Below are 57671 nucleotides of genomic sequence, written 5' to 3' on the forward strand. Positions count from 1 at the left end.
AATCTAGAAGATATTGAACACACCAAGACCAAAGCCTACAGCCCACAAACTAACGGTATTTGTGAGCGATTCCATAAGACGATGAAAACAGAATGTTATGATATTTTATTTCGACGTAAGATTTACACACAATTGAGTGAAATACAAAACGATATTGAGCAATGGCTTGAGTTTTACAATCGAGAAAGAGCGCATTCAGGAAAATATTGTTATGGGAAGACACCATGGCAAACATGGAATGATGCAAAGGGGTTGGTTAAGGAAAAGCAATTGGAGAATTTATTTTGCTCATCGGACACGCATTTTGTTAAAATGAAGGCCGATGAGTAATATGTGTCTGTCAGATTAAGTTTGAGCTACTACAACTTCAATAACATTTATCGGCGTATATTTAGACGCATCAAATACTCTTACTTCAGACACAGTCCTTTGTGAAAAGTTAATATCATTGGGATTTACAAATATGGAGGACAACCCGAACACATCAACCATCGTATTCGAATCATGCACATACGCATAAAAATTCGGGTTGTTTCTTTCAAGTTTTATGGGGTCTTGGCTAATATATAAGCCGGTTTCAGGGTTATAATATCGAAACCGATTATAATAAAGTCCTTCTTGTTCTTTATCTTATATTCAAAACCAATCTTAATGGTTAACTGGTTTATTTTATTTTTCCTCTAACCTCTCCCAAAAAAGGTCTAGTAAATCACCATTTATAATTTTACCATTAGAACGTAATTCAAATAAACCTTCTTGGTTAGCAAAAGATGAAATATTATCTAATTTTGAAAAAATACTACTAACAGTATTAACTGTTATCAAGTTAATAAGAGATTTAAGCTCTTCTTTTTGAGAGTTATTTAAACTATCATATAACTTTTTAATTTTTAACCAGTCAATGTCTTTAATTTCTTTATTATTAAGAGATTTAAGGGTATCTATATAATATGAAGATTTACCTTTTATAACTTCATTAATAATATTATCTACAAATTTTATATCATTCATATTTATTTACATTTTATTTCAGGTTTTTTAAACGCTTCAGGATACATTTTCTTGTTAAGCTCTATAAGTTCTTTTAGCTTTGAATTTGGAATATCTGGATATACTCTTTTAAGTTCCCTAATGTCTCTAGCTAATAAATCTCTTGCTGAATTAATTCCTTTAATATTTCTAGATACTATTCCAACAACCCCTTTCTCTGTATGCCCTATTGAAGGGACAAGAATAGCAGGCGCTTTCATTGGATCATATCCAGGAATAAATTTTTTCATTATTGCTTTTTGTCCTACATGATGCGAATCCAATCCCATTCCTTGATTAATTTTAATTAAATCTTCATGTATTCCTACTTGAAAAGGTTTACCAGATCCTGCTTGAGCCATCAACCCAAACGGGTCAACTTCCGAATTAGAGTCAAACGTATACGCATAAAAATTCGGGTTGTTACCTGCTAGCCCGATAGGGTCTTGGCTTATATAAGTTCCTGTATTACTGTCGTAATACCTGAAACGATTATAATAAAGCCCCGTTTCTACATCCTCATACTGCCCTAATTGCCTGAACGGAATAAACGGCTGATTGTTAAAGGTATCTTCCCGTATTCTGCCATAGATGTCAAACTCCACCTGCCAAACCAGTTCCCCTTTGTCATCATAGGCCTGAGCGGGGCGGCCCAAATAGTCCGATACAATCGAGTAGGACTTACCTTCGCAGAGCTTAGCGGTGGGTACTAAACTTCCTTCCTCATAAACCCAAGTAGTCAGGTTTTCGACCGGTTCGGGTCGGTCCAACATAAGCATTCCCAGCTCGTCAGTAATAACCTTAGGACGCCGTGCACACTGATAATGCCATTCATGCAATAAAACATTACCATCCCAAAGATAGCGATAAATCTTGGTGTGGACAATTTTCGCTGTTCTTCTTCCTAATGCGTCGTATTCGAAGCGGATCCATTCCCCTTGTGGATTGCAAAAATTTTTCCTTTTTTATTTTGCTTTTGGAACGGAACGTAATTTAAAAACCGCTTCGAAGAAAGCGGTTTTTGATTTTATAATTTATTATTAAAAGTGGTCAAATCTTGTATTGTAATATCATATCCTTTTTTTACAGGAATAAATAAATAATTTAATTGAGGTATTTTCATTATCTCTTTTATTTTACCGTCTTTGACACTTGTTGTACCTATAATTCTAATCTCTTTTATATTAGTTAATCGTTGTAAAAAACTTAATGTGGGTAATTCTCCACAATTTTCAATTATCAACTTTTCTATTTTTTTTAAACTTCCTATTTTTTCCCAGTCTTTTATGTTTTTACAATTTTGTAATGCAACAGAAATAAGAGAATTGTTATCTTCTAACCATTTTATAGATTCCATTTTTAGATTATAACCTATACCAATATGTTCTAATTGTGGCATGTTTTTGATTGCATTAAACTCTTCAACTTTACTTTTTATCAACCCAATTCTTTTAGCTTTTTCAAATTTTTGAAAATCTTTTGAAGAAGTACTCGTATAGTTATCAATGAAAATATATTCTAAATTTTTACAATCAAAAACTGATTTACAACTTTTTTTATCATAGTTTAAGTAAACACACCATAACGATTCTAAAGAAGAAAAAGGGATTTCGCTGTCTGTCTTTCCTAAAAAATTCAAGTATTCTAATTTTTTAAAATCAGATAGATCTGTAAGTCTTCCATAACAATATGAATTGAGGTTTAAACCTCTCAATTCTTTAAAATTAGAAATCATTTTTATATCGTGTATTTTTTTATTCCTATCATCTGTTGTAATTACAATTCCATCTATACTATTATTTCTTATATAATTTATATCAAATTTTTGTTCTGTATTTACTTGTATAAATGTATAACTTCTACCGAAGTAGTTCTTATTAAAAATATGTTCTTCCATAATTCATTATTATTTGCAACCGGGACTATTTATTTTATTTGCAAGATTTTCTCCTGCATCTTCAAATCGCTTCATTATATTTGCTTCGGCTTTAAAGAAATCTGTTTCTACTCCATGTGGAAGGACTACAACATTCAATGTACTAAGTTTTGCAGGATCTAATTTACCTGTTCCTAAATGGGTTCGCAGTCTACTATATAAATTGTTAGCTTTGCCGACATACCATTTTTCAACACCGTCTCGAACATCAATTGTTCTGAACATATATACTCCTCCATTCTTTGCATTACTACCTAATAATTCTTTAAGAAAGGCTCTATCTATGGGATTAGTAGGAGCAAGACCAAACGGATCTACCCAAGCATTACTATCATGCACATACGCATAAAAATTCGGGTTATTACCTGCTAGCCCTATCGGATCTTGGCTAATATATAAGCCGGTTTCAGGATTATAATAACGGAACCGATTATAATAAAGCCCCGTTTCTACATCCTCATACTGCCCCAGTTGCCTGAACTTATATTAATAATAACAAGCCAACTTTTAAAGTTGGCTTTGATTTTGTTTTTCTCTAAACTCTTTTAATTTCTTCTCAATAAATGCAAAGTCATTAATGGCTTTATCCTTATCTTTTGCTTTGTCATATTTTTCTCTCCATTTTCTAATTCCAAATATATAAAATTTCAATCCCTCTTCTGTCAAATCTCCAACCGTTATTTGAGAATCATCATTTGCTTTTTCCCCTTTTCTTAAAATCTCCTTCGTAATAAATCCATTGTCTTGTAGAAAGTGTACGTAGTTTTCAAAAAAACGATATTGTCTTTCTTTGTATTCTTGAGTTATAGGCTGTGGAGCCAATTGAGATTGAGTTATCCAACTTAATTTTTCTATTATACGATTTTTGTCCATAATTTCCTTGAACTTAATGACATTTAACTTTTCCTGTTTCTAAATCAACATCTATTCTTTTGGTTTCAACTTCTGAGATATCATACATTTTACCTTTTCTTCCTGGTTCTTTTACATGGGTTCCCCCATTAGCTCTAATTTCTGCTTCTTTTAACATTTGTGTTGTTTTATCTGCTGTTGGGCTTGTAACTTCAAAAATTCCTTTTACTTTGCCGTCTTCAACTACAATAAAATCCAGTCTTCTTCTTGAATTATTTATATCTCTAACACTTTTTCCATTGGCATCTCTTATATATCTTTCTGATAAAATAGTTGCATTGGGATATTTATTTTGTAAATATTTCTTAGCTATTGCCTCTCTTGCATTTCCTGATGCTTTATTAGCTATAACATCCAACCCAGACGGATCAACCCAAGTATTGCTATCATGCACATACGCATAAAAATTCGGGTTATTACCTGCTAGCCCGATAGGGTCTTGGCTTATATAAGTTCCTGTATTACTGTCGTAAAATCGAAACCGATTATAATAAAGCCCCGTTTCTACATCCTCAGAATTTGGAGATAGAATCAACCGTCAACTTTACTTAGCAAATACACAAAATTTAGAACGTCGTTGGGGCGCCGAATCAAATTACTAATGTATCTAATTTTCTAAAATAATTTCTCCAATTTCAAAACCAATAATATTATTTTCTTTTAATGCATAAATTAGTTCTTCTGAAAAAAACATACCTTTTCCTTGTATATTAATAATATCATAATGATATTTATTAAGTAGAAATAGATTCAATGCTACTAGATTAAAATTTATCTCATTATAATCTTGATAACTTTTAAACTTAACTTTTTCATTTCTTTGTGTGTCATAAAAAATGGATTTCTCTAAATCTATTTCGGTATCAGGAATCATCGGGAAACCTATCAAATAAAATTTATCATTTTCCCACCCTTCAATATCTATATTAATTTTATTTAACAATAATGGGATCCTATACGTTTTAATTATATCGTAAGCCTTTTCCGAAATTATATAATTTAATCCTAACTCATAAGGCAAATAGCTTATAAAATCTGTTCTTTTTATTTTTTTTCGCGTTGGATAATATTTTATTGAAGATATTTGTTCCTCATTAATAGATTTGAAAGTTTTTAAAAAAACTCTATCTCTATTATTTAAATTCTCATCAATATATTTGTTAAATTTATTTTTTTCCTCTTTAGAGATGAAAGATTTATTTTCTTTTAATTCTAATTGTGCTCCACCGTTATTAATTCTAGTAATTACTGGATCATAAGAAACATCTAATTTTTTATATCTCATTTTTTTCTCTATATTATTTGCACCCACCTTTAAAAAAATCATTTAATTTTTTCCCGCTTATTTTAGCTTTTTTTATTTTATCTATCAGATGATCCTGTAGTTTTTTGATATTTTGTAAGTCTAACTTTCCAGTATCTACTAATTGTTGTACCTTTTTTCTAACATAATCACTATATGCGGGATGATTTCCATGAAATGGTTTTGGTAAGTCAATTAAGTTACTAACATCCACTGCTTTTTTAGATACATTTTGTATATAACCACTAACATTTTTGAAATTTTTTCTAAACTCCTTAAATATCTGATTGGGTATAATATGATGTAAATCCAACCCAAACGGATCCACCCAAACATTGCTATCATGCACATACGCATAAAAATTCGGGTTATTACCTGCCAGTTTTATGGGGTCTTGGCTAATGTATGAACCATAGTACCTGAAACGATTGCTATACAAGACTGTTTCGGTATCTTCAAGCTTTCTCTATACTACTTACTTATTTAGAATAACCAAATAAATTTAATGAATAAAGACAACTTTTTAAGGTTGGATCTGGGGTTTAATTATTCTAATTTTGGTAGCTTATATCCTTCTTCTATTAACGTCTTATTTTTATATTTAACAACTTCCCATAAATTGGGACATTTTCTGCCGAAATTAAAACATATCCATCCAGAATTTTTTTCTAATGCATCTTTATTTATTTTTATATATTTATAATAATCAGAAAATTCAACAAAGTCTAATTGATTGTATTTAAAAGCGCTTATATAATATAATATTAACCAGCACCATTCACTACTTTTAGCTATTTCTAAAAATTGCTCATTAATTATATGGCTATTAAAACTAGGATTACTTTCTAAATATTTTTTTATTAAAAAAGAAGCCGTTATAGTATCTGTAGGCATATAGGCTTCATTCAATCTAATTTCATATCCGTTTTGACCTGTCAAATAATCAAATATTTCATTTTTCTGAACGGCTTTAGCAAATAATTCATTAACGTCTTTTCTCATAAACATTTTTATAATATTTTTGTAATTATTACTTGACTTATTGGCACTTGATCTATCACTGCTTCTGCTATTCCTCCAGAGGTTGTACCTCCTGGTATAAATAATTCATTAGCTCCTGATAAATCAGAAGTTGGTAATCTTAAATTATGTTCTAATGGTTTAGGTATATCTATTTTATACAATCCTCCTTTACCTTGCCATCCACCAGAAGGGATACCTAATCCTTTTTCAATAACTGAAATATCACCATTTGCCTTTTTCAATAAATCATTTATTTGATTCGTTGGAGCAACAAATTGTCCATCAGGACGACCAACCTTAGCCTGTCCTTTAACAAAATCATTGTAGGCATTTCCAGTCATTAAAAAAGATGCTCCAGATTTAAAATCCTTATGTACTTTACCACAATTTTCCAACCCGAACACATCAACCATCGTATTCGAATCATGCACATACGCATAAAAATTCGGGTTATTACCTGCTAGTCCTATCGGATCTTGGCTAATATATAAGCCGGTTTCAGGATTATAATATCGAAACCGATTATAATAAAGCCCCGTTTCAACATCCTCATACTGCCCTAATTGCCTGAACGGAATAAACGGCTGATTGTTAAAAGTATCTTCCCGTATTCTGCCATAGATGTCAAATTCCACCTGCCAAACCAGTTCCCCTTTGTCATCATAGGCCTGAGCGGGGCGGCCCAAATAGTCCGATACAATCGAGTAGGACTTGCCTTCGCATAGCTTTGCGGTGGGTACTAAACTTCCTTCTTCATAAACCCAAGTGGTTAGGTTTTCGACCGGTTCGGGTCGGTCCAACATAAGCATTCCCAGCTCGTCAGTAATAACCTTAGGACGCCGTGCACGCTGATAATGCCATTCATGCAATAAAACATTACCATCCCAAAGATAGCGATAAATCTTTGTATGAACAATTTTCGCTGTTTTTGTTCCTGCTAGAAAACATCAAGTTTTTACATTTCATATGCTTAAAATAATTCACTCAAAATACATAACTTGAGATTTATCAGGGGTATGAATTTAATTAATTGATTTTTATTTGTTTTCTACATAAACGTAGTACACTCCTGAAACTTTTTGACAAAAATTATTTTATAAATAAAATAAAAATGCCGTTAGTTTGAGCTAACGGCATTCTATTAAGTATATAAATGACTTTTTATTATTATTTCTTCTTCGCTTTAGCATTTGGTAAATCAGTGACAGAGCCTTCATAAATTTCAGAGGCTAAGCCAATTGATTCATGCAATGTTGGGTGAGCATGAATTGTTAATGCGATATCTTCGGCATCACAACCCATTTCGACAGCTAAGGTGATTTCACCAAGTAATTCACCACCATTTGCGCCAACAATCGCACCACCTAATAGGCGATTATCTTCTTTATTGAAGATCAGTTTTGTCATCCCCTCAGAGCAATCAGAAGCGATAGCTCGTCCTGAAGCTGCCCATGGGAAGATTGATACTTCATAATCAATACCTTTTTCTTTCGCTTCTTTTTCAGTTAAGCCAACCCAAGCAACTTCTGGTTCAGTATAGGCGATAGAAGGAATGGTTTTTGGATCAAAGAAGTGTTTTTTACCTGCAATCACTTCTGCTGCCACATGGCCTTCGTGTACGCCTTTGTGCGCAAGCATTGGTTGACCAACAATATCTCCAATTGCATAGATATGCGGAACATTGGTACGCATCTGTTTATCTACTTCGATAAATCCACGGTCAGTAACATTAACGCCTGCTTTTTCCGCACTAATTAATTTACCATTTGGTGTACGACCAATAGCCACTAATACCGCATCATAAGTATGAGTTTCGGTGCTACCGTCTTTCTTTTCCATGGTGACATAAATTGCATCATGTTTTGCTTCAACGGTAGTAACTTTAGTTTCCAATCGTAAAGTGAATTTCTTTTGGATCTGTTTAGTAAAGACTTTAATTACATCTTTATCAGCAGCCGGAATCACTTGATCAAACATTTCAACTACATCGACTTCTGAACCAAGTGCATGGTATACAGTCCCCATTTCAAGACCTATAATTCCACCACCCATTAATAATAATTTTTTAGGAATGGTGGTTAAGGCTAAGGCATCTGTAGAATCCCAAATACGAGGATCATCATGTGGAATAAAAGGCAACTTGATTGGACGAGAACCCGCTGCAATAATTGCGTTATCAAAGGTGATCTTAGTAATTCCTTTTGATGAAGTCACCTCCATTGTATGACTACCGGTAAACTGTGCTTCACCTTGAATAACATTAACTTTGCGCATTTTGGCCATACTAGCTAGTCCATTAGTCAGTTGACTAATAACTTTTTCTTTCCAACCACGCACTTTGTCTAATTCAAGTCTAGGTGTACCAAAATGGATACCATGTTCGGTTAATGATTTTGCTTCATCCATTACTTTAGCAACATGAAGTAATGCTTTTGATGGAATACAGCCTACATTTAAACAAACACCACCAAGTGTTGAATAACGTTCAACAAGGGTAACTTCTAGTCCAAGGTCGGCTGCACGGAACGCAGCAGAATAACCCGCTGGTCCTGCTCCTAAAACCACAACTTGTGTTTTAACATCTTGACTCATAATTTGATCTCCTTAATTACATCACTAAACGACGTAAGTCGGATAAGACGTTAACAATATGGCTTAAGAAGCGTGCCCCATCAGCACCATCAATAACTCGGTGATCGAATGATAATGATAAAGGCAACATTAAGCGTGGTGTAAACTCTTTGCCATTCCAAACTGGTTTCATGCTAGAGCGAGATACACCTAAAATACCAACTTCTGGCGCATTAACAATTGGTGTAAACGAGGTTGTACCAATGCCGCCAAGGCTAGAAATAGTGAAACATCCACCTTGCATATCGCTACCTGTCAATTTACCTTCACGTGCCTTTTTAGAAATTGCCGCAAGCTCACGAGAAAGTTCAACAATACCTTTTTTATCAACATCTTTAAATACTGGCACAACAAGACCATTTGGTGTATCGACAGCAACGCCAATATTAATGTATTTTTTGATAATTAAGGTTTGGGCATCTTCAGATAATGAGCTATTAAAGCGTGGATACGCTGTTAATGCACTGGCTACCGCTTTCATGATAAACACAAGTGGCGTGATCTTAAGATCAAGTTTTTTCTTATCTGCTTCTGCATTTTGTTGCTTACGGAATGCTTCTAAATCAGTAATATCCGTTTCATCAAATTCTGTCACATGAGGGATCATTACCCAGTTACGGTGTAAATTGGCTCCTGAGACTTTTTGAATTTTAGTTAATGGTAAGCTTTCAATTTCACCAAATTTACTAAAATCAACTTTCGGCCATGGTAATAAACCTGGCAATGCGCCACCTGCCGCACCACTTTCAACTTGCTTAACTGCATTTTTAACGTAAGTTTGAATGTCTTCACGTAAAATACGGTTTTTAGGGCCTGTAGCAGTAACTTTTGCTAGATTTACGCCAAATTCACGCGCTAAACGGCGTACTGAAGGTGTTGCGTGTGCATAAGCATCATTTTCAACAAATTCATTGCTCGATGATACTGGCGCTGATTTTGCGACAGCAGGTGCTGGTGTAGGTGCAGTTGCTGCTTTTTCAGCAATAGGTGCTGAAGCTGCTGGCACTGTTTGGGTAGCTGGCGCTGCACTAGATGTGGTTTCAAATTCCATGATTTTGGAACCTGTTTTCACTTTATCACCTACTTTTATCGTGATGCTTTTAACTGTACCTGCAATAGTTGCTGGTACTTCCATTGACGCTTTATCACCTTCAACGGTAATTAATGAATCATCAACAGATATAGTATCACCTACTTTTACCAAAATTTCCGTTACTTCGACTTCATCACCACCAATATCTGGAACTTTTACATCTACAATTTGGCTAGTTGCAGTTGGCGTTACTTCAACTTTTGGTGCTTCTTGTGCTGTAGCTGGAGCTGGAGCTGGAGCTGGAGCAGCAGTTTCGCCACCTTGCCCATCAAAGACCATAATGTCAACGCCTGTTTTGACTTTATCGCCAATTTTTACAGAAATAGATTTAACAATACCAGCCTGTGGTGCAGGGATTTCCATTGATGCTTTATCACCTTCAACTGTCATAATTGACTGATCAGCTTCAACTTTATCGCCTATTTTAACCAGAATTTCGGTTACTTCTACTTCGTCACCACCGATATCAGGTAATTTGATTTGAATACTCATTATAATAACCTCTTATGCAATTCGTGGATTAAGTTTATCGGCATTGATTTCGAATTTTTTGATCGCATCTTCAACAACGCTAACTTCAATATCGCCACGTTTAGCAAGTTCACCCAATGCTGCAACCACAACATAAGATGCATCGACTTCAAAATGATGACGTAAATTTTCACGGCTATCACTGCGACCAAAGCCGTCTGTGCCAAGCACTCGATAACTTTCAGCAGGTACAAATCCGCGAATTTGCTCAGCAAAAATTTTCATATAATCAGTTGAAACCACCGCTGGGTTGTTATTCATAATTTGTGCAACATAAGGCACTTTAGGTGTTTCACTTGGATGTAACATATTGTATCGTTCACAATCTTGCCCATCACGAGCCAGTTCAGTAAAGGATGTTACACTATAAACTTCAGAGCTAATACCATAGTTTTTCGCTAAAATATCAGCCGCTTCACGCACATGGCGCAAAATTGAACCAGAACCTAATAACTGTACTGTTGGTTTGCCTTTTTGACCTTCAACGGTATCTAGTTTATAAATACCACGTCGAATACCTTCTTCTGCACCTTCTGGCATTGCAGGTTGTGCATAGTTTTCGTTAAGTGTTGTAATGTAGTAATAAACATTTTCTTGTTCGCCATACATACGACGTAAACCATCTTGCATAATAACCGCAACTTCATAAGCATAAGCCGGATCGTATGAGATACAATTAGGCATAGTTAATGATTGAATATGGCTATGACCATCTTGATGTTGTAAACCTTCACCATTTAGTGTGGTACGACCAGAAGTCCCGCCAATCATAAATCCACGTGCTTGCTGATCACCTGCTGCCCACATTAAATCGCCAATGCGTTGGAAACCAAACATAGAATAGTAAATATAGAATGGAATCATTGGGAAATCATTGGTACTATAGGAGGTTGCAGCCGCTAACCATGAAGCGGTTGCACCACATTCATTAATTCCTTCTTGGAGAATTTGACCTTTTTCATCTTCACGGTAATAAGCAACTTGTTCTTTATCTTGCGGTGTATATTGTTGACCGTGTGGGTTATAAATCCCAATTTGACGGAACAAACCTTCCATACCAAAAGTACGAGCTTCATCAGCCAAAATTGGCACTAATCGTGGTGCTAATTCTTTATCCTTCAGCATAATGTTAAGTGCTCGGACAAACGCAATTGTGGTTGATATTTCTTTTGATTGAGCTTCAAGTAATGAAGAGAATTCACTTAGTGCTGGAATAGAAACAGTACCAGAGAACTTAGTTAATCGCGATGGAACATAACCATGTAATGCATTACGACGTTCATGGATATACTTGTATTCTGGAGTATGTTCTTCAAATTTAATGTATGGTAATTTTTCAAGTGCTTCATCTGTTACTGGAATATTGAAGAAATCACGAACATGACGCACGCCATCCATATTCATTTTTTTCACTTGGTGTGCAATGTTTTTCGCTTCAGCAGCTTCACCCATACCATAACCTTTAATGGTGTGAGCTAAAATAACGGTTGGGCGATCTTTAGTTTCTTTTGCTCGTTGGAATGCAGCAAACATTTTAGCAGGATCTTGACCACCACGGTTTAATCTAAAGATTTCTTCATCAGACATATCTTTAACTAATTCAGCGGTTTCTGGATATTTACCAAAGAAATGCTCACGCACATAAGCGCCGTCTTTAGATTTTAAGGTTTGATAATCGCCATCTAGCGTTTCATTCATCAGGCGAATTAATTTACCAGATTTATCTTTTTGTAATAATTTATCCCAGCGATCACCCCAAAGAACTTTAATGACATTCCAGCCGGCACCACCAAATACACCTTCTAATTCATTTATGATTTTACCATTACCCGTTACTGGACCATCTAATCGTTGTAAATTACAGTTGATAACAAAAACTAAATTATCAAGTTTTTCACGTGTTGCAACGGTGATTGCCCCTTTTGATTCTGGTTCATCCATCTCACCGTCACCTAAGAAAGCATAGACAGTTTGTTCAGAAGTATCTTTCAACCCACGATTTTCTAAATATTTTAAAAAACGTGCTTGGTAAATTGCACTAATAGGACCAAGTCCCATTGATACTGTTGGGAATTGCCAGAATTCTGGAAGTAATTTAGGATGAGGATATGATGGTAAACCTTTACCATGAACTTCTTGACGAAAATTATCTAACTGCTCTTCGGTTAAACGTCCTTCAATAAAGGCTCGAGAGTAAATACCAGGTGAGATATGTCCTTGGAAGTAAATTAAATCACCGCCATCTTTTTCATTACGAGCACGGAAAAAGTGGTTAAAACAGACTTCATAAAAAGTAGCTGCAGATTGGAACGATGCCATATGACCACCAAGCTCTAAATCTTTCTTTGAAGCTCGTAACACCATCATAATTGCATTCCAACGGACAATTGAACGAATACGTCTTTCTATTTCCCAATCGCCAGGATATGTAGGTTGTTCTTCTACTGGAATTGTATTGACATAATTACTTGTTGAAGATCCAAACAGTACTGGAACACCCCCATCTCTCGCCTTATTAACTATTTGTTCAATAATATATTGTGCACGTTCGATTCCTTCTTCTCGAATAATAGACTCAACACTTTTGAGCCAATCTTGTGTTTCAATGGGATCGACATCATTCATTTGCATGTCCGACATATAAAAACCTCTTTTTTGTTTAGAAAAATGCATTATTTGCTATTCTTAATTACATTAAAAAACGTAACAAAAAAAGCTTAAACTCTGCATTACGGAGCTTCATTAATATCAGTCTGCCATTTAAATAAAAAAAGTAAAGCAAACTGCCAGTTCGAAAAGAATGTTAATTCCTATCAAATTAATCAACTATTTCAATATTAGTAATAAAACTAATATTATTTATATGATAAATAAGTAAATTTTACCTAATGATAAATATAAATGTTATTCCTAATAGCTATTCTAATAATAACTACAGGTTGTCAATTTATTATAAAATCTGTTATATACTCGTAAAAATTGCGATAATACTACTTGAAGATAACAGAAAAAACTATGATCATTAATAATGTCATAATCAAAGACTTAAAAATTAAACCATATGTGTATACCTATCAAGCTATGCATAACTTTACAAAACAACGTAATGAGCATTCTCTTGATGAAATCTGGTTAGTCGAACATGAACCCGTATTTACCCAAGGTAAAGTTGGTAAAGCAGAACATTTATTAAATCAGACAAATATCCCTGTTATTCAGACCGATCGCGGTGGTCAAATTACTTACCATGCTCCAGGCCAACAAATCATGTATATTTTATTTGATTTAAAAAGACTTAAGATAGGTATCCGAGATGTAGTTAATTATTTAGAAAACAGTGTCATTCAAACATTGCTCCATTATGGTATTATAGCTCATGCAAAGTCTGATGCACCGGGAGTATATATTAACGAAAAGAAAATTTGTTCACTTGGTTTGCATATCAGTCGTGGATGCACTTTACATGGACTTGCATTCAATATCGATATGGATCTTTCCCCTTTCAATAACATTAACCCTTGTGGCTACGCCGGATTACAAATGACGCAACTAAAAGAATATGTCTATCAAATTAATCATAAAGAGATAAAACAACTATTAACTAATAATTTTATTAAGCAGTTACCTCAAAGATAAGATACCAATTATGCAAAATAATGAAACAATAATCAGAAGTTCGAAATATCGTGATGCTGACAAGACACGCTTAATTCCAACTGTAACATTAGAAGATGTAGCACCACTAAAAAAACCTGAATGGATGAGAATTAAATTATCTGCTCACTCTGATAATATTGCGCATATTAAAAGTACCATGCGCAAACATGGATTACATTCAGTCTGTGAAGAAGCTTCTTGCCCTAATTTAGCTGAATGTTTTAATCATGGCACAGCTACTTTTATGATTTTGGGCGACATTTGTACCCGCCGTTGCCCGTTTTGTGATGTAGCTCATGGCAGACCATTGCCACCAGATAGTAAAGAACCCACTAAGCTTGCGCAAATCATTCAAGAAATGAAATTACGCTATGTTGTTATTACCTCAGTTGATAGGGATGATTTAAAAGATGGTGGAGCTAGCCATTTTGCTAATTGTACTCGAGAAATCAGAGCATTAAACCCAAATATAAAGGTTGAAACATTAACACCGGATTTTCGTGGTTGTATTGATGAAGCAATTGATGTCTTAAGTGATAACCCACCTGATGTATTTAATCATAATTTAGAAAATATACCTCGCTTATATAAGAAAATCCGCCCTGGCGCTAACTATGAAGGATCACTTAAATTACTGGCAGCATTTAAAGAACGATATCCTGAAATTCCTACAAAATCTGGGTTAATGGTAGGACTTGGCGAAACAAATCAGGAATTAATTCAAGTGTTAAAAGATTTACGTAGTCATGGTGTTACTATGTTGACGCTTGGTCAATATTTACAACCAAGTAAATATCATTTACCCGTTGAACGTTATGTTTCACCACAAGAATTTGAAGAATTAAAGCAAACGGCATTAAATATGGGATTCACTCATGCAGCTTGTGGGCCATTTGTACGTTCATCTTATCATGCTGATTTACAAGCAATGGGCAAAGAGGTGAAGTAATCTTCACCTTTATTATTCTATTCAAAAGTTAAATCAATTATCCACAACCATAAAACGGCGATTTTCAGTGACAATTTGCAAAAAGATTGGTAAGCTAATTTTTTCTCCTTTTTGCAATTTACCATTAATATCATAAATTTTAGAACGACCAAAAGCATCTAAAACAACCGTTTTATCATCATAAAGTGCAGCTATAGTATTTTCATCACCAGCGACTAGCCATTGTCTAGGCTTTCGTGTAAATAAGTTTTTACCTTGACTGTATTGTTGAGGTGGCGTAGTAACATAAAATGCGTCTTGCATTAATGTAAGCATAATATCAGTTTGCGAAGTTGCTTCTGTTATTTCGGCACTTCCTTTATTTGGCCATGATATAATCAATGGTACTTTTAATGATTCTCTCTTAAAATTGCTACTTGTATTGCGTGATGCTACTTTTTTCACCTCGTCAATTTTAATATCATTCGAACCAGTAATAACAATAATCGTATCATCATAGGCATTAGATAATCTTAAATATGCAATTAATGATTCGATATATTGATCTAACTTTTTAGCTTCAGATTGAAGATCAGATATCGTGTTTTTTTTATTTTTGCTTCCCAATGAATACTGGATTATAGAAAACAAAGGTGCATGATTAGCAAGACTATTTTGTTCTTCATGCCAAGCCCTCCAGTTTTCTGTTATTTGTTTATTAGATTGTTTTTTAGGTTGTGGTATTGAAAAATTAGATAACAAAGCTGAACGATATAAAGGTTCAGCAAAACCATTTTCCGAAAATAGACCTAAGTTGTAGTGTTGTTTTGTAACGACATCAAGCAATACGGACGGTTTATGTCCAACAAGAATACTATTATAATAATTAGGATCTAACCCATAAAACAATGAAAAGTCATTTAAATAGGACTGATTACTTGCACCATAATGATTAGTAAAGAAAATATTATCTTGAGAAAACTCATTTAACCACGGCATATGTTTAGTTAATAAATTTGTATTCCACCCTTCAATAACAATCATTAACACATTATTTTTTATTGGCTTCTGATCATAAACAATACTTCCCAACGGATATTCAATTGCCATCGCAAAAGGATTTCCTTCTTGAGCAATACGATCACGATAACCATTTTCTTTAATAAAGCCATAACGCTCAAGAAAATGACGAGCAGTTAAAGGGTAAGAAAGAGGAAGACTTGAACGCTGCATAGTAATTGGTCGATAAAAATTAGCATCAGCCCAGATATGAATCAAATGTGAGGCAACGAAACAAAGAATAAAAAGAATTACTACAGGCTTTGCATAGCGCTTACGTTTACTTAAGCTACGTAATTTTTTCCAGCTCCATACCGAAAATAAAATTTCGATCAACAAAATAAACGGAATAGCAATAAATACCGTACTTAAATAAGTGACTTTTTGCGATGAAAATAATTGCCAAATAGACAAATTAAGATGCATTCTAAAATGCGAAAAAACTTCAATATCAATAATTAATAATGAAAGACCTACTGTTGCAAAAACCGTTGCTATAATCCTTTGCCATCGAGATGAATGAATTAAAAAACTTAACGGAAAAAGAAGAACCAAATAAGCAATAAAGGTCAAATAGCTGAAATGTCCGATTGCACTGGTAATTGCATAAAATCGACCCATAAAAGTACGAGGCCAATCTGCAATGAATAAATATTGACTACCTAGTAAAATTACAACAAAAATATTAAACAACGTAAACCAATGTCCCCAACTCACAATTTGTGAGGCACGATAGTCTTTGAAGTAAGTATTTTTGATTTTGAGCATATTAAGTCGTTGCTAATGGTGATTATTAAGATAAATAAACAATAAATTATGTTTTAGTTTACCTGATTTTAAAAAATCTTTCTGTAAATTTTTTATTTTCTACCATAAAGATCTTGGTAATCTGTTGGCGATACATCGGATACTTGTTATAATTTCAAAATGAAATAAGTTAACAAAAAGATAAAAACTTTGGCAATTACACAACTCAAAGCAAAACAGATCCAGCCTGATTTATCCTATATTTCTGAACTTAGAAACAAAACTAATAATTCAATATCATTAGCTTCAGAAAAATCAGAACATTTACTCATGTGGCAACCACGTTTGGCCTCTGCTTTAGCACTGTTATGCCCTCCCCAAAGAGTATGCTATAGCCCACGCTTTATGTTGCTTAAAGCTCCTGAAAGTGAGCTTTTTTTTGATTTACTAAGACAAGCCATTAAATCTGATTTATCTTCACCTTCATTAGGCTATAGTTATTTTTTTAGCGAAAGTAAAATTACACTGACCAATGCAAAGAGCAAACAAGATAATTTTGCAGCCCAAGACAATTGTTTATTTGCATCATCTGTTGATAGTGAAAAACTATTGGGTTGTGTTAGACAACCTGAAAATAGTCCTATAAAATTACAAGCTGGACTTGTTCATCGTGCTAATGGTGGCATTTTAATTTTAGGTCTTCGCTCACTACTTAGCCAACCATTGTTATGGTCTAAACTAAAACAAATGGTAATAAAGCAAGAGTTTGAATGGGTTTCAGCTGATGAATCTCATCCTTTACCTTTGTCCATTCCTCCTATGCCACTTGATTTACGAATCATTTTAGTTGGGGATAGATTAAGTTTAGCAGAATTACAAGATCTTGAACCTGAATTTTATTCAACTTCTATTTATACTGAATTTGAAAATGAATTACCAGTCAAATCACCCGAGCAAATAGAACACTGGATTAATTACTTAAAATTTATCGCTAATAAACAACAATTACCTAATATTGACACCTTAGCTTTTGCAAAAATTTACAAAGAAGCTACTCGCTATACTGGTGATCAACATTACCTCCCTCTTTCAGTAGATTGGATTAATTCGCTATTAGTTAATGCTACACACTTTATGCAAAATAGTCTAATCGATGAATCAGCCATCACTTCTGCTATAAAGCAAAAATCATGGCATGAAGATTATTTGAAAGAAAGGCTACTCGATGAAATCTTTAGTCATCAAATAATGATTAATACTAAAGATCAAGTTGTTGGACAAATAAACGGCTTATCGGTCATTGAATATCCTGGGTATCCAAAAGTAATTGGGGAACCAACACGGTTAAGTTGCCTTCTTCATTTTGGCGATGGCGAACTGATTGATATTGAAAGAAAAACAGAATTAGCAGGTAACATTCATTCAAAAGGAATGATGATCATGCAAGCCTTTATCATGTCTGAGTTTGCGTTTAATCACCAATTACCTTTTTCGACTTCTTTGGTTTTTGAGCAATCTTATAGTGAAATTGATGGTGACAGTGCTTCACTTGCCGGACTTTGTGCAATCATTAGCGCTTTATCTCAACAACCAATTGATCAACAATTAGCTGTTACTGGTTCAGTGGATCAGTTTGGACATGTTCAATCAATTGGTGGCGTAAACGAAAAAATTGAAGGATTTTTTACTGTTTGTAAGCATCAAGGGTTAACAGGTCAACAAGGAGTAATCATTCCAGCTACTAATCAACGTCATTTAAGTTTAAGTGATGAAATGATTGAAGCAATCGAACAAGAAAAGTTTTCAGTATGGACAGTTGAACATATTGCTGATGCACTTTATTTACTGACAGGCATTCCTTACAAAGATAAAAGCGGTATTAATCTTTACCAATTAATTCATGCTCGTATGCAATCATTATTATTACAAGATAAAAAACAAGATAGTTGGCTAAGTAAGTGGCAAAAATATTGCAAAAAGTAACAATAACCAATAAACTCTAAACCCAAATTTTATTAAAAATAAAAATAGAAAAATAGCTAGGTAACTTTCAATTTTTAAAGCATGTTTTAATTTATATTAAATAAAAGGTTTTTTTATGACATTTGAACGTAAATCATCATACGATAAAGCAGATTTAATTAAATCAGGAAATAATGAACTATTTGGTCACGATGGACCACCATTACCGTCTGATTCAATGTTAATGATGGATCGTATTATTGAGATGAATGAAAACGGCGGTAATTTTGGCAAAGGTTTTGTAGAGGCAGAACTCGATATTAATCCTGATTTATGGTTTTTTAAATGTCATTTTAAAAACGATCCGGTTATGCCTGGCTGTTTAGGACTTGATGCTATGTGGCAATTGGTGGGATTTTATTTAGGTTGGATTGGCGGCAAAGGTAAAGGTCGTGCTTTAGGTGTTGGTGAGGTAAAATTTACTGGCCAAGTACTACCAACTAATAAAAAAGTAACCTATAAAATCCATTTCAAACGTGTTATTAATCGCAAATTAATTATGGGTATCGGTGATGGTGAAGTTTTTGTTGATGGTAAGCTTATTTATCAAGCATCTGATTTAAAAGTAGGTCTATTCCAAGATACCAACGCTTTTTAATTTAAAGCTACTCATTCTGTCAGCCTTATTAAATACAAATAAGGTTGACATCATCTCTTTTTTATTAAATCCATATTTAGTTATAGCATGAATAATCATGTATAATGCTACAAATTTTTATACTTTTTTATTTATAATGAATCGTTTAAAACCTTTATTGATTTGTATTATTTTATTTTTTTTATCAAACACACTAGTTTATGCTGATTTCAATGGTAAAGTTGTAAAAGTAATTGATGGCGATACAGTTGATATCTTAACTATCAAAAAACAAAAAATCCGTGTTCGTCTACTTGATATCGATGCACCAGAAAGTAAGCAAGCTTATGGTAATGCATCACGAAAATATTTGGCTTCACTCATTGCAGCTAAAAATGTTTTTGTTAAAGAAAGTAAAAAAGATATCTATGAGCGAAGTTTAGGTACTATTTTTTTAAATGAAGTGAATATCAATGAAAAAATGGTTGAAAATGGTTATGCTTGGGCATACCGTTATAAAGGAGTTGCCAATAATAAGTTAATGGTAAAGCTAGAAACAATAGCTAAACAAAACAAAAAAGGGCTATGGAAAGATAAACATCCAATAGCCCCATGGAATTATCGCCATAATAAACGATAAATTATACTCAAAAAATCTTATTTTTTAGGTAAACTTGCTTCAACTTGTTTAAGTAACTCGATACCTTGTTTACAAGCTGCTTCTTGAGCATCTGCAGGCATTGACGAAACTTGTTGTTTACCTGTTTCTAAGTTTTGTTTCATCATATCTGATTGTTGTTTAGTTAGAGAGTCTTCAGGAATAGCTTTAACTAAACTATCAACTTTATCAAAATAGTTTTTACATGATTCAGATAAATCCGCTGCCATAGAAATAGTAGAAAAACCTAATAGCGCAACAGATAATAATAACTTTTTCATTTTCTTCCCTTATATCATAAATTTATTAGAAATATCATTAAAAATGATAATTAATGCTAGAAATAGCCGAGATATGATAAAGAATTTTATACGGAAAGTCTATATACAAAATTGATAATGATCACTTAACACATTCATTCATTCATTTATTTTATTTGTATTATTTTTTTATCAAATAACGTTATTTTATGTTGATTTAAGTGGCTAGCTTGTTAAAGAAGAAAATAAAAAATATCTATAAAAAACCTTTAGGTGCTATTTTCTTTTTTAAATAAATTCAATATCAATGAAAAATGGTCGAAAATGATTAAGCTTGCTTGGACCTATCGTAACACAATTAAAATAAAATAAGGGTAAATTAAAAGAAAGCGCCAAAAGGAGCTATGGAAAGATAAGCATCCAATATACCTTGTTATTTTCGTTACAATCTTTAATAAATTTAGTGTAAAAATTTATTATTTTTTAAACAATAAATGCTCCATTTGTGTATATAGTTCAATTCCCTTTTTACATGAAAATTCTTGCTTTTCAATTAACATCAGGGAAAATTGCTTTTTTTGTAATTCTATTTGTTGCTTCAACCTGTCTATTTGCTGTTTGCTTGCTTCATTTTCGGGAACAAGCTTAACTAAATTATCAAGTTTATTAAAATAAGTTTTGCAGCTTTGAGATAAATCAGCCATAGCAGTAGAACAAAGCCCTAAAAGCACAATAAATAACAGTAATTTTTTCATCGTATTTCCTTACATTTATGTATATTTAATAATAATTTACTAAAAATAAAAAATTGTACACTTAAAATAACCAGAATATAACACTGAAAGACTTTAGCTGAAGTGCTATAGAATAAATCACTCTATGAGTAAATATTTTGCTCATAAAGTGATAAACAAAAAGATAAAGAATAGTTTTTAGATAATTGCAACATCTGCAGCTGCAGGACCACGAGGGCTGTCTTGAACAGAAAATTCTACCTGTTGTCCTTCACCTAACGTTTTGAAACCATCGCCTGAAATTGCAGAAAAGTGTACAAATACATCTTTGCTACCATCTGCAGGAGAAATAAAACCAAAACCTTTACTTTCGTTGAACCATTTAACTTGACCAGTTTTCTTAGACATAATAATCTTCCTATAAATAAATTAATCTCAGCCACTAAAGGCTATATTCAAAACATAAAACCTAGGTTACTTAATTAACACGAAGAAGAAGATACTGAAGAAAACTAATCTTTAAGACAAAGTAAACTACAAACTACACATATCTAAATGTTATAAAATAAATCCGCATGTCGTATGCTTGTTACTATTTACTCATAATTAGTTTACTAATGCAAGCAATCTTTTCAAAAAATTACTTATTATATTAGTAAAAATAATTCATAACGCTAATTTAAAAATATAACGTTATGAATTTTATGGTATTAATCTTTTGCCATTATTTGAGATTTTTTTATCGTTGCTTCCACTGCATCAATAACAGCCGATCTAAATCCTTTGGCTTCCAGTATTTGCACACCTTCAATGGTTGTACCTGCAGGTGAGCAAACCATATCTTTTAACTCACCAGGATGTTTACCTGTTTCTAATAATAGTTTTGCCGATCCCAAAACTGCTTGGGCAGCAAACTTGTAAGCTTGTTTTCTTGATAATCCGCCTTTAACCGCACCATCAGCTAATGCTTCAATAAACATAAACACAAAAGCGGGGGAAGATCCACTTGCGCCAATAACTGCGTCAATTAAATCTTCAGAAACAACTTCTGTTTCACCGATGCAATTTAATAATTGTTGAACGACAGACAATTCTTCATTGGTAACTTCAGTATTTGGAGTGATTGAACACATAGCAGCATTAACAAGCGCTGGTGTATTTGGCATAACACGAACAATTTTTTGTTCATAACCAACACATTTTGCAATTGTTTTAATAGTAACGCCCGCAGCAATTGAAATAACGATAGTGTTCTTTTTTAATTCTTTTTGAATATCACTAAGTACATCAACAATCACATTGGGTTTAACGGCAACAAATACAATATCCGACTCACGAGCAACCTCTCTTGCAGAATCAAGATTATTGATAGCATAATTTTGATTAAGCATTTGGCCTTTATCAGGATGGGGGTCATAAACATACATTTGTGTTCCTGATACAATATTGCTTGCTAAAATACCTTGCAGTATCGCATTACCCATATTGCCTAAGCCAATAAAACCAATTCGTTGATCCATTTATTACCCTCTTTTGCAAAAGACTATTGAGAAGATTATAAATGATTTTAAATATAAATCTCAAAATTTTGTATCAAAAAATTCAACATCAAGTTTTATAAAAGAGTAAATGATGTTAACTTTTTGGCATCACTTGCATTCCATATTGTTGCCCTGTCTGCATAAGTGAAAAAATCTGCTTAATTTTACCTTCATTAATCAAATTGCTGACAGCTGATGTATTGATAAGGATTTCAAATAACGCTTTACGACCATTCTCCGTAGGTACTAACTGTTGACTGATAATTGCTCTTAAATTATTTGATAATTGCATGCGAATAAAATTACGCGAACTTTCATCAAATACATCAATAATACGATTAATACTTTGAACAGCAGAACACGTATGCAGCGTAGCAAAAACTAAGTGCCCTGTTTCTGCTATTGTCAACGCCGTTTGAATAGCTTTTTTATTGCGTAATTCCCCAAGCAAGATTATGTCAGGATCTTGTCTTAAAAGACTATCAAGTGCATGGTCAAAATTTGTAAGTTCCCTTTGTTGAATTAACGACCGTTGATTGTGATAAATAAATTCAATAGGATCTTCTAAAGTAATAATATGCTTAGATTGAGTGAAATTAATATGTTCGATTAATGATGCAAGCGTTGTTGATTTACCACTGCCAGTGGCGCCTGTCACTAAAATAATACCACTTTCGTGCATTATTAGCTTTTTGAAAACCTCAGGCGCACCGATTTCAGCTAGATCAGGAATATGGTTTTTAATAATTCGAAACACCGCCGAAATACCGCGCTGTTGATAAAAGATATTGACTCTAAAACGACCTATTTCAGGGGATTGGTAAGCTAAATCAATTTGTTTATTTTGCTGTAATTGTGTTTTTTGTGATTGATTAAGTAACGTTAATAGCTCAGTTTCTAACTTTAAATGTGATAGCTTTTCATTAGATAAACACTGTAATTGTCCATTAATGCGAATGCGTGCAACTTCACCACTTGAAAGGTGCAAATCGGACGCTTTTTGCGTTACACTAAGCGACAACATTGAATTTAACATTACATTTGACCTATTAGTTTATTAATTGGGAATTAACATGAATACAGTACGTGACAATTTACTTACTATAAAAAGCACCATTCAAAAAATAACCGAAAAATGCGAAAGAGATCCCAATACAATTGAACTTATTGCGGTCAGTAAAACAAAACCTGTGACCTTAATCAAACAAGCGATAGATGCAGGCCAACGTTCTTTTGGTGAAAACTATGTTCAAGAAGGTGTTGAAAAGATCCTCCACTTTAAACAAACACAGCCCAATACACCATTAACGTGGCATTTTATTGGACCATTACAATCAAATAAAAGCAAATTGGTTGCCGAACACTTTGATTGGATGCATACCATTAATCGATTTAAAATTGCTCAACGTTTAAATGATCAGCGCCCTATATCAATGGCTAAATTAAATGTATTAATTCAGGTCAATATTAGCCACGAAGCAAGTAAATCAGGAATTTTACCTGAGCAAGTTGCTGATTTAGCTAAGCAAATAATTGCACTACCCAATTTAAAATTACGCGGTTTAATGGCTATTCCTGAAATTGAAAATGATTTTGACAAACAATTACATGTCTTTACCAAAATGCAGGAACTGTTACATTATTTACAAGCCGATTACCCATTTATGGACACATTATCTATGGGCATGAGTAACGACATGCAAGCAGCCATTATTGCAGGCAGCACAATGGTTCGCATCGGCACGGCAATTTTTGGAGCAAGGCAGTATTTGTGATATATTGCCTAGATAATTTATTTTAAGGAGTCTTAAATGGCATCGCTTTATTTTTTAGGAAAAACCCTTTTAACGGCATGCTTATATGCTTTAATTTTGCGTATATGGATGCAACGTGTACGGGTCAATTTCTATAATCCATTTACCCAATTTATTGTCCGAATAACCCAACCAATTATTGCACCACTGCGCAAAGTTATTCCCTCTATTAAACAGATAGATACGGCGACATGGGCTATTTTATACTTTTTTGCTTTTATAAAAATTACCTTTATTGGCTATTATGGAATCATCAATAATTTAAGCTGGCCTGTTGAATATCTTTTATATGCCGTTGCAGCCATCGCTCACGCATTTGGACATCTATTATTTTGGTTATTACTATTTAGAGCAATTTTAAGTTGGGTAAGCCGAGGACAGTCGAATGCCGATGAGTTGCTCGCCCAACTAACAGAACCATTTATAGCACCAATTCGACGCATCGTACCGCCTATTGGTATGATCGATATTTCATTTATGATTTTTGTATTTATTTTGATGTTTTTAAATATGTTTGCTATTGATATTGTAGGATATTTATGGCTTGTACTTTAAATTCAACATAAGAGGAAGCAATAGCTTCCTTAGATTGTTAACAAAAAGCCGCTTTTTAGCGACCTTTTTTGTTCTAATCAAAATCAGTAAATAACGAGAAATTTTGCCAATACTGAAAATTATCCAATAAAAAGGGTATTATTACCAATAAAAAAGTCAGAAAATATATTTATATTATTGAATTTTCTATTTTTATTTTAAAAAATCACATCATCGACATGTTAGTTTACATCAAATGATATCAAGGATTGGAACAATATGAGGGCACTATAGCCCTTTTTTAGAGAATATGATCTTCCCAACAAATTACATCTTTCTCATAAACAATCCTATTTTTAACCGATATTTTCAGTTTATGCATAAGCTTCTTATTGCCCGTAATAAGTGGATGCCAATGAGGCAATTGCCCTGTTTCAGAAAAATAACGATAGGTACAGGTTAAAGGTAACCATTTAATGGTAAGGAGGTTATCACGAGTCAGCTTGATACAATCTGGTTCGTAATCGAAGCGGTTATAATAGTGTTTACATTGGCAAGTATTAGAATCAAGCAAATTGCAAGCGACATTAGTGTATAAGATTTCGTCTGTATCTTCGTCCATCAATTTATTTAAGCAACACTGGCCACAACCATCACAAAGTTGTTCCCATTCGTCGTCACTCATCTGTTCTAATGTTTTGTTCTCCCAAAATGGTTCAATCATACTTTAAAATCATCATCCTTTAACATTTGTAAGAAAAATCCATCCGTTTTGATTTTTTCTTCAATTTCATCCGAAGTACCCACAGCAAAACGTCGTTTACCATCAAGAAGTACTTTCATCACAAATACCGGCGAACCAAAAATAGACATTATTTTTTCAGGAATGGCTGAAAAATCATTTTCATTTTCCATATATAAATAACAATTTTCTTTTTTTGTACTTCGGTAAATATAACACCACATCATAGAATAAAACCTTTACTCATTAATACTATTTATTAAGACAATTTTGTAAATAAACACCTGCACCAAACAAGCCTGGATCTTCATGTGTTATTACATAAACAGGAATTTTTTTGACTAAATAGGACATACGACCTTTATGTTCAAAAGCATCTCTAAATGGAGATGTTTTAAAAAATTCAATAAAACGAGGTACAATCCCACCAGCAATATAAACACCGCCTTGCGTATTAAGTGTTAATGCTAAATTACCACCAAAACGCCCCATAAAAGTACAAAAATAGGTTAACGTTTGTAAGCAAAGTGGACAACTTTTTGATAACGCTTTTTTGACAATAATGTCGGGAGTAATTTCTTCTACTGCTTGATTGTTAATATGCTGTAAGGCTTGATAAATATTAACAATCCCATTACCGGATAAAAACCGTTCTGTAGAAACACGCCCAAATTTTTTACGTAGTTCGACTAAAATACAATCTTCATCATCACTTGTCATTGGCAGTTCGGTATGTCCCCCCTCTCCAGGTAACGTAACCCAATATTCATTGACTTTAATCAAATGTGACACACCAAGCCCTGTTCCTGCACCATAAATCGCAATGGGGTAATTTAAATCAGGTTCGTCACCACCAATTTTTACAAGATCTTGTTTTGGTAACTTAGCAATTGACATTGATACTGCTGTAAAATCATTAATCACTTCAAGCTTAGTCAGATTTAACTCTTTAACAAGCTCTGAACGTGAAAATGTCAAATTATTATTTGTCATTTTTATTACATCACTATCATCAATCGGGCAGGCAATAGCAATACATGCCATTTTAATAATTACCGATTGGGTCGCTAGATAGTTTTTAATTAATGTTAATAACACATCATCTTTTGCAATAAGCACTTTAGTAATTGCAGATAATTCATTGGTTACTAAGTTATAAAGTGCAAATCTGGCATTGGTTCCACCAATATCGGTGACTAGTGCATATTGATTCATGTTATTTCCTTTATGATAAATTATTTTTTATTCAAATAACAAGCATTAACTATCAATAGAAGAAAGTATAATTGCTAATATCATTAAATAGTGACATAAAACTTACTCAATTACTCCAAATAACAACGACAAAGACCATTTTCGCTAAGCCGTAGTATTAGCGGATAGACTATAAAATAAAGTAAATAAATTTATAGCCACTTCTTAAGTTTAAAATAAATATAAGGCGCAACACCTGCTAGTAACATCAATAGTAATGAAAATGGGTAACCATATTCCCATTTTAATTCGGGCATAAATTCAAAGTTCATACCATAAGCTGATGCCACCACTGTTGGTGGTAAAAACACAACCGAAACCACCGAGAAAATTTTAATAATTCGGCTTTGTTCTATGTTAATAAAACTGGTTGCTGCTTGCATTAAAAAGTTCACTTTTTGAAATAATGATTCATTATGTGGCACAAGCGATTCAATATCTCGGATCACTTCACGAGCTTGTTCTAGCTGATCCACTGGCATTTTAGCACGGCGAACTAAATAATTGACCGCGCGTTGGCTATCCATTAAACAAAGCCTTACTTTCCAAGCGGTATCTTCAAGTTCAGCTAATGAGGTAATAGCTTCATCATAATGTTCTTGCGCTGAGCGATCCATAATAATTAAGCTCAACTCTTCAAGTTCACTATAAATATTTTCAATTTGATCGGCTAATTGCTCAACTTTTACTTCGAATAAATCAAGCAGTACTTCATAAGGGTTACCATCACCCATAGTTTGATAACGTGAACGCATTCGATATAAACGAAATGCCGGTAAATCGCGTTCGCGCAATGTAAATAAACGGCCATTATGTACAGTGAAAGCGACCGTTGAATTGCCCGCACGATCTTCTGCATCTTCGTAAAAAAAGAAGGAATGGACATGTAGACCTTCATTATCTTCAAAAAAACGCGCTGATGCTTCGATATCATCTAGCTCAATACTGGTTGCTAAGTTTTGTCCTAAATGTGTTAAAACAAAATCGCGATCGGCTTCTTCTGGTTCAATTAAATCAATCCAGGTCGCATTATTTATATCGCCTTCATTAATTTTTACCAATTGTTTGTTTTTTAATCCAAACGCATTAATCATAAGGCCTCCTATTGAGGGAATTTTTTAGAACATTACATTAACAAATGTTTGGCATTATACTCGTTATAGCAACAAATTCCTATGTTAAAACTAATCTTTCTGTATTTTTATAAAAAGAGATCAAAATTCCATAATTGAATTAAATTCGCTGATATTACTGCAGTCTCATGTTACAATACGCAGCTTAAATACTTAGTGTAATTTTTAGGAGTCAATCATGGCCAGTCGAGGAATAAATAAAGTCATTTTAGTTGGTAACTTAGGTCAAGATCCCGAAGTTCGTTACATGCCTAATGGTAACGCCGTTGCCAATATTAGTATTGCAACATCAGAAATATGGAAGGATAAACAAACAAATGAAAACCGTGAACGAACTGAATGGCATCGCGTTGTTATATTTGGTAAATTAGCTGAAATTGCCGGCGAATACTTAAAAAAAGGTTCACAAGTTTATCTAGAAGGACAATTACAAACTCGAAAATGGCAGGATCAGTCTGGGCAAGATCGTTACACAACAGAAGTTGTAATTAATCCTATTGGTGGTACTTTACAAATTTTAGGATCACGCAATGGTGGTGAAAACATGGTAGACAGTTCACAAAATTGGGGACAAAGTGCCAATAACACTTCATCAGCACCAATGGCGCAATCTCGTCCTACAACAAATGCACCGGCACAACCTACAGCGACACCAGAACCACCTATGGATTTTGATGACGATATTCCGTTCTAAAACACTCCTAATGTGTAGAAAAACAAAGAGATGTTTACTCGTTATTATTAAAGTAATCCTCTAAACCCATAAGGCTTTTTCCCAAAATCGCTTTATGGGTTTAACTGTATTATACAAATGAATAAATCGCTCAAGCATTTGTTGTCTATCTTTTGAATCGTTAAATATTTGCTGATTATTATGCTTCATCTCAATTAAAAATACATATCACCATTTTTAGATTTTTAATATCTAAACGGTATAGAATCCTGAATATTTTTTACAGTAATTACTCAAATTACTGTAAAAAATACAGGGGAATTCCTGAAATTTATCAACTCAATATTTGCAAATATTTTTTAATGTAATATCCACACTTTCTTATTTTTTCAAAATTTAAAACACTGTAAATAATTTTAATAAACTTTTTCTAGATTAATAATAAAATTGGAAGCTAGATCGAAAAGTTCAAACACAATTCTTTTTTTACGATATCAACTGATAATCTGATTATTTATATAAAATAAATATGACAGGATCTAATGCGACAATTTTATTCTCTTGATTTATTAGCTATCATGTTTTCATTGGGTTGCTTACCACTACTATTTTTACCACATCTATTATCTGACCTTCAGTGGTATTTTATTGCCTTTATTCTGCTTGTTTTGGTGTTGGTTGTTCCGGTTAAATTTCGCTTTAATTTATCTATTATTGTTGTATTTAGCTTAAGTTTTTTATGGTCTGTTACTTATTCTAAGCAATATTTAACCAATATTTCACCTTATATTGATAAAACATTAGTTGTTAAAGCAAAAGTTATAAATATCAATACCCGTCAAAAAACAACTACAATAACACCTTATTATTTGTCATTTTCTATTTTCTCTATTTCAGATGTTACCCTTTCTAATGATATTCCAATTTCGGTTTATTGGGATAACCCAGCAACGCCAAAATTAGGGCAAACTTGGCAATTAACATTAAAAACAAAAGTTATGCATGGCTATCTCAATGAAGGGGGATTTGACAGCCAGCGATTTTCAATAGCAAACCGAAGTTTATTATCAGCAAAGTTAGTTGATGCAAAATTATTAGACGACAAATCTAATTTAAGACAATTTATTGTTGATTTGGCACTTCCTTACATCGATTTATTTGATTATCAAGATATATTGCTTGCTCTTGCTTTTGGTGATCGTTCTCAGTTAGATGAATCTCATCGTATGGTGATGATGCAAACAGGGGTTGCACATTTAATGGCAATCTCGGGTATGCATATTTTAGTCGTTTTTGCTCTTAGTTGTTTTTTTGTTAAGATTGTTCTGTTTTTTATTCCAAAGCGTTTTATCTATTTTTTTGTACCAATTATAATAGGGTGGTTATGCGCATTTTTTTATGCATGGTTAACAGGTTTTAATCCGCCTACTTTGCGAGCAATGGTTGCTTTGTCAATTTGGATCTATTTTCGTTATAAAAAATATAAAATAAGTTCATGGCAAAAAATCAATCGGATCATTGCGTTGTTATTATTATTTGATCCATTGATGATTTTGTCTGAAAGTTTTTGGTTGTCTTGTTATGCAGTAATAACTTTAATTTTTTTGCATGATTGGATGCCGCTTTCCAAAGCAGTAAGGCATAAAAAACGTTGGTATATAATTAGGATATTGTATTTGCAGTGTGGGTTAACCTTATTGTTGCTTCCAATTCAGTTTTTTATTTTTCAAGGTGTTAGTGGGGTTTCGATTTTAACAAATTTAATTGCAATTCCTGTTATTTCATTAGTTACATTTCCTACCATTTTATTGGCGTTAATATTTAGTATTTTTGATTGTTTTTCTATAGCCTTATGGTTTTGGCTAATTGCTGATAAATCTCTAGAATGGCTATTTTTGAGTTTAAATTGGCTTAATCAATTATGGATTAACATCCCTTCAGATTTTTATTTATTAGGTCTTTTAGGTTGGTTAACTGTAGTGATAATCCGTACAGGAGTTTGGCAACGCTTTAGCATTACTTTGCTAGTAATTTTGACGATACTGGTTACACCTTTTTTTAAACAGCAACACTATCGTTGGCGGTTAGATATGCTAGATGTTGGTCATGGGTTGGCAATTGTTATCCATGATGGTAAGTCTGCAATTTTGTATGATACAGGGGCTAAGTGGGAAAAAAGTTCCGCTATGGAAAGGGTTATTATTCCTTTTCTGCAATGGCATAATTTGAATGTACAAGGTATTATTATTAGTCATCAACATAATGATCATGTTGGCGGTTTGAAATTACTTCAACTTATTTATCCTAAAGCATGGTTAATGAGTTCGTCTTCTGATTTCAATAATGATTATCAATGCTTAGCGGGTAATCGTATTATTTGGAATGATTTGACGTTTAATGTACTGTGGCCTAATCAACTGGTGAGCGATGCTCAAAACAAGGATTCCTGTGTGGTGCAAGTTACCGATGGAAATTTTTCTGTATTGCTAACTGGAGATCTAGAACGTAATCAGGAATATCAGTTAGTTACTAAATATCGAAATCAGCTAACATCCACTATTTTACAAATCCCCCATCATGGTAGTAGTACATCATCAAGTTATACATTTTTAAATCATGTTAAACCAATAAATTCTTTGGTGTCTACATCTCGTTATAATCCTTGGAAACTCCCCTCCAATAAGGTAATGGCAAAGTATAAAGATTTACAATTAGACTATTATGTTACTGCTAGAACAGGTCAAATAAGTCTGTTTTTTGATAAACAAACATGGAAACTAAAAACCATGCGAGGTGAAATTAAACCTAGATGGTATCATGATTGGTTTGGTAGTTTACCAAATTATGAGTAAAATAGGCTATCGTTTGCTATAGGCGACTATAATAATTGTTATATTGAGATATAAACAATTTTACTAAATGTAATTGAGTGATGTTAAAGTTATGATTGAAAAACTGTGGTATGGTAAAAATCGTTTATTTTGGTTATTCATACCATTTTCCTTATTATATGGTTTAATTGCTATTTTCCGTCGCTTTTTATATCAAGTTGGTATTTTAAAATCTTGGCGATCTCCTGTACCAATTATTGTTATTGGCAACTTATCTGTTGGCGGTAACGGTAAAACACCACTAGTTATTAGTTTAATTGAATCGTTAAAACAGAAAGGATTACAAGTTGGAGTTGTTTCACGAGGATATGGAGGCAAAGCTGATAGCTATCCGCTTATTTTAGATAATACGACCACAACTGAACAAGCTGGTGATGAACCTGTACTTATTTATCAACGCACTAGTGTACCTATTGCTGTCTCACCTTGTCGCTCAGAGGCTGTTCAAGCGTTATTAAAGCAGTACCAATTAGATGTTATTTTGACTGATGATGGTTTACAACATTATGCTTTAGTGCGTGATATTGAAGTGGTGGTGATTGATGGAAAGCGCTTATTTGGTAATGGATGGTGGATGCCTGCAGGGCCAATGCGAGAGCGTGAAAGCCGATTAAAATTGGTTGATTTGATCATTATAAATGGTGACAGTGTAAATAACCTAGCTCAAAAGTACCCTAATAAAGCCTACACCATGCAATTAGCACCACGATACGCGGTAAATTTGCTTACTCAAGAAAAAAAATCATTATCTTCATTACAAAATATTTGTGCTATTGCAGGTATTAGCCATCCTAACCGCTTTTTTGATATGTTGATTAAAATGCAAACGAATGTGATTAAAACCATTCCTTTTGCCGATCATCAAAAATTTACGTTGTCATTATTAAATAATATTGCAAATTGTGATCAAATTCTTTTAATGACTGAAAAAGATGCAGTTAAATGCAGACAGTTTGCTCAACCAAATTGGTGGTATCTGCCAATTGATGCGGTAATACCCGTGCAAGCAATTGAGCAGATCTGTTCCTTATTAGATAAGATAAATTCCCAAAGAGAATAAAATATGAAAGAAACCCTTTTGAGCGCACTTGCTTGTCCAAAATGCCATGGGCAACTACAGTATGATGCCAATAATCAACAGCTAATTTGTTTAGCGGATAATTTAGTTTATACCATAAAAGATAATATTCCTGTTTTGCTTGAATGCGAAGCACAGCCACTTAATAAACCATTATCTACTCAAGAATAAAAAGATAGGATATTAGTTATGAATTTTTCGGTTATTATTCCTGCTAGATATGGTTCAAGCCGTTTACCTGCTAAGCCGCTAGCGGACATTCATGGAAAACCTATGATTGTGCGTGTAATGCAGCAAGCACAAAAATCCTTAGCCAATCGAGTGATCATTGCAACCGATCATCAACAAGTTTTTGATGTAGTCAAAACGCATGGTGGAGAAGTCATTCTAACAAGTGATAAGCATAATTCAGGCACTGAAAGGTTAGCAGAGGTCATTAATGCCTATCAATTTGCTGATGATGAAATTATTGTGAATGTACAGGGCGATGAACCCTTAATTCCGCCTGTTATTATTAACCAAGTGGCAGAAAATTTAGTGCAATATAAAACAGGAATGGCAACGTTAGCAGTACCAATTGATTCTGTTGAAGAAGCATTTAATACTGGTGCAGTTAAAGTTGTGACAGATAAAGATGGTTATGCGCTTTATTTTTCTCGTGCAACCATTCCTTGGGAACGCGATCGTTTTGCGAAATCAGCTGAACAGTTAAAACCATCGAGTATCGGTGATTTTTATCTCCGTCATATTGGTATTTATGCTTACCGTGCTGGCTTTATTCGTCAATACATTAAATGGGCGCCATCAACGCTTGAACAAATTGAGATGTTAGAGCAATTAAGAGTACTTTGGTACGGTGAAAAAATTCATGTCGCTGTGGCAAAACAACCTCCTGCAATTGGTGTCGATACTTTAGAAGATTTAGAAAAAGTAAGAGCGTTATTTAAGGAGTAAGCAATGGCAAACTTTACTGGGTTTACGCAAGAAGGACTTAATTTTTTACAAGATGCTTGGATTAATAATAGCAAACTGTGGTTTGAAGAACATCGTGCTATTTATGATAACGATTTAGTTAAACCGTTTAGGCTTTTGGTTGAACAATTAACACCAGAAATGCTTAAAATTGATGAATGGTTTGAAACTCGCCCCGCTATTGGTAAAACGATTTCACGAATACATCGAGATACTCGTTTTTCAAATGATAAATCACTTTATCGTAGCCGATTATGGTTGACATTTAAACGACCCAATAAAGATTGGAAAGAAGCCCCCGCTTACTTTTTTGAAATTAGTCCAAGTAGTTATCAATATGGACTTGGCTATTATTGTTCATCAAAACAAACGATGGATATTTTTCGAGATGAGATTCTTAACGATACTAACAAGTTTTTAACCATGACACGTTGTGTCAAAAAACCATTTGAACTTGTTGGGGAAAGTTATAAACGTCCTTTAATCAAAGAGCAAGATGCCAAAATTGCAACATGGTATAACCGAAAAAATCTCGCAGTTATGGTAACAAGTAATCATATTGAAAACGTGTTAGATAGTGACTTACCCCAAAAATTAATTAAAGGATTTAAACAGCTAGTTCCACTCTACGATTATTTAATGCGAGTGGAAATGATTAAAAATATACCAATGCTTTAGCTTTATTGAGTTTATCTTTTTATATTAGATATTAGGGAAATTTAATATAATTTCTTTCACACCATTAATTATAAATTGTGTTCCAACACAAACTAATAAAAAGCCCATAATTCTTGAAGTGGCCTCAATGCCACTTTTTCCCATAAAGCGCATTATACTGCCAGCACTGCGCATACAAAACCAAAGGATAATACACAATAATAAAGGTACTAATATTGAAGCGGCGTAAACAACCCAAGTAGAAACGTCATAGCCCCCACTTTTTATTGTTGAAGACATACTAATTATCATTGCAATCGTTCCAGGCCCTGCTGTACTTGGCATAGCTAGTGGCACAAAAGCGATATTATTTGAGGTTTCTTTCTTTTTAGCATCGGCTTCAAGGATTTTATGTGATGGTTGTTGTGGAAATAACATTCTAAAGCCAATAATACCAACAATCATACCACCTGCAATGCGTAATCCGGGGATTGATATGCCAAATGTACTCATTACTAACTGTCCGCAATAAAACGACACGACCATAATTATAAACACATAAATACAGGTCAATTTTGATTGGTAATTGCGTTCTTCATTGGTCATATCACCCGATAAACCCAATAAAAGTACCACAGTAGTTAAAGGATTAGTTAATGGAATAAATAGAATTAAACCAAAGCCGACAGTTTGTATCAGTTCCAACATAGCTTTTTTTAGATCTAACAAAAATTGTAGCTAAGTATAATTGAAATAAATAAAAAATGATATATTGAGCGTAAGTTAACAGCCAATATTGGGTAATAAATAAGCGTTACAATCAATTACTAATATTAAAAATAAGGTATAGAAAAATACCGTACTGTTAAAACTACATCATTAAAATAATTTTCGAAGACCCTATAAATAAATTCATAATGTATTTTTCCTCGAAATTACTAAAACTTTTGCTTTCTACTTTTTTTAATCTTCAAATATTTACTAATCAACCACATCGCAATTACACGTAAAAACCAATTTTTATTTTTTAAAATAATTAAACGGTATAGACTCCTGAATATTTTTTACAAGAAAACAAATGTGGGTGGCTATTTTTTTATGATATAAACGTCATATCTCTTTTCTGTGATATCACTTTATTTTTATGGATATTTATTATCGTAATTGCTCAAATGACTATAAACAATGTCGAGAATTTCTACATATTAGTCAAAAAATAAATTTCATTTTTTAATAAGTTACGTGTTTAATCGAAATAACAAATAATCTCTATTTTAGAATCAATTAAACACGTCAATTAATGGTTTATGGTTTACTTATTAATAACAATTACCCACATTATTTATTTCAATCGTGTACTCATTTCTTCTCTAACTTGAGGTACAGTTAAGCCAACAATAATTTGTAATGATTGTCCCTTGTATACAACATTTATTGCCCCATAACTTTGAAAATAAGCCACTTCCTGAACTAATTCTGGATTACTGACTTCAATACGTAAACGAGTTGCACAGTTAGTTAATTGTCTAATATTTTCTTTACCACCTAATCCTTCAATAAAGGCAATTGCTTGTTGAATTATCAAATCGTTAGTTTCAAATTCAGTATCAGATTGATTTGTCAATTTATTCTTTTTACTATTTTTGTAATCTGATTTAGTAAATAGTTTAATATTAGTATCTGAACGGCCAGGAGTCATAAGATTGAATTTAAGGATTAAGAATTTAAACACAAAAAAGTAAATTGCTGTAAAAGTTAAACCAATAGTAACTTGGATAACGTACGCCATCCAATGATTTGCCCCCAGAGGTAACCAGTTTTGGAAGATAAAATCTATAATACCTGAGTAAAAATTTCCTGATACACCAAGCATATACATAATTGCAGCCATTGACGCAGCTAAAAAAGCATGAACAACAAATAACATAGGTGCAATAAAAAGGAATGTAAATTCAATAGGCTCTGTTATCCCTGTTAACACAGCTGTAACTGTTGCACCAATTAATAGGCCCAATACCATTTTTTTATTTTCTGGTTTTGCTGTTGCATAAATAGCCATTGAAATACCTGAGCAACCAAACACCTTCCCCATACCAATAAGCATAAAACCACCTTGAGGAAATAATTCAGTTAATGATTTTGTGCTGTTAGCAAATTCAGAAATATGAGAAATCCAATAATTGACTGTACCGCCATCGGTGACAATTGGACCAAAATAGATTGGACCATAAACAAAATGATGTAATCCTGTAGGAATTAAAATGCGCTCTAAAAAAGTAAATAGCCATACACCAAATGCACCAGAATTTAAAATGAAAATTTGCAGGCTTTGAATACCATTTTGGATAGGAGGCCAAACCAATACCGTCAATACAGCTAGTACCAACATTAAAGGAAAACAGATAATAACGATTAATGGTGTCCCTGTAAATACATTTGCCCATTCAGGTAAACGTAAATCAAAATAACGGTTATGAATCCAAACAGTAAAAGCTGCTGTCATAATTGAACCAACAATTGAAGTATCTAATGTTAATACACCACTAATTTCAATTAATCCTGTTTGCCCTACTTGATAGTTTATACCTAACTGTTCACTCCAAATATCAAGTATTCCTGCTATAAAATAGTTAAATGTTAAATAAGAGATAAAAGCGGCTAATACAGCACGACCAGATGCCTTTTTTGCTAATGCAATTGGTAAACCTAAAGCAAACAGCATTGGCATATTTTGAAATAAAACTAGGGATGCTTTTTGAAATATACTGACAATTTTAACATAAGTCGATCCTTCTACAGCAAAAGGAAACAAATGTGGATTAAGTAAAACGACAGTCAATCCCAATAAAATGCCTGCACAAGGAAAGAGTAATACAGGAACAAACATTGCTGCTCCAAAGCGTTGAATTGTATTTCTCATAACATTAACCTTTTATTAATATAATGATTTTGTTATTTTTAAAATAGTTCTGTACATGTTTGTGAATAACGCTAAGCGTTTGCATTTACTCAAACGCTAGCATTATTCGTGTTAAACAAAATAATTATTTAAAAAACTGAGGTAAATAGTCTTTATTTTCGTTTAAGATTTCTTCAACAATTACTTTTGCTTTAGGAACGTTAACAACGGTTCTATTTAACGTTAAGGCATTGATTAATTTTTGTTTAGAACCTTCATACCAAGCATCAACAACTAACTTTTCATAACCTAATTGGATTTCTATCATCGCTTTTTGGAAAGTCGGAATCTTACCAATAGCAAACGCTTTAGGACCATCAGAAGTTAGCATACATGGCACTTCAACCATTGCATCATCTTGTATATTACTAATAATGCCTTTGTTTGGAACAATCACAAGATAGATATCGCCTTTGTTATAAGCTAATGACGCAGCAACACGAATCATATAACGACCATGAATATCATCATGAAGCTGTTCACCAGCAATAGAATTTTTTTCAATAATACGTTTACACATTTCAAATACTTGTTTTTCACGTCCATTGATAACTTGACGCGCACGCGTATTATTAATATCTTCTTTACTCACCATTTTTTCTGGATATAAATAGTATTGTAAATAAGTATTTGGCAAGAATTCTGGGTTATCTCGTAACATTGTTTCCATGTTTTTAAACGTTGCTTGCCAAGAAGGATCATTAGCAATAATTGAGTCAACCGCTTTAATACCCTCTTTTAAAATAATATCTTTAATACGTTGAGTTAAATCTTCACCTTGTTTATTTTTAATTTTAGTAAACCAACCATAATGATTTAAACCAAAGTATTCCGGTACAAAATCCCAAATTTCACAGCCAAGTAATTTTGCGTAGCTCACCATGATTGCCGCAGGCATATCACAAATATTTAAAATTCGATTATCATTAGGAAATTCTCGATTTAAGGCATCTGCAACAATCGCCGCTGGGTTAGTATAGTTTAAGATCCAAGCATCTTTTTTATATGAACGAATTTCACGAACAAGATCGATCATATCCCCAATGGAACGCAAACCGTAAGCCATTCCACCTGCGCCACATGTTTCTTGACCTACACATTGATGAGATAGGGGGATTTGTTCATCACGTTCACGCATTTTTAAACCACCCGTACGGATTTGCATAAAAAAGAAATCAGAGTTTTCAAAAGCAATTTTTCTATCTGTTGTATAGATGAACTCTTCAATTTCAGGATAAAGTTCTTTAAACATAATTTCAGTTGCTTTGGCATTTAGCTCCTGACGGGCTGCATCAATATCATAAAAAACAACGCGTTTTAACGGAAAATTTTGTTTTTCTGTAACAAGACTTCTCATAATACCTAATGTATAAGTACTACCTGCACCTACAACGGTTAAATTAATCTTTTTCATAACCAATTTCCTCAACTCTATTTGTGAATAAAAAAACACATTTATATGTTATCAATAAGTATTAAATTAAATAATACTTATTTAATACTAATGTGAAAAAGATCACAAAATTTTTATCGGTATCAGAAAATAGACATATAAATGATACTTAACAATAATAGTTAGGCTCAAAGAATAATATTTTTCATTTGATGATATTTTGACTATTGAATGTTAAGATAATACAAATTTCATATGTAGGATATGATTATGAGTAAGCCACTTTATCGACAAATAGCTGAAACTATTGAGAAAAAAATTCGTTCTGGCGAATTAGATGTTGAAGATGTATTACCTACAGAACAAGCTTTACAAGAAATATATAATGTTAGTCGCGTCACTGTTCGTAAAGCACTTGAACTACTTGAAAAACAAGGGTTATTAGTGCGTATAAAAGGAAGTGGTACCTATGTTAAATGTAATTCGGCTAAGCACGATGCCTTTCAATTAAAAGGATTCGAAGAAAACATTACCTCACAAGGAAGAGTTGCTAGTACAAAAGTAATACATTTTCAGTTAGAACAAGCACAACCCGTTATTGCAAAGCATCTAAAAATTGAAGTTGGCACATTGATATACTCAATAATACGTATTAGAACAATAGACGATGAACCTGAAATTTTAGAGCAAAGTTATATGCCTCTTTCACTATTTCCTGATCTCAGTGTTAAAGTAATGCAAACATCGAAGTATCACTATATTGAAAAACAAAAAGGCTATCAAATATCGCTAAGTAGGCAAGACTTAAAGCCAGTTTTGGCAACTAGCATTGTTGCTAAACATTTAAATATCGAAACAAATTATCCTATATTATGCCTACGTTCAACTAGTGAATTAGTTAATGGCGAAGTATTTGAATATAGTATTCAATATTTAAGGGGATTCCAATATAGGTTTGAATATATTGCACGCAGAGGATTAGAATAAATATCAATTGTAAAAATTACTCACATTCTTTACGTATACAAACATATACAAAAGCTAACACACTATTATAAAGAAAAATAACTGTAATAACGGTTATGGTTTTATGGTTAGCTAAACATTTTTGCTCGGCCACCAAGCCATTTATAACCTGTTAAAGAAAGATCGATCGAGGTTTTTGCTCACTATAAACTATTTAAAATAAAAAGCCATTGATTTGACTCAATGGCTTTTTGCTAAATATAGAATTTTAAGCTATGCATTTACTGCATTATTTACTCTTTCACGTAATTCTTTACCTGGTTTGAAATGCGGGATATATTTATGTTTAACTTCAACATTACCACCTGTTCTAGGATTTCTAGCTTTACGTGGAGCACGATAGTTTAAACTAAAACTACCAAAGCCTCGAATTTCTACACGATCGTTACTTTCCATAGCTAAAGCGATCTGTTCGATGATATCTCTAACTGAATCATCAACTAATTGAACAGGAAGATGTGTTCGCCAGTTAACAATTCGTTCTACTAAATCTGATCTATTCATGATCACTCCTAATTTATTTATGCGGTATGTAACTTGTTCATTTTATACCACAAAAGAAAAAGAGGGCAAGCCCTCTTTACTCTTTACATAAATATTTTTTACTCAGTTTTTGATGCTGCTTTGAATGCTTCAGCCATTGCATTAGTAAATGATGCATCGTCTTGAGTTGCAGTATTATTTACAGCAGCAAGAGCTTCTTTTTCGTCAGCTTCATCTTTTGCACGTACTGATAATGAAATTGCGCGAGTTTTACGATCAATATTCACAATCTTAGCTTCAACTTCATCACCAACTTTTAATGCTGTTGTCGCATCTTCAATACGCTCACGAGCAATATCTTGAGCTTTTAAGTAGCCTTCAATACCTTCAGCGATTTCGATAGTTGCACCTTTAGCATCAACAGCTGTTACAGTACCTTTAACAATATTACCTTTTTTGTAGTTAGATGCAAAACTACTAAATGGATCATCTTCTAGTTGTTTAACACCCAAAGAGATACGTTCACGTTCTGCATCAACTTGTAACACAACCGCTTCAATATCATCACCTTTCTTATAAGCTTTAACTGCTTCTTCGCCAGGCATATTCCAAGAAATGTCTGAAAGGTGAACTAAACCATCAATACCGCCATCTAAACCAATAAAGATACCGAAATCAGTGATTGATTTGATCTTACCGCTAACTTTATCACCTTTATTGTGTGATTCAGCAAATTGTAACCATGGGTTTGGTTTACATTGTTTAAGACCAAGAGAAATACGACGACGTTCTTCATCAATTTCAAGAACAATAACTTCAACTTCATCACCTAAGCTAACTACTTTAGATGGGTGGATGTTTTTGTTTGTCCAATCCATTTCAGAAACGTGAACTAAACCTTCAACGCCAGTTTCGATTTCAACAAAACAACCGTAATCAGTTAAGTTAGTTACTTTACCTGTTACTTTAGTACCTTCTGGGTAACGTTTAGCAATTGAAACCCATGGATCTTCGCCTAATTGTTTTAAGCCAAGAGAAACACGTGAGCGGTCTTTGTCAAACTTAAGTACTTTAACAAGTAATTCTTGCCCCACTTCAACCACTTCACTTGGATGTTTAACACGTTTCCAAGCCATATCTGTGATATGAAGTAAACCATCAACCCCACCAAGATCAACGAATGCACCGTAATCTGTAAGATTTTTAATAATACCTTTAACTTCTGAACCTTCTTGTAGATTTTCAAGAAGTTGTTCTCTTTCTGCACTATTTTCAGATTCAATAACTGCACGACGTGAAACAACAACGTTGTTACGTTTTTGATCTAATTTAATTACTTTTAATTCGATTTCTCTGTTTTCGATATGAGAAGTATCGCGTAATGGACGAACATCAACAAGCGAGCCAGGTAGGAACGCACGAACGCCATTAAGATCAACCGTAAAGCCACCTTTAACTTTACCATTGATAACACCTAAAACTGTTGCAGCATCTTCAACTGCTTTTTCTAGTATTATCCATGCTTCATGACGTTTAGCTTTTTCGCGAGATAAAATTGTTTCGCCAAAGCCATCTTCAATTGAGTCAAGCACAACATCAACAATATCGCCAACTTGAACTTCTAGTTCACCTTGGGCATTTTTAAACTGCTCTACTGGAATTGCGGATTCAGATTTTAAACCAGCATCAACTAAAACAACATCTTTGTCGATTGCAACGACAGTACCACGGATCATATTACCAGAACGAGTGTCTAGTTGATTAATAGACTCTTCAAAGAGTTGAGCAAAAGATTCAGTCATATTTATATACTTAAGTTAATTTTAACGTCCACATTACATCCTGTCTTGTGGGGTTGTTTATAATACTCCATACATCCTTATAATGGAGCTAGGTTAATGCTATAATTTAAGTTACAACGCAAGTTTTTCGTTTATATACTTAATAGATTGATTAAAAACATCTTGAATAGACAATGATGTGGTATCAATTATTAGAGCATCAATTGCAGGTTTAAGTGGCGCAACGGCGCGGTTACGATCGCGTTCATCACGCTCAGTTATCTCCTGCAAAATTTCGGCGAATTTAACATGTTTTTGCCTATGTTGCAACTGTTTCATTCGTCTTTCGGCTCGTGATTGTGCACTTGCATCAAGAAAAATTTTAACAGGCGCATCGCTAAACACCACACTCCCCATGTCTCGACCATCTGCAATAAGCCCTGGTGCTTGTCTAAAATCACGTTGTCGCTGTAATAATGCAGATCTAACTTTATTGAGTGCGGCCACTTTTGAAGCTGCGCCACCTGTTTCTTCAGTGCGGATACGTTTTGTTACATCAACACCACTTAACAAGACCTTGACTTCAATATCATTACTATCAAAAGTCAAAGGTAAGTTTAACGCTAAATTAGTTAACTGGTTTTCATCATCCAATGCAATATTTTTTTCAAGAGCGGATAATGCAAGCACACGATAGATAGCACCTGAATCTAAAAGATGCCATTTTAAATAATTGGCTAATGCTTGACATAACGTGCCCTTGCCAACACCACTTGGCCCATCAATAGCAACAACGGGAACTATTTTATTCATTTTATTGTTCGCTTAATTTTTTAAATTGTTCAAAATAATCAGGAAAAGTTTTCATTGTGCATTTAGGATCTAATATTGTCACAGGTGTATCTGAAAGCGCCACTAATGAAAAACACATAGCAATACGATGATCATTATAAGTTTCGATTTCAGCATGGATTAATTTATTGGGCGGCACAATAGTAATATAATCTTGACCTTCATCAACTTTTGCACCAACTTTTCTTAATTCAGTTGCCATCGCATATAAGCGATCAGTTTCTTTCACTCGCCAATTATAAATATTACGGATCGTAGTAGGGCCTTTAGCAAACAATGCCGTTGTAGCAATAGTCATTGCCGCATCGGGAATATGGTTCATATCCATATCAATACCATTTAATTCACCATGTGAACATTCAATATAATCATCAGCCCAAGTGATTTTAGCGCCCATTTTTTCAAGCACATGAGCAAATTGCGTATCGCCTTGCAAACTTTTTTTACCAATTCCTGTAACACGAACAGTGCCGCCTTTAATTGCTGCAGCCGCTAAAAAATAAGATGCAGATGAAGCATCACCCTCAACCAAATAATCGCCTGGCGATTGATAATCTTGGTTTGCTTTGATAACAAATGATTGATAGTTATTGTTAACTACAGTAACGCCAAACATTGCCATCATTTTGACTGTAATATCAATATAAGGTTTAGAAACAAGATCACCAATAATAGTAATTTCTGTATCTTGTTTTGCTAATGGTGCAGCCATTAATAGTGCGGTTAAAAATTGGCTAGAGACCGAACCATCAACTTGGATTTTACCACCAATAAAACCACCATGAAGGTGTAATGGTGGGTATCCTTCATTTTCGAGATAATCAATTTTAGCACCACCTTGACGTAGCGCATCAACTAAATGACCAATTGGGCGCTCTTTCATGCGTGGTTCGCCAGTTAACACAATATTATTATGACCAAGACATAAAGCTGCAGTCAGAGGGCGCATTGCTGTACCAGCATTACCTAAAAAAAGCTCTAATGCATGGCCAGATTGCAGCATCCCACCTACGCCTTGAATATCACAAATAGTCCGATCGTGTGATAGCTGATACTTCACTCCTAACGCTGCAAGCGCATCAAGCATATAACGCACATCATCACTATCAAGTAAATTCGTTAACCGTGTATTACCTTTACTCAATGCTGATAGTAATAAAGCACGATTAGAAACACTCTTTGAACCAGGCAAATTGATAGTACCATTAATTCTTTTTATCGGTTGTAATGTTAAGGATAACATAATGTCTCTCGTTAAGATTTCATAAATATTTAAAATTTATCTAATGTTGCTTTTAGCAAATCAATAGCATGATGATCTTTAGCACTATTTTGCCATAACTTATCAAAAAGATGACGATAACGTTTAATAGCATCTTGCGATGAAGTAATAGAAGCAATACCTGTTGTCACATTCGGCAATTCACCTAAGCGAAATGGACTCATTGCCAACGAAATTGGGTTATCATTTTGGTAAAAAATTTGGAATGTAATTGATGGAATAGCTTCTTGCGTAATAGCAATAGTTGAAGCAAAAGATTGCTGTTCTATTAGATCAATTAAATGATAAATTTCGTTGCGAGCAAGTAGCATCCTTTCAGACTTTTTACCGGGCGAAATAGTCAAATTACCCACTAAGCCAATATGCAAAAACCGTTCAATATTACGCAAGCTAATTAAATTAATCACTTTAGGAACAGATTGATAAAACTGCTTTTTGCGATCTTTTAAAATCGCCAAAATTACTGAATATCTTTGAGATTCAATCGACTCATTTGACTCATTTAACATCATCGCTAAATGAGACAAATAATCAGAAGAAGTTAATAAAAAAGAAAAAGGATCGAAATGAGAATAGATATGAGTTGATTGCTGTTCTAATTGACGCATACGTTCAAAAAAACCTTCACCACTCGAATAGTATTCAGTATCAATGCCGAGTAAACTCGCAAAAGAAGTACCGAGTAAAGATGCCAGTCGTTCTAGGGTTTCTATTTTAACAATTTCACCTTTTTCTAACCGATAGACTGCTGCTCTTGAAATTTTAAGACTATCAGCAACATCTTCAGCCTTCAGTGAAGCGGCAATCCTATACGCACGTAAACGTTGACCTATAGCACAATAATCAATCGATCCAGTAATCATAATATACTCAAACTATTGGGATTTTGGCAGTGTATCACAAGGTGATAGCAATGCCAATTTTTGGCAAAATGTTTCAGGTGTAGCCTATATTTTCATCAACAACTTAAATAACACCTATTTTAATAACTCATTTTGCAATGCCGATACATTTTCAAATTCAGTAAACTCAGAAATTGCCTCTGGTTGTTTAGCATTATCTTCACGCTTACCAAGAACTTGCGATGCAAATACAAAACCTTTTTTATCCATAACTGAACGGTTATAAAAATCAACTAAATCTTGCTTAGTGATTTTTTTCAATTGTTCAATTTTTTTGTGCCGTGAATCAAACATAAAACGCGAATTCCGATAGTCAGCCATATAACGACTAAACTCTTCATCCAATGTTTGCGGAGGCATTTTCAATTCATCAAGTACCGCTTTTTTATATTGCTCAATATCTTCTTTAGATAATGCTTTAAGCTTACTTAATATAACAGGATAAAATTCTTGGTAACGCTTAAATAAATAAACTGGATCGTATTGGTTGCTTTGAATGATAAAACTCATTCCAACTGAATCTCCAACTGTAACAGGGCCAGCAAATACAGCGTAGCCGAGTTGTTCATTGGTGCGTAACTGATCATAAAACCAAGGTGAAATAATTTTCGACAATGTATAACTTAGCATACTACTAGCAATTCGATCATAACCTGTTGGAATATAGCTCATCATCAAAGCATTATCAGTACTTTTCGCATATTGAGCCATTTTGGCCTCCAATGATTTTTTAATCTGAATATTATCAACAGGAGTAAATTCAACATCACGCACTAGTGTTTTTTGAATGGAATGATAAAGATCTAAAGAATCCTCGTTAGACAAATTACCCAAGCTAAGCATATAAGGTACTGAGTGGGTTAATAAATTATCGCGATAAGTTAACACGTCATTAATAGTCATTGTTGCTGTGATTTGACGTCTTTCATCCCGTTCAAAATACGGTAAATCTGACAATTCATTAACAGGATTAACCGCCAACCAATAACTTTTAGCATGCTCAGATTTATCCAATTCCTGCAAATACCAAGATTTAGCTAACACTAAGCTTTGCTCATCAATCGTCACATTGCGATAACTATTAAGAATTGCTGTTACCATTTTAGGTAGATGCTGACTAAAGCCACTAGCAGAAATCATCAGGCCATTATCATTATTTGTTGATAACGAAATACCCGCAACGCCTGCCTGAAATCGTAATTGTTCTAAATTACGACTTGCAATGTAATCAAGTAAATTAAAAGCGACCTCTGCTTTAGCATCACTAAAAGCCTGGTTATTCCGTAACGAAACCACAATCGCCGCTTTAGGTTCAGTTTTGAAATATTGACTAACAAAATGAAGATGATTACCCCGTTTACTAAACCCAGCTGGTTGAGCTTGAGCACGGTTTTGCTTCACAATTGAAAAATTGTCAGGAATATAAGGATTTAATTCAGGTAAACTAAATGTGAAATTTTTACCTAAAGCCAACCAATTCGCTTTTTGCTCACTAGTAATATTATCAATTTTGTAAGGTGCATCAACAAAATAAGCCGTCTTATTAGTCGTTTGATTTGGCGAAATCACCCAAATTCTAGCATTATTGGCTGTCAAACTTTTTAAACGTGAAGCGATCGCAGTTTTATCAAAATTAGTGGCAATAAAATCAGAATTTAATATATTTTGAACGGGATATAACAGCATCTGATCAGATAGCCATTCCACATAAGACATATCACGCTCAACATCCTGATACTTAAATTCTAACGCTAAAACTTTCTTAAGTTCTTCATAATAAGCATCAGAAATTCCTTGCTTTTGAATTAACTGTAAATAATTAAAAATAGCGCCAATAACTTTATCTTTTTGAGCAAGTCCATCGTCGGTTAAACTTACATTAATACTAAATATACCACTATTACCATAACGAATAGGATTGATAGACGAACTAATTGCTTCAATCAAACCTTGCTTTTGTAACTGATCAGATAACGTATTATGGCTACTGTTACTGATTAAATAACTGATATACTCATCAGTTTTATCGGCAAATTTAGCCAGATTATTTTCAATCGGAAACTGTAAAAACAATAGTTTTTTGGGTTGTGCAGGTACCATAGAAATTTGTTTATTTAGCACATTTGGCGTTATAGCAGGCTTATCAACTATTGGGATATTAATATTTTTATTAGGAATTTTACCAAAATTATTTTCAGCTAATTTTGCCAATTTATTGATCGATTGATTGCTATACATCACTCCAACCATTATATTGGCTGAATAATAATCTTTATGAAAATTCACTAAAGCATCTTGCAATTTACTATTTTCTTTATCACTTAATGTTTCTAAATTACCGCCTGAAAATTGCGATGCAGGATGGTTTTGATTAATTGTTTCAGAATCAACTTGCCCAATACGAAAACCATCATTTGATCTGGCCATTGTCAATTCAGCATTAACTGCATTACGTTCTTTATCGGCAAATTTAGGATCCAAATTGGGATCGCTAATAGCATCGGCTAAATAATCTAGCGCTTTATTAAAAGCACTATTTTCAACTTCAAAATAAAAAGCCGTTCTATGTGCCGCAGTGCTAGCATTATAACTACCGGCATGACGGCTTAAAAACTGAGAAAAGCTAGCAGGTTCGGGATATTTTTTTGATCCCATTAACACCATATGTTCAGTATAATGCGCCAATCCTTGCTGATCTTTGGGATCTTGCAGAGAACCAACAGGCAGCGCTAATGATGCCAGTGATTTTACGGCTTTAGGATCTGAAACAAGTAACACTCGCATTTTATTTGCTAGCTCAATCACTTCATATTGACGCTTATCGCGTTCACTTTGTTGCACTTTTTCTATCAAAACTGGCTTTGTAAGCTTATTTTCGATGGCAAAAGATGGAGAAGTAGCAAGCAGTAACCCAATAATCCCACTAAAAATAAAATTAACCAATTTTTTGTTTTTATAAACCATAATATCTGCTCGCTCAACTCAGTTTTAAAAATAATACAAAAGTAATTTTACCAAAATACGAATGTATCTTTACGAATATATCTTAATAAAGTCCGTAATTAAAAAATAAAAAATTTAATGCTCTCGAGTTTTTCTAAATTCAACATCAGGATACCGTTCTTGCGTCAAATTTAAATTAACCATGCTTGGCGCAATATAAGAAAGGTTATCACCACCATCTAATGCCAAATTCTGTTCGCATTTGCGTTTAAATTCTTCCAGTTTTTTCACATCTGAGCACTCAGCCCAACGCGCTGTTGTCACATTAACTGGCTCATAAATGGCTTCAACGTTATACTCTGATTTTAATCGAGCAACCACCACATCAAACTGTAAAACCCCTACAGCACCCACAATTAAGTCATTATTGGTTAATGGGCGGAAAACTTGTACTGCTCCCTCTTCTGAAAGCTGAACTAGCCCTTTTAAAAGTTGCTTTTGTTTAAGCGGATCTTTAAGGCGGATTCGACGGAATAATTCTGGTGCAAAGTTAGGAATGCCTGTAAATTTTAGATCTTCGCCTTGTGTAAAGGTATCGCCTATTTGAATCGTGCCATGATTATGTAAACCAATAATATCACCGGCATAAGCTTCTTCAACATGTTCACGATCACCGGCCATAAACGTTAAAGCATCAGAGATATTAATATCTTTGGCAATACGCACATGGCGTAACTTCATGCCTTTTTCATACTTACCCGAGACAATACGCATAAACGCAACGCGGTCACGATGTTTTGGATCCATATTGGCTTGAATTTTAAAAACAAAACCACTGAACTTTTCTTCTGATGATTCGACTTCGCGCTTATCAGTTTGACGAGGTTGAGGAGTTGGTGCCCAAGCTGTTAAACCATCAAGCATATGATCCACGCCAAAATTACCCAATGCCGTACCAAAAAAGACCGGTGTTAAATCACCTGACAAGAAAGCATCTAAATCAAATTCGTTTGATGCGCCTTGCACTAATTCAAGTTCTTCACGCAGTTGCTGTGCTAAATCATCACCGATCGCTAAATCCAAATCAGGGTTAGTTAACCCTTTAATAATTCGCACTTCTTGTATTGTATGACCTTGCCCTGATTGATAAAGATAAGTTTCGTCTTTAGCTAAATGGTAAACACCTTTAAATAACTTGCCACAACCAATTGGCCAAGTAATAGGCGCGCACATTATATTGAGTTCATTTTCGACTTCATCAAGCAATTCCATTGGATCACGAATATCACGGTCTAACTTATTCATAAAGGTTAAAATTGGGGTATTGCGTAATCGCGTAACTTCCATTAATTTGCGTGTACGATCTTCAACACCTTTTGCAGCATCAATGACCATTAAACAACTATCAACCGCCGTTAGCGTACGATAAGTATCTTCAGAAAAGTCCTCATGCCCTGGAGTATCTAATAAATTAACTAAACAGTCATTATAAGGAAACTGCATCACAGAGGTAGTAATTGAAATACCACGCTGCTTTTCCATCTCCATCCAGTCAGATTTTGCATGCTGAGCATTAGCGCCGCGACCTTTAACTGTACCTGCTGTTTGAATTGCATGACCAAATAACAATACCTTTTCAGTAATGGTTGTTTTACCCGCATCGGGGTGAGAAATAATTGCAAAAGTGCGACGTGCATTAACTTCGTCTAAATAAGCTTGTTCTGTCATAAAACTGTTTTAACCTACACAAAAATAATTACCTATTCTAGCAGGTATCTGCCTGTTTTGCCATTAACCTTAATACGCAACGTAATTTGCCTTATTTATTTATCTATGCATAATATCTTCCCTAATAAGCAATGCAACATTTACTGCTTCTTGTCAAAAAGTTTCAGGAAAAGTATGCGTTTAAGTATAAAATTGGAATCTGCTATGAATATTCGTGATTTAAAACTGTACTTACATTTATGCGAAACTTGTCACTTTGGTATAACTGCAAATGCTATGCATGTTAGTCCATCAACTTTATCAAGACAGATCCAACGACTTGAAGAACATTTTGGTCATCCGCTATTTATTCGCGACAATAGGCAAGTACAAATTACTTCGGAAGGCGAAAAAGTTAAACGTTTTGCTAAGCAAGTAATAAATATGCACCAACAACTAAAACATGATTTAGATCAATCTAACCAACACATTGTCGGGGAACTTACTCTATTTTGTTCAGTCACCGCTGCATATAGCCATCTACCTGAAATACTTGATCGCTTTAGGATCCACTATCCACTGGTTGAAATCAAACTATCAACGGGTGATGCTGCTGACGCCGTAAAAAAAATACAAGCAAATGAAGCCGATTTAGCTATAGCAGGCAAACCAAAACAGCTTCCCACTGGTATTGAGTTTTTAAAATTTGGTGAAATTGAAATGGTTTTGCTAATACCTAAACTTAATAGCACATTTAGCGACAAATTACATCAAAAACAGCCAGACTGGCACAATATTCCCTTTATATTGCCTGAACATGGTCCTAGTCGCCACCGTATTGATTTATGGTTTAAGCAAAGAAAAATTTCCAATCCCAAAATTTATGCTACAGTCGCAGGACACGAAGCCATTGTATCGATGGTAGCTTTAGGCTGTGGGGTCGCCTTATTACCTAAAGTCGTAATGGACAATAGCCCTGAACGAATAAGAGAGCGCATAACCGAATGGTCAACAAATTTAATGGAACCGTTTGATGTTGGTATTTGTGTACAAAAAAGGCGATTGTCTGAAAAAATCATTGCTGCCTTTTGGGCAATTTGCAATCTCAATTTACCTAATAACGCATAACAAAAATATAGTGTATAATCACACCTCAAAAAATTAAAGCTATATAACGTGTTAACTAGCATATACCTAATTTTTTATTAAAATTTTATGTAACAGAATAACATTACATGGTATTGAAAATGAAAAAAATAAAATTAAAAACTTTTGTCTCATTGATATTTTTTGCCGCTGTTATTATGCCATTAACGGCACAGCCCAATACCACAAAATCAATCACATCTAACATAAACACTGATAGCGACCCAAAAAATACAGAGGCCGATAACAAAACCACAAATACAGCCACGGCTACAACAACCAATGTTGAAACTAACAGCAGTACGCCATCCCAAATTAATGACACAATAAAAAAGCCAAAATGGCTAGTCCGCAATACATTGGCTTATTATGATGGCGATAGTGATGATCTTGTTACAGCAGGGCTTGGGTTTACCCCATTATCAACCACCATTATCACGCCAGAAGTTGAAATTCCAGCTAAACCAAACTTTCAAGAACGCCGACAAGCCAAACTAAATCGTTATATTGACATCAAAGTTGGTGAAGGCTCACTATTTGGTTTTAGAAAGCAAGAACTAACCCCTTTATTTGATGGTAAAATTGCAGGTACCGAAATATCAGCCGTACAAAGACAAGACGGTGTTGGTATGTTGCTACAAATTCCGCTTGATTTTAACAAAAATAAACCTTGCATTGTTGCGGTTCCTGCTAGTGATTCGGATGGAATATTTAATACCAAAGATATACAGATTCGTGGATTATGGGGGCTCCGTCACAACTGTGCAGTAGTTTATAACGACAAAGGACTAGGTAACGGCATTTATGATATTGAGCGCAAACTTGGGTTCACCGTTTTGGGAGAAGTACAAAGCGGTAACATATTATTCTCTCCTTCGATTGATAATAACGAAAAATATATAAAAGAATATCCCCATCGCTATGCTGTAAAACAACTACACTCACAACTCAATGCCGAAGCTCGCTGGGGGGAACATGTATTAAAATCCATAGAATTTGCCTTTTATGAACTTAATAGTATGTTTTCCTCTAATGAACAAGCTATATTCAACAAAGACAACACCCTTGTTTTAGTGTATGGAGCAAGCGATGGCGGTGGAGCAGCATTAAAAGCTGGAGAATTAGATGATCAAAATATCATTGACGGCATTGTTGCAGTTAATCCACAAATACAACCGAATCTTGACCAAGCTCCGGTTACACTAACAATTGGCAACAACTTACAAAATCTAGAATCCAAATCCATTGCAAATTACAGTGCTTATGGTGCGTTATATATACCATGTGCCATACCAGCCATAACAGCTTATAAAGACGATTCTTATGTACCTTATGCGGATTATTTCATTTATTCGCAAGAACGCTGTAATGCACTAAAAAAAGCAAATTTACTTACCAAAGGTACTCCTGAAGAAGCGCTAGAAAAACTACATCAAAATGGTTGGACACCAGAAATGGACATCCAGCTACCCTATTTTTACTATACTGAATCCATCGGTCTGCCTTATCAATATATTAGTGCTTATGGCAAATATAGTGTCACCGAAAATATGTGTGATTTTTCGGTAGCAAGTACCCAGCAAAACCCAATTAATAACACGGGTAAAGTTGCGCCATTAGAGGAAATATCCTTTGAACAAATATGGGGTATGGCAAATGGTCATTTACCGCTTTGGAATGGCCTTAATGCAACGGTTTTAGATTTAGTTGAAAACAAAGACCTAAACACCCCAAGACGTGAATTTTATTCTAGCTCGCAAACAAAAAACACTGTTGACTATGGCACCAAAGGTTCGATCTGTGTTTATGAAAAATCACAAGAACCACGTGTTAAGGAAGGTATAAAACAAGTAATGGCATCGGGTAATTTGCATGGCATAAAAACCTTGATTGTCCATGGCCGAAACAATGTTAAACAATTACCAAACTATACATCGCGCGCTTATGTCGCATTAAACAGCTTGGTAGAAGGTAAACAATCACAACTGCGATACATTGAAATAGAAAATGCTAGCTACTTAGATGGCAGAGCCCCATTTGACAACACATTACTACCCATTGATTATTATGGAGAAGATGCCATCGAGTGGTTATGGGCTAACTTAACCAACAACGCTACGCTACCAGTAAGCCAAGTTGTATATACCAAAACTCGTGGAGGTAAAAGTGGTTATGCGCCACAAATAACCAACAATAACTTAAAACCGATAGCCCAAACGCCAAATAGCAACAGCATTATCCAAAAAGAGGATGGCAAACTGATATTGCCAAATTAATAGCAAATATCCAAAACGCTACCGGTTTAAGACAGCAGCTTGAACCGGTAATACCAAAACCTAGCTTAGCTAGTGCTATCTTTTACTATTAAACAGATTTTTGGATATAACAAAAAAAATAACGACTCTAATTGAGCATAATGCTGCTTAACATCAATAATTGTTTCTTTTAACAAATATAATTTTGGTCGCCTATTTGCCATACCTCCTAATACATCACCAACAAAATCAATAGAAGCATAATTTACAAGCCACTCCCCTTGCCACATTGCATTCATAAAATGCTGATAATCGACAGGATAAACTGTAATATAAGGTTGGATAAATGCTTTGGTTGTTTGATTAAATTCAACCACACTTTTCAATAGTCCATATTTAGCCCAATGTTTTGACAAAAAGTGATCCCACACAATATCTAATGTAATCGATGCAACACGCTGATGCGATTTTCTAAACAGCAACTTGGCTTTCTTAACTTCAAGCAGGCTATCGGTCAATCTATCAATTTTACGATGTAGCATAATGCCATCGGCAACATTAGAGTTATAAATTAAATAAGGATCACCTTTAACAAAATCAGCAACGGTATTACCAATTAACGAACTACGTGCTAACGTAGCCAAATGCAAATGAGCAAGAATGTTCATAAAAATAATCAATCATTCACGATGTTTAAATTCGCCTTCGGCAAAACCTTCTCGCCAATAACTAGTAATCTGAAAAGCATCAGGCGACAAATGAGTATATTTATTCTTAACTGCTTGACGAATAGATTGCGCCAACGAACGCTCCATTCCCCCCCAAAACAACAGCTTATCATTCCCTAATAAATCAACACTCATTACCGCATCAACTAATTGGTCAGGAATATCTGTATTTTTCACAAACCAGTGAACCTCAACATTTTTATTATCTGGCAACGACACCATGTCATTTTTATGATTAACCTCAATAAAAGCAAATGCTTTTTGCTTTTTAGGAAGATGTTCAAGCGTATAACAAATAGCAGGTACAGCCGAAATATCCCCCATTAACACCAAAAAATCATCACTAAACTGTAACTTACTAGCAATACTAATCAAACCAATTTGATCACCAATTTTAGCCTTTTGCGACCACACTGAAGCCAATCCGGTATCATGAATAGCAAAATCAACAAAAAATTGACTAGTTACGCTATCAAATTCACGCACACTATAACTACGCACTAGCTGACGTAACTTATCGTCAATAGCAATTTTGTTATTATCATCAAGCTTAGGAAACGCAATTGTGCCAGTTAAAGGATCAGGAAATAATAATTTTAAATAAGGACAAATCCATAATGGATTAGTATCAAATGATTTATCGCTACTAAACTGCACACGAATAAAACTAGGTGAAATTTTTTCAACTTTTAATACTGTTAATAATGAATTAACAATGAATTTTTTGTTTAGTTTGATTTTTTGTTTTTTTTCATCCATAGCCATCAATTCTTATATTTTTAATACTTGAAAACATCATACAACAAAAAATGTTAGAGTGATGCTATTTTTACAATTGAAAAAACAGATAACTTGTTCCACCATAAAAATGATGGAACAAAATTCAATGAATAAACAAAATTAAAATGCTAACGATCCAAAAGCTTCACACCAATCTTGATCAAACTTAGCAATTGCCGCATCAACAGCAGGATCTGAAATAAAAAGCTCTGCAACATCGACAGGTAAGGTGATAGCCTTACACCCTGCAAGCATACAGTCTAACACTTGGCGTGGTGTTTTAAAGCTTGCGGCTAACACCATTGATTGTGGGCAATGCAAATTTAACAATTTTTGTAATTCCAGTACTGTATCTTTACTATTTCCACCTTGTGCATCAATGCGATTAACATAAGGTGCAATATATTTGGCCCCTGCTAATGCAGCTAAAAATCCCTGCCCTGCACCATAAACAGCCGTTCCCAAAGTTGGAATTCCTTGCTGGGTTAACTCTTTAATTGCAATCAATCCTTGAGCATTAACAGGAATTTTAGTCACAATCGATGGTACTGCTTTTCTAAGCTGATGTGCTTCTTTTATCATTTCATCAGCATTACTTGAAAGTACTTGAGCAAATAATAATTTATCTGGACCTAGTACCTCTTGTAATTCATCTAATAGCGAAAAAATAGGCTTGCTCGATTTTGCTACAATGCTTGGATTAGTGGTAACCCCACTAATAGGTAACACCTTGGCTAAACGTTTAATGGCGACAATATCAGCGGTATCTAAATATAATTCCATGGTTAACTCCTAGCTAAAACCAACAAACATTTATTAACGTATACATATAACGCTCTTTGTATTACAAATTTTGCGTTACAGCTATAGTAAAAAAAACGGATCTAACCGCCTAGAAGACAATTTTGTCATTTACTGGATTTTTGTACGCTAAATAAGAAATTGAGATTTAGATCACACAACGAAAAACTAACATTAATTTATTAAATAAACAAATTTATGCTTATTTTCATCTTTTTCATCTCTGTATATAATCTAAACGATAGTACACACTTGATTTATCATTAATTTATGACAAAAATCATTAACGAAAAACTAGCCAAACTAGTCAATAACCAAGAGTCAATCAATCATATCTATTTTGCCAATAGTAATGCTTGCCCGCCTTTACTTGCCTGCCAAGCCAACTTTCCTAGAATTGAAATTATATTAGAAGGAAAGCAACAAATGTTATGGGAGGATAGTAATGGCAAAGTTATTGAAAAAATATTATCAACTAATGATCTTTTATATATTTCCGCTCAAAGCTGGAACAAACCCATTTGGACAAGCCCTGTTACTTTATTAAACATCTTATTTGATCAACAACAAATTGGTATAAGCCTATTGCATTGGGATGGCACACAACTAATTCCGCTTGAGCAAATCAACACACCAAGACGTGGTCCACGGGTTGGTACATTTATTATTCAAGCTCTGACCGAACTTATCTGGCAAAACCAGTCAGATAAACAAAATCAAACTGCTTACTATCTTATTCACAGTTTGCTTAGCAACACACTTGATTTGTTAAATACCAATGTCAAAACATCAGCCAAAACTACTTGCCTATATGAAGCCATTTGCCAATATATTGATACTCACTTTCGTGAGGATATTACACGCGACTTTTTAGCTAATATGTTTTACATTTCACCCAATTACTTATCACATCTATTTCAAAGCGAGGGAAAAATAGGATTAAATGAATATCTAAATCATATTCGCTTAGAATATGCCAAATCGCTATTAAAGGATTATGATCTAAATATAAAAGAAATTGCGCTAGCATCGGGGTTTAAAGATAGTAATTATTTTTGTCGGATTTTTAAAAAAAAGACAGAACGAACACCAACACTGTATCGTCGACAATATCATAGTAAGTTAATGCGCAAATAGTTTTTTGCAGTTAACTTCAAACTCTTTTGTTTTTTACATTGTGCCAAAATTACACATATTTATCGTCCTTGTTTAGCGTACTCAACTATTGGTGCATTTCAATATAAAAAAATCAAACAGTATAATATTGGTTTTATTTTTAATTTAATGATTTTAAATAAAATTAAGCTGTTATACAGCAGTGAACGTTATGCTGTTAAAAATAATAATGCCAGAATATCTAAACCGCCTATGCGGCGGTAAACTTAGTACTCAACCACGAATAATTTGATGAAAACAAGCCATTTTCTTATTACTTATTTATGCAAACAAAAAATGGGCTATAGAAAAAGTTGAGCGATTGGAAGCTCAAGAATTTATTATTAATCATTTCGGTCAGGCTAATTATCAATTTCAAATAAACGGTAAGCAATCGGCATTTGCAAAATTAATTGATAACAACGGTAATGAAAGGACGATTTGGTCGAAACAGATTAATCGATTTTTAAATGACAATAAAGCAGAAAAAGGAGATAAGATTATAATAAAAGGTGACAAGTTTATAATGAATAAGAATCAGATTAGCAAGTCTATAAACTTATCACAGATAGAAATTTAAAAGCAGCTTCGCTTATATGATAAAATTAATCCCAGGCGTGAGGATTTCGTTCCGGTGGTGTTCCTATCATTAATGAGAATGTTGCATCAGCAGCGTTTCTACATGTTAGACTAAAACTATCTAACTCCCCATTTTTACATTTTTTATTGTATTCTTCTCGTAGCTCTTTGTTATTTTTAAAATCTTCTACAGTATATGTCTTCTCATTACATCCGAATAAAAACATAGCAGTAATTAATATTAGTATCTTTTTCATATAAATTCCTTACAATTGTTGGTTAATATTAGATTAAGTTTTATTGTGTTTCATTAAAAAATCATTTACAGCTAACCTAAGTAAATCAGAAATTGTCTTTAAAGGCAACTTGGCACGTTTATTTTTTATTGCAATATCTTCTAATTCTTCATATTGAATTTCATCAATTTCAAACGAAATTTTTCTCATGACTTTAGATTTAGATTCTTTTTTACCGCCACCAGCGTAGGGACGATCTGCTAATTCATCAGCC

At 33.8% G+C, this 57671-nt stretch carries 55 protein-coding genes and 3 pseudogenes; 19 read left to right on the forward strand and 39 right to left on the reverse strand.

Translation table 11 applies throughout. From position 1 onward, the window contains the following. A partial coding sequence (locus tag GA0061080_RS04895; RefSeq protein WP_141683088.1) for an integrase core domain-containing protein occupies positions 1 to 330 on the forward strand: 330 nt, incomplete at its 5' end. Between the two features lie 15 nt (positions 331 to 345). Here the strand turns inward: GA0061080_RS04895 and GA0061080_RS13100 are convergent. The 14 genes and pseudogenes from GA0061080_RS13100 to aceE form a co-directional block, all read right to left on the reverse strand. Continuing rightward, a pseudogene (locus GA0061080_RS13100) lies at positions 346 to 612 on the reverse strand (RHS repeat-associated core domain-containing protein); the annotation flags it as partial. A gap of 57 nt (positions 613 to 669) precedes the next feature. After that, positions 670 to 1011 carry a hypothetical protein gene (locus GA0061080_RS04905; RefSeq protein WP_091121988.1) on the reverse strand — a complete coding sequence of 114 codons (342 nt, stop codon included), beginning with the start codon at positions 1009 to 1011 and terminating at the stop codon, positions 670 to 672. Between the two features lie 2 nt (positions 1012 to 1013). Continuing rightward, positions 1014 to 1958: an RHS repeat-associated core domain-containing protein gene (locus GA0061080_RS04910; RefSeq protein WP_091121992.1), complete on the reverse strand. Its 945-nt coding sequence runs from the start codon at positions 1956 to 1958 to the stop codon at positions 1014 to 1016. 98 nt (positions 1959 to 2056) lie between these two features. After that, entirely contained in the window at positions 2057 to 2926 is an 870-nt protein-coding gene (locus tag GA0061080_RS04915; RefSeq protein WP_091121995.1) for a leucine-rich repeat domain-containing protein, read from the reverse strand. A gap of 339 nt (positions 2927 to 3265) precedes the next feature. Continuing rightward, a pseudogene (locus GA0061080_RS13285) lies at positions 3266 to 3445 on the reverse strand (RHS repeat-associated core domain-containing protein); the annotation flags it as partial. Between the two features lie 27 nt (positions 3446 to 3472). After that, positions 3473 to 3838, reverse strand: coding sequence for a cyclopropane-fatty-acyl-phospholipid synthase (locus GA0061080_RS04925; protein WP_091122003.1), 366 nt, complete (start codon positions 3836 to 3838; stop codon positions 3473 to 3475). A gap of 13 nt (positions 3839 to 3851) precedes the next feature. Further along, a pseudogene (locus tag GA0061080_RS04930) lies at positions 3852 to 4391 on the reverse strand (RHS repeat-associated core domain-containing protein); the annotation flags it as partial. A gap of 93 nt (positions 4392 to 4484) precedes the next feature. Next, on the reverse strand, positions 4485 to 5204 hold the full coding sequence (locus tag GA0061080_RS04935; RefSeq protein ID WP_091122008.1) for a hypothetical protein: 720 nt from the start codon (positions 5202 to 5204) through the stop codon (positions 4485 to 4487). Continuing rightward, positions 5176 to 5619, reverse strand: a complete 444-nt coding sequence (locus GA0061080_RS04940; RefSeq protein ID WP_091122011.1) for an AHH domain-containing protein — start codon at positions 5617 to 5619, stop codon at positions 5176 to 5178. Before GA0061080_RS04940 ends, GA0061080_RS04935 begins: the two co-directional genes overlap by 29 nt. A gap of 107 nt (positions 5620 to 5726) precedes the next feature. Further along, positions 5727 to 6182, reverse strand: a complete 456-nt coding sequence (locus GA0061080_RS04945) for a hypothetical protein (RefSeq protein ID WP_141683090.1) — start codon at positions 6180 to 6182, stop codon at positions 5727 to 5729. An 8-nt stretch (positions 6183 to 6190) separates the two neighbouring features. Beyond that, positions 6191 to 7006 carry an RHS repeat domain-containing protein gene (locus GA0061080_RS13000; RefSeq protein ID WP_280642391.1) on the reverse strand — a complete coding sequence of 272 codons (816 nt, stop codon included), beginning with the start codon at positions 7004 to 7006 and terminating at the stop codon, positions 6191 to 6193. 364 nt (positions 7007 to 7370) lie between these two features. After that, positions 7371 to 8795: a dihydrolipoyl dehydrogenase gene (lpdA, locus tag GA0061080_RS04955; protein WP_091122021.1), complete on the reverse strand. Its 1425-nt coding sequence runs from the start codon at positions 8793 to 8795 to the stop codon at positions 7371 to 7373. A gap of 16 nt (positions 8796 to 8811) precedes the next feature. Continuing rightward, positions 8812 to 10419 carry a pyruvate dehydrogenase complex dihydrolipoyllysine-residue acetyltransferase gene (aceF, locus tag GA0061080_RS04960; RefSeq protein WP_091122025.1) on the reverse strand — a complete coding sequence of 536 codons (1608 nt, stop codon included), beginning with the start codon at positions 10417 to 10419 and terminating at the stop codon, positions 8812 to 8814. A gap of 12 nt (positions 10420 to 10431) precedes the next feature. Next, positions 10432 to 13098 (reverse strand): pyruvate dehydrogenase (acetyl-transferring), homodimeric type, encoded by a 2667-nt coding sequence (aceE, locus tag GA0061080_RS04965; protein ID WP_091122161.1) that lies wholly within the window; start codon positions 13096 to 13098, stop codon positions 10432 to 10434. A 375-nt stretch (positions 13099 to 13473) separates the two neighbouring features. Between aceE and lipB the strand changes: the two genes are divergently transcribed. Further along, entirely contained in the window at positions 13474 to 14094 is a 621-nt protein-coding gene (gene lipB / locus GA0061080_RS04970) for a lipoyl(octanoyl) transferase LipB (RefSeq protein WP_091122028.1), read from the forward strand. Positions 14095 to 14104: 10 nt separating this feature from the next. Then, positions 14105 to 15064 carry a lipoyl synthase gene (lipA, locus tag GA0061080_RS04975; RefSeq protein ID WP_091122032.1) on the forward strand — a complete coding sequence of 320 codons (960 nt, stop codon included), beginning with the start codon at positions 14105 to 14107 and terminating at the stop codon, positions 15062 to 15064. Between the two features lie 33 nt (positions 15065 to 15097). On the opposite strand, the gene GA0061080_RS04980 is transcribed toward lipA, so the two are convergent. Then, positions 15098 to 16870, reverse strand: coding sequence for a DUF3413 domain-containing protein (locus tag GA0061080_RS04980; RefSeq protein ID WP_091122035.1), 1773 nt, complete (start codon positions 16868 to 16870; stop codon positions 15098 to 15100). Between the two features lie 309 nt (positions 16871 to 17179). Here GA0061080_RS04980 and GA0061080_RS04985 point away from each other — a divergent pair, with 309 nt between their 5' ends. The 3 genes from GA0061080_RS04985 to GA0061080_RS04995 all read left to right on the forward strand — a co-directional run bounded on the left by GA0061080_RS04985 (position 17180) and on the right by GA0061080_RS04995 (position 20088). Then, positions 17180 to 18832: an AAA family ATPase gene (locus tag GA0061080_RS04985; RefSeq protein WP_091122165.1), complete on the forward strand. Its 1653-nt coding sequence runs from the start codon at positions 17180 to 17182 to the stop codon at positions 18830 to 18832. Between the two features lie 115 nt (positions 18833 to 18947). Beyond that, positions 18948 to 19469: a bifunctional 3-hydroxydecanoyl-ACP dehydratase/trans-2-decenoyl-ACP isomerase gene (fabA, locus tag GA0061080_RS04990; RefSeq protein WP_091122039.1), complete on the forward strand. Its 522-nt coding sequence runs from the start codon at positions 18948 to 18950 to the stop codon at positions 19467 to 19469. A gap of 97 nt (positions 19470 to 19566) precedes the next feature. Further along, a complete protein-coding gene (locus GA0061080_RS04995) occupies positions 19567 to 20088 on the forward strand; it encodes a thermonuclease family protein (RefSeq protein ID WP_209435741.1) in 522 nt (173 codons plus the stop codon). 17 nt (positions 20089 to 20105) lie between these two features. Here GA0061080_RS04995 and GA0061080_RS05000 read toward each other — a convergent pair whose 3' ends face one another. From GA0061080_RS05000 to GA0061080_RS05020, 5 genes are all read right to left on the reverse strand, one after another. Further along, positions 20106 to 20387 (reverse strand): DUF5339 domain-containing protein, encoded by a 282-nt coding sequence (locus tag GA0061080_RS05000; RefSeq protein ID WP_091122043.1) that lies wholly within the window; start codon positions 20385 to 20387, stop codon positions 20106 to 20108. A 455-nt stretch (positions 20388 to 20842) separates the two neighbouring features. Beyond that, positions 20843 to 21121, reverse strand: a complete 279-nt coding sequence (locus GA0061080_RS05005; protein ID WP_091122047.1) for a DUF5339 family protein — start codon at positions 21119 to 21121, stop codon at positions 20843 to 20845. Between the two features lie 177 nt (positions 21122 to 21298). Continuing rightward, the gene (gene cspE, locus GA0061080_RS05010) at positions 21299 to 21508 is read right to left on the reverse strand and encodes a transcription antiterminator/RNA stability regulator CspE (protein WP_091122051.1); all 210 of its coding nucleotides are present in this window, start codon (positions 21506 to 21508) and stop codon (positions 21299 to 21301) included. Positions 21509 to 21810: 302 nt separating this feature from the next. After that, the gene (proC, locus tag GA0061080_RS05015; RefSeq protein ID WP_091122055.1) at positions 21811 to 22620 is read right to left on the reverse strand and encodes a pyrroline-5-carboxylate reductase; all 810 of its coding nucleotides are present in this window, start codon (positions 22618 to 22620) and stop codon (positions 21811 to 21813) included. A gap of 115 nt (positions 22621 to 22735) precedes the next feature. Beyond that, positions 22736 to 23677 carry a type IV pilus twitching motility protein PilT gene (locus tag GA0061080_RS05020; RefSeq protein ID WP_091122058.1) on the reverse strand — a complete coding sequence of 314 codons (942 nt, stop codon included), beginning with the start codon at positions 23675 to 23677 and terminating at the stop codon, positions 22736 to 22738. Between the two features lie 37 nt (positions 23678 to 23714). On the opposite strand from GA0061080_RS05020, the gene GA0061080_RS05025 reads away from it, so the two are divergent. Next, a complete protein-coding gene (locus GA0061080_RS05025) occupies positions 23715 to 24416 on the forward strand; it encodes a YggS family pyridoxal phosphate-dependent enzyme (RefSeq protein ID WP_091122060.1) in 702 nt (233 codons plus the stop codon). A gap of 36 nt (positions 24417 to 24452) precedes the next feature. Continuing rightward, positions 24453 to 25010, forward strand: coding sequence for a YggT family protein (locus GA0061080_RS05030; RefSeq protein WP_091122064.1), 558 nt, complete (start codon positions 24453 to 24455; stop codon positions 25008 to 25010). Between the two features lie 280 nt (positions 25011 to 25290). Here the strand turns inward: GA0061080_RS05030 and GA0061080_RS05035 are convergent, their stop codons facing one another. From GA0061080_RS05035 to corA, 4 genes are all read right to left on the reverse strand, one after another. Then, positions 25291 to 25713, reverse strand: a complete 423-nt coding sequence (locus GA0061080_RS05035; RefSeq protein ID WP_091122068.1) for a YcgN family cysteine cluster protein — start codon at positions 25711 to 25713, stop codon at positions 25291 to 25293. After that, on the reverse strand, positions 25710 to 25958 hold the full coding sequence (locus tag GA0061080_RS05040; RefSeq protein WP_091122072.1) for a YcgL domain-containing protein: 249 nt from the start codon (positions 25956 to 25958) through the stop codon (positions 25710 to 25712). Before GA0061080_RS05040 ends, GA0061080_RS05035 begins: the two co-directional genes overlap by 4 nt. Positions 25959 to 25983: 25 nt before the next feature. Further along, the gene (glk, locus tag GA0061080_RS05045) at positions 25984 to 26946 is read right to left on the reverse strand and encodes a glucokinase (protein ID WP_091122074.1); all 963 of its coding nucleotides are present in this window, start codon (positions 26944 to 26946) and stop codon (positions 25984 to 25986) included. Positions 26947 to 27137: 191 nt separating this feature from the next. Further along, positions 27138 to 28079: a magnesium/cobalt transporter CorA gene (gene corA / locus GA0061080_RS05050; protein ID WP_091122078.1), complete on the reverse strand. Its 942-nt coding sequence runs from the start codon at positions 28077 to 28079 to the stop codon at positions 27138 to 27140. Positions 28080 to 28296: 217 nt separating this feature from the next. Between corA and GA0061080_RS05055 the strand changes: the two genes are divergently transcribed. The 6 genes from GA0061080_RS05055 to GA0061080_RS05080 all read left to right on the forward strand — a co-directional run bounded on the left by GA0061080_RS05055 (position 28297) and on the right by GA0061080_RS05080 (position 34410). After that, entirely contained in the window at positions 28297 to 28812 is a 516-nt protein-coding gene (locus tag GA0061080_RS05055) for a single-stranded DNA-binding protein (protein WP_091122081.1), read from the forward strand. A gap of 521 nt (positions 28813 to 29333) precedes the next feature. Then, a complete protein-coding gene (locus GA0061080_RS05060) occupies positions 29334 to 31643 on the forward strand; it encodes a DNA internalization-related competence protein ComEC/Rec2 (protein WP_091122085.1) in 2310 nt (769 codons plus the stop codon). 91 nt (positions 31644 to 31734) lie between these two features. Further along, positions 31735 to 32742, forward strand: coding sequence for a tetraacyldisaccharide 4'-kinase (gene lpxK, locus GA0061080_RS05065; RefSeq protein ID WP_091122172.1), 1008 nt, complete (start codon positions 31735 to 31737; stop codon positions 32740 to 32742). 3 nt (positions 32743 to 32745) lie between these two features. Next, the gene (locus GA0061080_RS05070; RefSeq protein WP_091122089.1) at positions 32746 to 32931 is read left to right on the forward strand and encodes a Trm112 family protein; all 186 of its coding nucleotides are present in this window, start codon (positions 32746 to 32748) and stop codon (positions 32929 to 32931) included. An 18-nt stretch (positions 32932 to 32949) separates the two neighbouring features. Then, positions 32950 to 33714 carry a 3-deoxy-manno-octulosonate cytidylyltransferase gene (gene kdsB, locus GA0061080_RS05075; protein ID WP_091122094.1) on the forward strand — a complete coding sequence of 255 codons (765 nt, stop codon included), beginning with the start codon at positions 32950 to 32952 and terminating at the stop codon, positions 33712 to 33714. Between the two features lie 3 nt (positions 33715 to 33717). Then, positions 33718 to 34410: a DUF2461 domain-containing protein gene (locus GA0061080_RS05080; protein ID WP_091122096.1), complete on the forward strand. Its 693-nt coding sequence runs from the start codon at positions 33718 to 33720 to the stop codon at positions 34408 to 34410. Between the two features lie 24 nt (positions 34411 to 34434). Here GA0061080_RS05080 and GA0061080_RS05085 read toward each other — a convergent pair whose 3' ends face one another. The 3 genes from GA0061080_RS05085 to GA0061080_RS05095 form a co-directional block, all read right to left on the reverse strand. Beyond that, positions 34435 to 35097: a MarC family NAAT transporter gene (locus tag GA0061080_RS05085; RefSeq protein WP_091122176.1), complete on the reverse strand. Its 663-nt coding sequence runs from the start codon at positions 35095 to 35097 to the stop codon at positions 34435 to 34437. A 634-nt stretch (positions 35098 to 35731) separates the two neighbouring features. Continuing rightward, positions 35732 to 37309, reverse strand: a complete 1578-nt coding sequence (locus tag GA0061080_RS05090; protein WP_091122099.1) for an alpha-glucoside-specific PTS transporter subunit IIBC — start codon at positions 37307 to 37309, stop codon at positions 35732 to 35734. A gap of 124 nt (positions 37310 to 37433) precedes the next feature. Continuing rightward, on the reverse strand, positions 37434 to 38762 hold the full coding sequence (locus GA0061080_RS05095) for a 6-phospho-alpha-glucosidase (RefSeq protein WP_091122103.1): 1329 nt from the start codon (positions 38760 to 38762) through the stop codon (positions 37434 to 37436). Positions 38763 to 39011: 249 nt separating this feature from the next. Here GA0061080_RS05095 and GA0061080_RS05100 point away from each other — a divergent pair, with 249 nt between their 5' ends. Continuing rightward, a complete protein-coding gene (locus tag GA0061080_RS05100) occupies positions 39012 to 39728 on the forward strand; it encodes a GntR family transcriptional regulator (RefSeq protein ID WP_167349183.1) in 717 nt (238 codons plus the stop codon). 252 nt (positions 39729 to 39980) lie between these two features. Here the strand turns inward: GA0061080_RS05100 and ihfB are convergent, their stop codons facing one another. The 7 genes from ihfB to prfC form a co-directional block, all read right to left on the reverse strand. Then, positions 39981 to 40271: an integration host factor subunit beta gene (gene ihfB / locus GA0061080_RS05105; protein WP_065636617.1), complete on the reverse strand. Its 291-nt coding sequence runs from the start codon at positions 40269 to 40271 to the stop codon at positions 39981 to 39983. 98 nt (positions 40272 to 40369) lie between these two features. Then, the gene (gene rpsA / locus GA0061080_RS05110) at positions 40370 to 42052 is read right to left on the reverse strand and encodes a 30S ribosomal protein S1 (protein ID WP_091122112.1); all 1683 of its coding nucleotides are present in this window, start codon (positions 42050 to 42052) and stop codon (positions 40370 to 40372) included. A 111-nt stretch (positions 42053 to 42163) separates the two neighbouring features. Continuing rightward, positions 42164 to 42844: a (d)CMP kinase gene (cmk, locus tag GA0061080_RS05115; RefSeq protein WP_091122116.1), complete on the reverse strand. Its 681-nt coding sequence runs from the start codon at positions 42842 to 42844 to the stop codon at positions 42164 to 42166. 1 nt (position 42845) lies between these two features. Continuing rightward, positions 42846 to 44126, reverse strand: a complete 1281-nt coding sequence (gene aroA / locus GA0061080_RS05120; RefSeq protein ID WP_167349184.1) for a 3-phosphoshikimate 1-carboxyvinyltransferase — start codon at positions 44124 to 44126, stop codon at positions 42846 to 42848. Positions 44127 to 44155: 29 nt separating this feature from the next. Further along, positions 44156 to 45028 carry a helix-turn-helix domain-containing protein gene (locus tag GA0061080_RS05125; protein ID WP_091122124.1) on the reverse strand — a complete coding sequence of 291 codons (873 nt, stop codon included), beginning with the start codon at positions 45026 to 45028 and terminating at the stop codon, positions 44156 to 44158. A gap of 114 nt (positions 45029 to 45142) precedes the next feature. After that, the gene (gene ptrA, locus GA0061080_RS05130; protein ID WP_091122127.1) at positions 45143 to 48031 is read right to left on the reverse strand and encodes a pitrilysin; all 2889 of its coding nucleotides are present in this window, start codon (positions 48029 to 48031) and stop codon (positions 45143 to 45145) included. 114 nt (positions 48032 to 48145) lie between these two features. Beyond that, a complete protein-coding gene (prfC, locus tag GA0061080_RS05135) occupies positions 48146 to 49738 on the reverse strand; it encodes a peptide chain release factor 3 (RefSeq protein ID WP_091122131.1) in 1593 nt (530 codons plus the stop codon). Positions 49739 to 49942: 204 nt separating this feature from the next. Here prfC and ilvY point away from each other — a divergent pair, with 204 nt between their 5' ends. Further along, the gene (gene ilvY / locus GA0061080_RS05140; RefSeq protein WP_091122179.1) at positions 49943 to 50845 is read left to right on the forward strand and encodes an HTH-type transcriptional activator IlvY; all 903 of its coding nucleotides are present in this window, start codon (positions 49943 to 49945) and stop codon (positions 50843 to 50845) included. A 119-nt stretch (positions 50846 to 50964) separates the two neighbouring features. Then, positions 50965 to 53139, forward strand: coding sequence for a 3-hydroxybutyrate oligomer hydrolase family protein (locus tag GA0061080_RS05145; RefSeq protein ID WP_167349185.1), 2175 nt, complete (start codon positions 50965 to 50967; stop codon positions 53137 to 53139). A gap of 65 nt (positions 53140 to 53204) precedes the next feature. On the opposite strand, the gene GA0061080_RS05150 is transcribed toward GA0061080_RS05145, so the two are convergent. The 3 genes from GA0061080_RS05150 to fsa form a co-directional block, all read right to left on the reverse strand. Then, entirely contained in the window at positions 53205 to 53786 is a 582-nt protein-coding gene (locus GA0061080_RS05150) for an acyl carrier protein phosphodiesterase (RefSeq protein ID WP_091122137.1), read from the reverse strand. Between the two features lie 12 nt (positions 53787 to 53798). After that, positions 53799 to 54605, reverse strand: coding sequence for a siderophore-interacting protein (locus GA0061080_RS05155; protein ID WP_167349186.1), 807 nt, complete (start codon positions 54603 to 54605; stop codon positions 53799 to 53801). Between the two features lie 141 nt (positions 54606 to 54746). Then, on the reverse strand, positions 54747 to 55409 hold the full coding sequence (fsa, locus tag GA0061080_RS05160) for a fructose-6-phosphate aldolase (protein ID WP_091122146.1): 663 nt from the start codon (positions 55407 to 55409) through the stop codon (positions 54747 to 54749). 288 nt (positions 55410 to 55697) lie between these two features. Between fsa and GA0061080_RS05165 the strand changes: the two genes are divergently transcribed. Next, entirely contained in the window at positions 55698 to 56564 is an 867-nt protein-coding gene (locus GA0061080_RS05165) for a helix-turn-helix domain-containing protein (protein WP_091122150.1), read from the forward strand. A gap of 340 nt (positions 56565 to 56904) precedes the next feature. After that, positions 56905 to 57162 (forward strand): hypothetical protein, encoded by a 258-nt coding sequence (locus tag GA0061080_RS05170; RefSeq protein WP_091122153.1) that lies wholly within the window; start codon positions 56905 to 56907, stop codon positions 57160 to 57162. Between the two features lie 25 nt (positions 57163 to 57187). Here GA0061080_RS05170 and GA0061080_RS05175 read toward each other — a convergent pair whose 3' ends face one another. Further along, on the reverse strand, positions 57188 to 57418 hold the full coding sequence (locus tag GA0061080_RS05175) for an EexN family lipoprotein (RefSeq protein ID WP_091122157.1): 231 nt from the start codon (positions 57416 to 57418) through the stop codon (positions 57188 to 57190). 33 nt (positions 57419 to 57451) lie between these two features. Then, entirely contained in the window at positions 57452 to 57607 is a 156-nt protein-coding gene (locus GA0061080_RS12560) for a hypothetical protein (protein WP_167349187.1), read from the reverse strand. Between the last annotated feature and the right edge of the window lie 64 nt (positions 57608 to 57671).

Source organism: Gilliamella intestini (assembly GCF_900094935.1).
Classification (GTDB): domain Bacteria; phylum Pseudomonadota; class Gammaproteobacteria; order Enterobacterales; family Orbaceae; genus Gilliamella; species Gilliamella intestini.

Excerpts from the sequence above, each read along its gene's own strand:
- GA0061080_RS04945 (WP_141683090.1), bottom strand. The coding sequence starts at position 6,182 with ATGAGAAAAGACGTTAATGAATTATTTGCTAAAGCCGTTCAGAAAAAT.
- rpsA (WP_091122112.1), bottom strand. The coding sequence starts at position 42,052 with ATGACTGAATCTTTTGCTCAACTCTTTGAAGAGTCTATTAATCAACTA.
- GA0061080_RS05005 (WP_091122047.1), bottom strand. The coding sequence starts at position 21,121 with ATGAAAAAATTACTGTTATTTATTGTGCTTTTAGGGCTTTGTTCTACT.
- GA0061080_RS13000 (WP_280642391.1), bottom strand. The coding sequence starts at position 7,006 with ATGTTGGACCGACCCGAACCGGTCGAAAACCTAACCACTTGGGTTTAT.
- aceF (WP_091122025.1), bottom strand. The coding sequence starts at position 10,419 with ATGAGTATTCAAATCAAATTACCTGATATCGGTGGTGACGAAGTAGAA.
- GA0061080_RS05100 (WP_167349183.1), top strand. The coding sequence starts at position 39,012 with ATGAGTAAGCCACTTTATCGACAAATAGCTGAAACTATTGAGAAAAAA.
- GA0061080_RS04995 (WP_209435741.1), top strand. The coding sequence starts at position 19,567 with ATGTATAATGCTACAAATTTTTATACTTTTTTATTTATAATGAATCGT.
- GA0061080_RS05035 (WP_091122068.1), bottom strand. The coding sequence starts at position 25,713 with ATGATTGAACCATTTTGGGAGAACAAAACATTAGAACAGATGAGTGAC.
- lpdA (WP_091122021.1), bottom strand. The coding sequence starts at position 8,795 with ATGAGTCAAGATGTTAAAACACAAGTTGTGGTTTTAGGAGCAGGACCA.
- fsa (WP_091122146.1), bottom strand. The coding sequence starts at position 55,409 with ATGGAATTATATTTAGATACCGCTGATATTGTCGCCATTAAACGTTTA.
- ihfB (WP_065636617.1), bottom strand. The coding sequence starts at position 40,271 with ATGAATAGATCAGATTTAGTAGAACGAATTGTTAACTGGCGAACACAT.
- GA0061080_RS04935 (WP_091122008.1), bottom strand. The coding sequence starts at position 5,204 with ATGATTTTTTTAAAGGTGGGTGCAAATAATATAGAGAAAAAAATGAGA.
- GA0061080_RS05085 (WP_091122176.1), bottom strand. The coding sequence starts at position 35,097 with ATGTTGGAACTGATACAAACTGTCGGCTTTGGTTTAATTCTATTTATT.
- GA0061080_RS05025 (WP_091122060.1), top strand. The coding sequence starts at position 23,715 with ATGAATACAGTACGTGACAATTTACTTACTATAAAAAGCACCATTCAA.
- GA0061080_RS05060 (WP_091122085.1), top strand. The coding sequence starts at position 29,334 with ATGCGACAATTTTATTCTCTTGATTTATTAGCTATCATGTTTTCATTG.
- GA0061080_RS05095 (WP_091122103.1), bottom strand. The coding sequence starts at position 38,762 with ATGAAAAAGATTAATTTAACCGTTGTAGGTGCAGGTAGTACTTATACA.
- GA0061080_RS05040 (WP_091122072.1), bottom strand. The coding sequence starts at position 25,958 with ATGATGTGGTGTTATATTTACCGAAGTACAAAAAAAGAAAATTGTTAT.
- GA0061080_RS04925 (WP_091122003.1), bottom strand. The coding sequence starts at position 3,838 with ATGGACAAAAATCGTATAATAGAAAAATTAAGTTGGATAACTCAATCT.
- aceE (WP_091122161.1), bottom strand. The coding sequence starts at position 13,098 with ATGTCGGACATGCAAATGAATGATGTCGATCCCATTGAAACACAAGAT.
- GA0061080_RS05150 (WP_091122137.1), bottom strand. The coding sequence starts at position 53,786 with ATGAACATTCTTGCTCATTTGCATTTGGCTACGTTAGCACGTAGTTCG.
- GA0061080_RS05070 (WP_091122089.1), top strand. The coding sequence starts at position 32,746 with ATGAAAGAAACCCTTTTGAGCGCACTTGCTTGTCCAAAATGCCATGGG.
- GA0061080_RS05175 (WP_091122157.1), bottom strand. The coding sequence starts at position 57,418 with ATGAAAAAGATACTAATATTAATTACTGCTATGTTTTTATTCGGATGT.
- aroA (WP_167349184.1), bottom strand. The coding sequence starts at position 44,126 with ATGTTATCCTTAACATTACAACCGATAAAAAGAATTAATGGTACTATC.
- kdsB (WP_091122094.1), top strand. The coding sequence starts at position 32,950 with ATGAATTTTTCGGTTATTATTCCTGCTAGATATGGTTCAAGCCGTTTA.
- lipB (WP_091122028.1), top strand. The coding sequence starts at position 13,474 with ATGATCATTAATAATGTCATAATCAAAGACTTAAAAATTAAACCATAT.
- GA0061080_RS05030 (WP_091122064.1), top strand. The coding sequence starts at position 24,453 with ATGGCATCGCTTTATTTTTTAGGAAAAACCCTTTTAACGGCATGCTTA.
- GA0061080_RS04905 (WP_091121988.1), bottom strand. The coding sequence starts at position 1,011 with ATGAATGATATAAAATTTGTAGATAATATTATTAATGAAGTTATAAAA.
- GA0061080_RS05020 (WP_091122058.1), bottom strand. The coding sequence starts at position 23,677 with ATGTTAAATTCAATGTTGTCGCTTAGTGTAACGCAAAAAGCGTCCGAT.
- ptrA (WP_091122127.1), bottom strand. The coding sequence starts at position 48,031 with ATGGTTTATAAAAACAAAAAATTGGTTAATTTTATTTTTAGTGGGATT.
- GA0061080_RS04985 (WP_091122165.1), top strand. The coding sequence starts at position 17,180 with ATGTGGCAACCACGTTTGGCCTCTGCTTTAGCACTGTTATGCCCTCCC.
- corA (WP_091122078.1), bottom strand. The coding sequence starts at position 28,079 with ATGATTAATGCGTTTGGATTAAAAAACAAACAATTGGTAAAAATTAAT.
- prfC (WP_091122131.1), bottom strand. The coding sequence starts at position 49,738 with ATGACAGAACAAGCTTATTTAGACGAAGTTAATGCACGTCGCACTTTT.
- GA0061080_RS04980 (WP_091122035.1), bottom strand. The coding sequence starts at position 16,870 with ATGCTCAAAATCAAAAATACTTACTTCAAAGACTATCGTGCCTCACAA.
- lpxK (WP_091122172.1), top strand. The coding sequence starts at position 31,735 with ATGATTGAAAAACTGTGGTATGGTAAAAATCGTTTATTTTGGTTATTC.
- cmk (WP_091122116.1), bottom strand. The coding sequence starts at position 42,844 with ATGAATAAAATAGTTCCCGTTGTTGCTATTGATGGGCCAAGTGGTGTT.
- glk (WP_091122074.1), bottom strand. The coding sequence starts at position 26,946 with ATGAATCAATATGCACTAGTCACCGATATTGGTGGAACCAATGCCAGA.
- GA0061080_RS05000 (WP_091122043.1), bottom strand. The coding sequence starts at position 20,387 with ATGAAAAAGTTATTATTATCTGTTGCGCTATTAGGTTTTTCTACTATT.
- GA0061080_RS05080 (WP_091122096.1), top strand. The coding sequence starts at position 33,718 with ATGGCAAACTTTACTGGGTTTACGCAAGAAGGACTTAATTTTTTACAA.
- ilvY (WP_091122179.1), top strand. The coding sequence starts at position 49,943 with ATGAATATTCGTGATTTAAAACTGTACTTACATTTATGCGAAACTTGT.
- proC (WP_091122055.1), bottom strand. The coding sequence starts at position 22,620 with ATGGATCAACGAATTGGTTTTATTGGCTTAGGCAATATGGGTAATGCG.
- cspE (WP_091122051.1), bottom strand. The coding sequence starts at position 21,508 with ATGTCTAAGAAAACTGGTCAAGTTAAATGGTTCAACGAAAGTAAAGGT.
- GA0061080_RS05125 (WP_091122124.1), bottom strand. The coding sequence starts at position 45,028 with ATGATTACTGGATCGATTGATTATTGTGCTATAGGTCAACGTTTACGT.
- GA0061080_RS05165 (WP_091122150.1), top strand. The coding sequence starts at position 55,698 with ATGACAAAAATCATTAACGAAAAACTAGCCAAACTAGTCAATAACCAA.
- GA0061080_RS05055 (WP_091122081.1), top strand. The coding sequence starts at position 28,297 with ATGGCCAGTCGAGGAATAAATAAAGTCATTTTAGTTGGTAACTTAGGT.
- GA0061080_RS05145 (WP_167349185.1), top strand. The coding sequence starts at position 50,965 with ATGAAAAAAATAAAATTAAAAACTTTTGTCTCATTGATATTTTTTGCC.
- GA0061080_RS05155 (WP_167349186.1), bottom strand. The coding sequence starts at position 54,605 with ATGGATGAAAAAAAACAAAAAATCAAACTAAACAAAAAATTCATTGTT.
- GA0061080_RS12560 (WP_167349187.1), bottom strand. The coding sequence starts at position 57,607 with ATGAGAAAAATTTCGTTTGAAATTGATGAAATTCAATATGAAGAATTA.
- lipA (WP_091122032.1), top strand. The coding sequence starts at position 14,105 with ATGCAAAATAATGAAACAATAATCAGAAGTTCGAAATATCGTGATGCT.
- GA0061080_RS05090 (WP_091122099.1), bottom strand. The coding sequence starts at position 37,309 with ATGAGAAATACAATTCAACGCTTTGGAGCAGCAATGTTTGTTCCTGTA.
- fabA (WP_091122039.1), top strand. The coding sequence starts at position 18,948 with ATGACATTTGAACGTAAATCATCATACGATAAAGCAGATTTAATTAAA.
- GA0061080_RS04915 (WP_091121995.1), bottom strand. The coding sequence starts at position 2,926 with ATGGAAGAACATATTTTTAATAAGAACTACTTCGGTAGAAGTTATACA.